Consider the following 55,636-nt stretch of genomic DNA (forward strand, 5'->3'; position numbering starts at 1 on the left):
TTCGTTCCAGGGGGCAGCGCCTGAATCCTTCGACAATTCCAAGCACGAGTTCGCCGCTCGCATCCGCGACGCCAACGCGCGCTTCGAGGACGTCACGCTGACCTGGTCGTTCCGCTCGACCGACGATGTGCTCTCGGCCGTCGACCGCGTCTTCGAGGACATGAGCGTCCGTCGCGGCGTCACCCGCGCGCCCGAGCCGCCGAGCCACAAGGCGATCCGCGCCGGTGCCGCTGGCTATGCCGAGGTCTGGCCTTCCGTTGGCGCCGATGCGGTTGACGAGCCGGACGACTGGCGCAAGCCCATCGACCATGCCCATGCGCCCGCAGTGGTCGTCGCCGAACAGGTCGCGGCGACAATCCGCAAATGGCTCGACGAGCGCGAGGTCATCGAAGGCACGGGCAAGCGCCTTCGTGCCGGCGACGTCATGGTGCTGGTGCGCAAGCGCGATCGTTTCGTGCATGCGCTATCGCGCGCCCTCAAGCGCCGCGACATTCCCGTTGCCGGTGCCGACAGGCTCAGCCTGCCCGGCCACATCGCCGTCAAGGATCTGATCGCGCTTGGACGGTTCCTCATCCAGCCGGAGGACGACCTGTCGCTAGCCGCCGTGCTGCGCAGCCCGATCTTTGGTCTGTCGGAGGATGCGCTGTTTGCGCTTGCTGCGGGACGTGGAAGTGGGCGCTCGCTGATCGCCTCGTTGCGCGACCATGCCGAAACCGACGCAAGCTTCAAGGTAGTTGCGGACCAGCTTGAAGCCTGGGCGACCGAAGCGGCGTTCCGGCCGATCTTCGAGTTCTATTCGGGCGTATTGTCGGGCGGTCGCGACCGCGATGGCGTGCGCAAGAAGATGATTTCGCGCCTCGGCCAGGAGGCCGGCGACATCCTCGACGAGTTCCTGAGTTTCTGCCTGGCGGAAGAGCGCACGGGCTTGCCCGGTTTGGAATCCTTCCTGTCGACGCTCGAAAACGCCGGTCCCGAGATCAAGCGCGAGATGGACCAGACGCGCGACGAGGTTCGCATCATGACCGTGCACGCCGCCAAGGGCTTGGAGGCGCCGGTGGTGTTTCTGGTCGACAGCGGCTCGGCCCCGTTCAGCGACCAACATCTGCCGCGCCTGATGCCATTTGTGCCGCGTGGAAAACACTGGCAGGGCAAGGGCTATCTCTGGCGCGCCGGCAGCGACGTCGCCAACGCCTTCTCCAAGGGTGCCAGTGCATTGGCCAAGGACCTCGCCGACGACGAGTACCGGCGGCTGCTCTATGTCGGCATGACGCGTGCTGAAGACCGGCTGATCGTCTGCGGTTATCACGGCAAGCGCCAGCCGGGCCTCAACACCTGGCATTCGATCGTCAGCCGCGCTTTGTCGGCAGCACCCGAGAGCGAAGAGCGCGGCCATCCCGTCATCACCGACCGCCTGGTCCACCGCTTCCGCGTCACCCCGCTGCCCAAGACGCCTCTTTCAGCGGCGGAGCCGGAAGCTGGCGAAAGATCGCCCATCGAACCCTTGCCTGAAAGCCTCTACGCTGCGCCACCGCCCTTCGAGGATCTGCCACGGCCGCTGTCGCCGTCGGGTGCATCAGCTCTGATCGACGAGACGCGCGAACCGCTGATCTCCGGCCGCTCGCCGGTGCTTGATGCCGATGGCGAGCCGGGCTTTGCCATCGCGCGCGGCTCGGCCCTGCATCGCCTGCTGCAGATGCTGCCGCGCCTTGCCCAAGAGGATCGCGTTGCTGCCGCCGAGCGCTACCTCGCTCGCGTCGGACAGGACTGGCAACTGCACGAACGGTCCGCCGCTGCCGCCTCTGTCATGTCGGTGCTCGGCGACCCACAATTCCAGCCGCTGTTTGCTCCGACTTCGCGCGCCGAGGTATCGATCATGGGCAGCCTCCATGTGCGCGGCAAGCCGCGTTCGGTTTCGGGCAAGATCGACAGGCTGGCGGTCACCGATAACGAGGTTTTGATCGTCGACTACAAGACCAACAACGCGCCGCCCGTCTCGTTCAACGAGGTGCCTGAGGCCTATGTAGTACAGCTTGCTCTCTACCGCGCGCTGCTCCAGCCGCTCTATCCCGGCAAGCCGGTGGCGGCGGCACTTCTGTTCACCGAGGCACCGCGATTGATCCCTGTCCCCGCCGAGGCGATGGACGCCGCGCTTGTTCGACTCACCGAGGCGTGACACAAGAACTGCTTGAACGAGGGGCGCCTTACCACCACATATGGCGCGACAGCCAACTCCAAGAGGACCGTTACATGGCCACCGTCAAGATCGACAACAGCAATTTCAAGTCCGGCGTGCTCGAGGCCAAGGAGCCCGTCGTCGTCGATTTCTGGGCTGAATGGTGCGGCCCCTGCAAGATGATCGGCCCGTCGCTCGAAGAGATTTCCAACGAGCTCGCCGGCAAGGTCAAGATCACCAAGGTCAACATCGACGAGAACCCCGAGATCGCCGCCCAGTTCGGCGTGCGCTCGATTCCGACGCTGATGATCTTCAAGGACGGCGAAGTCGCCGACATCAAGGTCGGCGCCCTGCCAAAGACCGCGCTGTCGAGCTGGATCAACGGCAACATCGCCTGAAGATCGCTTACGCAGTTAACGGATGTGAAAAAGCCCGGCTTTGACCGGGCTTTTTTGTATCCAGCTTTTGGCTTGTCTTCAGGTGGGGGGCGTGCCGTTTTCGGCAAGCACAGCACCGACGAGGTAGAGCGAGCCGCCGATCAGGATGCGCGGCGCGGGCTCGTTCTCGTCCCAGGTGTCGCGCAAAAGCATCAGCGCATTGGCAACTGAGCTCACCGGCTCGGCCGACAGCCCGGCTTCGCTCGCGCGCACTGCCAGCTCCTCGTTGGGCACGCCGCTTTCGCTCATCGTCACCGGCACGGTGTAGACGTGCCGCGCCATGCCATGGAACGGACGGAAATAGCCGGTCTGGTCCTTGGTGTTGATCATGCCGGAGATCAAAAACAGCGGCCGCTGGAACTTCTCTTCCTGCTCGGTCAGCGCTTCGGCGATGACGGTGCCGGCGCCGGGATTGTGGCCGCCGTCGATCCAGATTTCGGCACCCTTTGGGCCGAGGTCGCTCAGCTTGCCCAATGGCATGCGCTGCATGCGGCCGGGCCAGGCGACCGTCGTCATCGCCTTGTCGGCGGCGCGCTCGCTGATTGGAAAACCTGCCGATCTGACCGCAGCGATGGCGGCTGCCGCATTGGCGAACTGATGCCGGCCGGGAAGCCTTGGCGGCGAAAGGTCCATCAGCCCGTTCTGGTCCTGGTAGACCATGCGGCCGTTTTCTTCGAAGGCAACGAAATCCTGGCCGTAGACCTCGAGCGGACAGTTGAGCCGCTCAGCGGTGTCGATGAGAACCTGCTGCGCAGCCTCGGTTTCCTGGGCACCAATGACAACGGGGCAGCCGCGCTTGATGATGCCGGCCTTTTCGGCGGCGATCAGCTCGACCTTGTCACCGAGATAGGCCTCATGGTCCATCGACACCGGCATGATCACCGATACGGCAGGCCGCTTGATGACGTTGGTGGCGTCGAAGCGTCCGCCAAGCCCGACCTCGATGATGCAGGCATCGGCCGGATGCTCGGAAAACAAGACGAAGGTGACCGCGGTGAGGATCTCGAAGACGGTGATCTTTTCGCCGCGATTGGCCTCGCCGACGCGCCTGACGGCATCGGCCAGCACGTCGTCGGCAACCAGCTTGCCGCCGCCAGGTGCTGCCAGGCGATAGCGCTCATGCCAGTTCACCAGATGCGGCGAGGTGTGCACATGCACCAGAAGCCCGGAGGCTTCGAGCAGCGCTCGCGAAAACGCCGCCGTCGAGCCCTTGCCGTTGGTGCCGGCGATGTGGATCACCGGCGGCATGTGGTCCTGTGGATTGCCGAGCCGTTCGAGCAACCGCGTGATGCGGTCGAGCGAAAGGTCGAAACCCTTCGGGTGCAGCGCCAAAAGGCGCTCGATTTCGAGATCGGCTTCGAGCGTGGTCATGGCAATCCCCCCGGGCTTCAACGTCGTCCAGGCCGCGAGGCGCTAGGCCTGCGGGCGGCGCTCCGGCGCCGGCACCACTGGCGGCAGGATTTCGGCCTCGGCCACCTTGGCCGCAGCCGGCGCCTTGACCAGGATTTTCACCAGGTTGGCCACCGTTGACTTCATTTCCAGCCGCGACACCACGATGTCGACCATGCCGTGGTCCATCAGGTATTCGGAGCGCTGGAAGCCTTCGGGCAGCTTCTCGCGGATCGTCTGCTCGATGACGCGCGGGCCGGCAAAGCCGATCAGCGCACCGGGCTCGGCAATGTGCACGTCGCCCAGCATCGCATAAGAGGCGGTGACGCCGCCGGTCGTCGGATTGGTCAGCACCACGATGTAGGGCAGGCCGGCTTCCTTGAGCCGGTCGACGGCAACCGTCGTGCGCGGCAGCTGCATCAGCGACAAGATGCCTTCCTGCATGCGTGCGCCGCCCGAAGCGGCAAACAGGATCAACGGCCGCTTCTTTTCGAGTGCGACGTCAAAAGCGCGGATGATGGCATCGCCGGCGGCCATGCCGAGCGAGCCGCCCATGAAGGCGAAATCCTGCACCGTGACGACGACGGGAAGGCCCTCGATCGTGCCGGTTCCCGACAGGATCGCGTCTTCCATGCCGGTCTTGGCCTTGGCGTCCTTCAGCCGGTCGACATAGCGCTTTTCGTCACGGAACTTCAGCGGATCGACCATCACCTTGGGATTTTCGATCGGCTCGTAGCGGCCTTCGTCGAAGAAGAAACGCAGGCGCTCCTTGGCCGAGATCTTCATGTGATGGCCCGACGAGGGGATCACATACTGATTTTCCTCGAGGTCCTTGTGGAACACCATCTCGCCGCTCTCGGGATCCTTGATCCAGAGATTTTCGGGCATTTCGCGACGGCCCAGCATCGAGTTGATCTTGGGGCGAACGTAGTTGGTAATCCAGTTCATGGCAGAAGTCCTCTTCGAGCCCAGGACATGGGATATTTATTGGGCGGTAGCAAGGCGTGCGGCGCGAATGCCCTGGGACAAGCCAGTGACCAGCGTCGCCACGGCCTCGGCCGGGTCGGCTGTTTTCTCGCCCTTGGGCCCGATGACATTGGCAACCGCATTGACGATCGCAGTGCCGACAACCACGCCGTCGGCGGAAGCGCCAATGGTCCTGGCCTGCTCGGCGGTCTTGACGCCGAAGCCGACGCAAACCGGCAGGTCGGTGTGGGCCTTGATGCGGTTTACCGCCTCGGCAACCTTTGACGTGTCGGCCAGCGCCGAGCCGGTGATGCCGGTCATCGAGACATAATAGACGAAACCGGAAGTGTTCTCGAGCACCTTGGGCAGGCGCTTGTCGTCGGTCGTCGGCGTTGCCAGGCGGATGAAGTTGATGCCGGCCTTGAGGGCGGGGATGCACAGCTCGGCATCCATTTCCGGCGGCAGGTCGACGACGATCAGCCCGTCAATGCCCGATGCCAACGCGTCTTCGAGGAAACGGTCGACGCCGTAGATGTAGATCGGGTTGTAGTAGCCCATCATCACGATCGGCGTTTCGTCGTCGCCCTGGCGGAACTCGCGTGCCATCTGCAGCGTCTTTTTCAGCGTCTGGCCGGCCTTCAGCGCGCGCAGGCCAGCAGCCTGGATCGCCGGGCCGTCGGCCATCGGGTCGGAGAACGGCATGCCGAGCTCGATGATGTCGCTGCCGGCCTTGGGCAGCGCCTTCATGATCGACAAGGACGTGTCGTAATCGGGGTCGCCGCCCATGAAATAGGTGACGAGTGCCGGACGTCCCTCGGCCTTGAGCTTCGCCATGCGGCGGTCGATGCGGGTGGTCATGATCAGATCTCCATACCCAGCATCTTGGCCACCGTGTGCACGTCCTTGTCGCCGCGGCCGGACAGGTTGACGATCATCACCTTGTCCTTGCCCATAGCAGGGGCGACCTTGACCGCATGCGCGATGGCATGGGCGGATTCGAGTGCCGGGATGATGCCTTCGACGCGCGTCGTCAGCTGGAACGCCTCAAGTGCCTCGTCGTCGAGGATCGGCACATATTCGACGCGGCCGGTATCGCGAAGCCAGCTATGCTCGGGGCCGACGCCGGGATAGTCGAGACCCGCCGAGATTGAATGGCCGTCGAGGATCTGGCCGTCGTCGTTCTGCAAGAGATAGGTGCGGTTGCCGTGCAGTACGCCCGGGCGGCCCGCGTTCATCGAGGCGCAATGCTCGATGCCGTCAAGGCCGCGCCCACCCGCTTCGATGCCGACGATCTTGACGCTGCGGTCGTCAAGGAAGGGATGGAACAAGCCGATCGCATTCGAGCCGCCGCCGACGGCAGCAACGATCATGTCGGGCAGGCGGCCTTCCTGTTCGAGGATCTGGGCACGCGCCTCGGTGCCGATCACCGACTGGAAGTCGCGCACCAGTTCCGGATAGGGATGCGGGCCGGCAGCTGTGCCGATCAGATAATAGGTGTCGTGCACGTTGGTGACCCAGTCGCGCAGCGCTTCGTTCATGGCGTCCTTCAGCGTGCCGTGGCCGGCGCTGACCGGGCGCACTTCAGCGCCCAAGAGCTTCATGCGGAAGACGTTCGGCATCTGCCGCTCGACGTCGGTGGCGCCCATATAGACAAAGCACGGGAAGCCGAAGCGTGCCGCAACGGTTGCCGAAGCAACGCCGTGCTGGCCGGCACCCGTTTCCGCGATGATGCGGGTCTTGCCCATGCGCTTGGCCAAAAGGATCTGGCCGAGGCAGTTGTTGATCTTGTGCGAACCGGTGTGGTTGAGGTCTTCGCGCTTGAAATAGATTTTTGCGCCGCCCAGATGCCTGGTCAGGCCTTCGGCGTAATAGAGCTTGGAGGGCCGGCCGGCATAGTGGGTCGACAGGTCGCTCAGCTCCGCCTTGAAGGCCGGATCGTTCTTGGCCTCATCCCAGTGCCGCTGCAGCTCAAGGATCAGCGGCATCAGCGTCTCGGCGACGAAACGGCCGCCAAAAATGCCGAACATGCCCTGTTCGTCGGGCCCGGTGCGGAAGGAATTGGGCTCAGTCGGCTTGTTCACGGCCGATCTCCTTGCGGCTGGAGGCTGGTCAGGCTGCTCTGCTGTCGCGAGCTGCCCGGACGGCCCTGAAGAAATTTTCGATCAGCGCCGCATCCTTGACGCCCGGAGCGCTTTCCACGCCCGAGGAAATGTCGATGCCGGGCGGGTTGGCGAGCTTGAGGGCGTCGCCGATATTGGCGGCGTTCAAGCCACCGGAAAGCATGTAATCGACGGAGGCGTCAAGGCCTGCGAGCAGCCGCCAATCGAACGACACGCCGTTCCCGCCGGGCAATTCGGAGCCGGCGGGCGGCTTGGCGTCGAAAAGCATGCGGTCGGCAACACCTATATAGGGCGTGATCGCCTCGAAATCGGCGGCCTCGCGAATGGAAAAAGCCTTCATGACCGGCAAGCTGTAGCGCACTTTTACCTCAGCCACGCGCGCCGGCGTTTCCTTGCCGTGCAGCTGGATCATGTCGGGCGCCATCTTAGCCACGATCTCGTCGAGGAACACGTCATCGGCATCGACGGTCACGGCGACGGCCTTGGCCCTGCCCTTTGCAGCCTCACGCAGCCGTCCGGCGAGCGCGGGCGCAACATTGCGCGGGCTCTTGGCAAAGAAGATGAAGCCGACATGGCTAGCGCCATTGCTTAGCGCAGCGTCGAGTGTTTCAGCGGTGCTCAGGCCGCAGATTTTGATGTCGAAAGCCATGGGTGGGGAGTGGCACGAAAAGGCGGCTAAGTCGAGGAAAAGCGGAGGGAGCGAGTAGGGAGTAGCGAATTGTGAGTAGTGAAAAGAGGCAAGATCAGCCGGGCGTGAACGCGGCGGCCAGGTGTCGGTCCACTACTCCTCACTCAAACTGTATCGCCTGCAGCGCGCCGCCATTGCGCTTGAGCCAGGCCTTGCAGCGCTCGGTGTCAGGGCACAACTCTTCGCACAGCTTCCAGAATTTCGGGCCGTGGTTCATCTCCCTGAGATGCGCCACTTCATGCGCGACGAGGTAGTTGATCACGGGTGTCGGCGCCATCATGATGCGCCAGGAAAACGACAGCACGCCGTCCGACGTGCACGAGCCCCAGCGGCTCGTCGTGTCGCGAAAGCGGATCGCCTTGGCGCGGCGGCCTGCGGTTTGGCAGTGCGTTGCCACCATCGCCTCGATGTCGCGCTTGGCTTCGCGCTTGAGGAAATCGGCGATGCGGCGCGGCAGATGCGTTCGGTCGCCATGAACCAGAAGCGTCGGACCGCTTTCGTCCTGCGACTGGCGCACGGTGCCGCGCGTCCCGCCTTCGTGGATGATGAGATGCGGGGTGCCGCGAATGGGAATCTTGATCCCGGGGCGTACCTGCGGCCGATCAGGCACCTTGGCGAGGCGCTGTTCCAGCCAGCCCTGATGGCGGTCGAGGAAGCGGTCGACCTCGCCCTGGCGCAGGCCGGGCGGCACGGTGATGCGCAGGCCGCGTCCGCCGGCATCGATGCGCAGAGTCAGCCGCCGCGCCCGGTCGTTCTCGACGATCCTGAGCGGCAGCGTGCGGCCCGCAACGATGTGATCCCGCTCCTGGACGGGAGCACGTGCAGGCTTTGTCAGCTTGCGGAAGAAGCCAAAGGACATGGGGTGAGACTAGATGATTCGAGGGAGTTCGGAGCAAAAGAAAACGGCGCCGCATGCACGGCGCCGTTGGCATTCATGGGTTGGGTTCGACGTCAATCGTCAAGCAGGCCCGATTTGCCGCCCTTCTTGGGCGTCACCGTCGGTGCCGTCGGCTTGTGGCGGTTGGCCATGAAGCGGTCGAAATCGTCCTGGTCCTTGGCCCGGCGCAGTTCGCGGGCATAGGCGTCGAATTCCTCGCGCATCGTTTCAAGCTTGCGGCGCTCTTCGTCGAGGCGCTCGAGTTCCTTCTCGCGCCAGTCGTCGAAAGCGACGTTGCCGGTGCGGGCGTTGGTCCGGTACGAGGCCTTGCGGCAGCCGGCGAAGATGCCGTCGGTTGCCCGGTTTACGTCGCGCTTGAAGCCTTCAAGCCGGTCGCCCCAGATGATGTAGGCAAGCATGGCGAGGCCGAGCGGCCAGAACACCATGAAGCCGATCACCATCAATGCGATGGTTGCCGGCGTCCAAGCCGGACGGATCAGTGCAGTCGTGTTCATTTTAGTTTGCCGTTCCTTTGTTCGAGGCAGCCGGGGAAAAAGCTGCTCCAAACGACATGGGAATGGAAAAATGGCGATTCAAGACGGTGCCGGGTGAAACCGGACAATGGCTTGGAAAACCTAGCCTTTTTTGAGGCTCTCGAGCACCAGGATGACCAGGCCCGCGACCAGTCCCCAGAACGCCGATCCGACGCCAAACAGCGTCAGGCCCGACGCGGTGACGGCAAAGGCGGTGGTTGCGGCCATGCGGTGGTGGTCGTCCTTGAGCGCGATGGCGAGCGCATTGGCCAGCGGCGCCATCAGCGCGAGACCGGCCACAAGCACGATCAGGCTCTGCGGCAGCACCGCAAAGATCGCCACAAGCGAAGCGCCGAAGGCGGCGAAAACGACATAGGCGAGCGCGTAGAACGGTCCGGTTTTCCAGCGCTCTTTCATATCAGGATGCACGTCGGGGCCGGTGCAGATCGCCGCCGAGATGGCCGCAAGGTTGGTGGTCGAGGCGCCGAATGGTGCCGACAGCACCGAAAACAGCCCGGTGACGCCGATCAGCGGCCCCGGTTCGGGGTGGTAGCCGGCGGCACGCAGCACGGCGAGGCCGGACAGGTTCTGCGACGCCATGGTGACGAGATAGAGCGGCAGCGCCAACCCCACGATCGCTGCGACCGAAAACTCCGGCGCGATCAGTGTCAGGGTCGACAGTTCCGGCACAGGCAGCCCGCCAACGCGGCCTGTCAGGAACGCGGCAAGCCCGCCGCCGACCAGCACCACCAGCACCGAAAGTGCCGGGTTGTAGAGCCTGATGAGAAAGAACGCGGCGATCAGCGGCAAGATCAGCCAGGGATCCCCAGGGATGGTCTTCACCGCATTGATGGCGAAGGTGACGACGATGCCGGCGAGCATGCCCGAGGCAACCGATGCCGGAATACGCGCGATCAGCTGGGTCAGCGGCTTGATCAGCCCGGTCAGCACCAAAAGCACGCCGGTGACGAGGAAGGCGCCGACCGCCTCGCCGATGTTGAAGCCGCTGCTCGCAGCGATCAATGCGGCGCCCGGCGTCGACCAGGCGGAGATGACGGGCATCTTGGTCCGCCACGACAGCCAGGCCGTTTCGAACGCCATGGCAAGGCAGATCGCAGTGACCCAGCTCGCCGTCTGGATCTGCGAGGCGCCCACCGCGTTGGCGGCGGCGATGATGATGGCAAGCGTGCCGCCGAACCCGACGATGGCTGCGACAAATGCCGAAATCGGGATCGATATGCGCATCGGCTCAGCCTGCCCGTTGGATCATTTCGCCGACCGCGCGGGTCATGAGGTCGAGATCCTCGGGCCGCGACAGGCGGTGGTCGCCATCGGGCACCAAAGACAGCGTCGCGTCGTCGGCCGGCAACAGGCTCATCAGCTTGAGCGCGTGGCTGTGCGGCACGTCCGGATCGACCAGGCCCTGGATGATGTGGACCGGGCAATGCGTATGGATCGGCCCGGTCATGACCAGGTTTTGCCGTCCATCTTCGATCAGCGCGCGCGTATAGATGTAGGGCTCAGGCGAATAATCCGATGGCTCCTCGAAATAGCCCTTCTCCAAGAGATCGCGCCGTTGCGCGTCGGTCAGCTGCGGTTCGACCAGCTCGGCGGTGAAGTCGGGTGCGGGCGCCAGAAGCACCAGCCCCGCAACGCGATCGCCCTCGCCCGATTTGTTCAGCTCGGCATTCATGCGCAGCGCGATCCAAGCACCCATCGACGAGCCGACAAGGATCTGCGGTCCACGCGTGAACTGACGAAACACCGCCAGGCTTTCGCCCAGCCATTTCGAGATCGTGCCGTCGGCGAAGCGGCCACCGGACTCGCCATGACCGGAATAGTCGTGGCGCAGGAAGCTCAGGCCTTCGCTTGCGGCCCAGCCGGCCAGTGTCTCGGCCTTGGTGCCAAGCATGTCCGAATTGTAGCCACCGAGCCATACAATGCCGGGTGTTGCCCCCTCCATATGCCTGACGGCGATGCGGGCGTTGTCCACCTCGATTAAGCTTGGCGCAGTTGCATTCATGTCAAATCCCCTTGGCACGGACTTGTGGCACAGCCGGCCTGATGCGGAAAGTGCCCTAAGAATCGTTCTTTTGGGGCAGTTCGCATGTGCGGAAGCAGGTGATTTGTTGTGATTGCTGTGTTATTGACTTCGCCCGCGCGCTCCCCACATTGGCGCGTCCGCAGACCTTCCAACGTCAATGGCTCGAGGAGACCACGACCATTCGCAGACCTTTTAAATCAGCCGCGCCTACCAAGGACGGCCCACGTTCCAACCGTGACATCCGGGTTCCCCGGGTCCAGCTGATCGACGTCGACGGTTCGAACCGTGGCGATGTTTCCATCAACGACGCACTCCTGGCCGCCGAAGAGGCTGGCCTCGATCTCGTAGAAATTTCCCCCAACGCCACGCCGCCCGTCGTCAAGATCCTTGACCTCGGCAAGCTGAAATACGCCAACCAGAAGAAGGCGGCCGAGGCGCGCAAGAACCAGAAGGTCATCGAGATCAAGGAGATCAAGATGCGCCCGAACATCGACAGCCACGACTACGAGACCAAGATGAAGGCGGTTCGCCGCTTCTTCGAGGAAGGCGACAAGGTCAAGCTGACGTTGCGTTTCCGTGGCCGCGAGATGGCGCATATGGAACTCGGCATGCAGCTCCTCAACAAGGTTCGTGAGGAAACCGCCACCATCGCCAAGGTCGAAGCCGAGCCCAAGCTCGAAGGCCGGCAGATGATGATGGTGCTCGCGCCGCGTTGATGCCTTTGTGCATCGACCCGAAAATCGACACAGATTTTCGGGAAGCACGATGCGCGGATCAAAATATTAGAGCGTCCTTTGCGCGTCCGAAAGGACGCGCGGCGCTCTAATCCCGGCGACAGCCGGGGCGATGTTTCATTTCTCTTGAAAGGCGTCGAGCGGTCGAACTCGCCATGCGGGTGCTGCAGGCGAGTGGACTGCCATGAGCAAACAGATGGTTGAAGGGCTGGGGAATTATCAGCACCGGCGCCGCATGGTGCTTGCTGCGCTGATCATCGCCATGTTTGCGGCGCTGTTGTTCGGCCAGTCGACCTTCCCGCCCGAAACGACAGTCCACGAAGTCCTCGAGATGGCCGGCCTGCTGATGATCTTCCTCGGCATCGTCGGGCGTTTGTGGTGCACGCTCTACATCGGCGGGCGCAAATCGGGCGAAGTCGTCACTGGCGGGCCCTATTCGATGTCCCGCAACCCGCTTTACGTCTTTTCGACGCTGGCGGCGGCCGGCGTCGGCGCGCAGATGGGTAGCATCGTCGCCATGATCGGCTTTGCCGTATTGTGCGCCTTGGCCTTCCATATCGTCATCCTGCGGGAGGAACGGCATCTCGACTCGCTCTTCGGCCCCGAATATCAGGCCTATGTCGCCAGGGTGCCGCGCTTCTTTCCCAACATTTCCCTCTACCAGGAGGGCAACACGGGCAGCTTCAACCCTCGCATCCTGCTGACGACGCTGCTTGATGGCCTGGTATTCCTGGTCGCGCTTCCTGTGTTCGAGATGATCGACCATGCCCAGATGACGGGCACGCTGCCGGTTCTGTTCCGCATTCCCTGAAACCTCGCGATTCATTGCATTTGCGCTGCACCCAGGGTGTTGCGCATTGCACCACTTCCGCGTATATAGCCGCGTCCCAGAACCGCCCGGCAGGGCATGCCGTGGCGGTTCCATTTGCTTTTCGGGCTTTGGTCGGCCTGAAAACAACAACATGAAGGGATTTCGCAAGCATCTCCGGGTGCCGAGGAATCCTAAGAACGGAGTAGCAAAATGCCCAAGATGAAGACCAAATCCGCTGCTAAGAAGCGGTTCAAGATCACCGGGACCGGCAAGGTCCTGGCTGCTGCCGCTGGCAAGCGCCATGGCATGATCAAGCGTTCCAACAAGTTCATTCGCGACGCCCGTGGCACGATGGTTCTGGCTGAACCGGACGCCAAGAAGGTCGTCAAGAATTTTCTTCCGAACGGCCTCTGAGCCCTCGGTCTGGACAGCGTTTTAAGGAGATCATGATATGGCACGTGTAAAAAGAGGCGTTACCGCCCACGCCAAGCACAAGAAGGTTCTCGAGCAGGCCAAGGGTTTCTACGGCCGCCGCAAGAACACCATCCGCATTGCCAAGCAGGCGGTTGAGAAGTCGAAGCAGTACGCTTACCGCGACCGCAAGAACCGCAAGCGCACCTTCCGCGCCCTGTGGGTCCAGCGTATCAACGCAGCGGTCCGCGAGCATGGCCTGACATATGGCCGCTTCATCGACGGCCTGAACAAGGCCAACATCGAGATCGATCGCAAGATCCTCTCCGACATGGCCATCCACGAGCCCCAGGCATTCGCCGTGCTCGTTGCCAAGGCCAAGGTTGCTCTTGAGTATCTCAAGAACACCACCCCGAATGCTTTTGAAAGCGCTGTTGCTTAACCAGCGCCTTCCCAAGCATCACAGACTTGATTTGGGAAACCCGCGCTGGCACGGCTGGCGCGGGTTTTTCTTTGCAGCAACGAAGGGCCGTTTGGGCCGCAACGGAACTGGACCATGAGCGATCTTGAAACTCTCGAACAATCGCTGCTGAGCGACATCGCTTCGGCCTCCGACGAGCAGGCCATCGAGGCGGTGCGCGTTGCCGCCCTCGGCAAGAAGGGCTCGGTCTCGGAGATGCTGAAGACGCTCGGGGCGATGAGCGCCGAAGAGCGCCAGACCAAGGGCCCGGCGATCAACGGTCTCAAGAACCGCGTCACCGATGCGCTGGCCACCCGCAAGACCGAACTGCGCGACGTCGCCATCACCGCGCGCCTGATTGCCGAAAAGGTCGACGTCACCTTGCCGGTCCGCCAGTCGCCGGCCGAGCGCGGCCGCATCCACCCGATCAGCCAGGTCATCGACGAGATCGCTGCGATCTTCGGCGACCTTGGCTTTGCCATCGCTGAAGGTCCCGACGTCGAGACCGACCACTACAATTTCACCGCGTTGAACTTCCCCGAGGGGCATCCGGCGCGCGAGATGCACGACACCTTCTTCTTCCCGCCCGACGCCAATGGCGAGCGCAAGCTTTTGCGCACCCATACCTCGCCGGTGCAGATCCGCACCATGGAGACGCAGAAGCCGCCGATCCGCATCGTCATCCCCGGCAAGACCTACCGGCAGGATTCGGATGCCACCCACTCGCCGATGTTCCATCAGGTCGAGGGTCTGGTGATCGACAAGACCGCCAACATTGCCAACATGAAGTGGGTGCTGGAAGAGTTCTGCAAGGCGTTCTTCGAGGTGCCGTCCGTCAAGATGCGCTTCCGCCCGTCCTTCTTCCCGTTCACCGAGCCGAGCCTCGAGGTCGACATCCAGTGCGACCGCTCGCGGCCGGGCGAAGTGCGCTTCGGTGAGGGCAACGACTGGATGGAGATCCTGGGCTGCGGCATGGTCCATCCGAACGTGCTGCGCCACGGCGGGCTTGATCCCGACGAGTACCAGGGTTTTGCCTGGGGCATGGGCATCGACCGCATCGCCATGCTGAAATACGGCATGCCCGATTTGCGCGCCTTCTTCGACGCCGATGTCCGCTGGCTCCAGCACTACGGCTTCCGCCCGCTCGACATGCCGACGCTGTTTGGTGGGCTGAGCGCATGAGTGCCGCCGCCGACCCGTATGCCGATGCCGTAAGCTTCGCCTTTGGCGACAGCCCGGAGCTCGCCGACGAGCTATTGGCGCTGGTGCTGTCGGGCAAAAAGACCGCGACCTGCGGCGCCTTACGCGATTACGGCGGCGACGAGCCGGTGCCTGTGGTCGGCCGCAGGGATGTCGTGCTCGACGGCCAGGGCCGGCGTGCCGCGGTTATCGAAACCGTCGAGGCGATCCACCGCCGCTTCGACGAGGTCGATGCCGAATTTGCCGCCGCGGAAGGCGAGGGCGACCTGTCCTACGAATATTGGCGACAGGCCCACGAGGCCTATTTCGCCCGCAATGGTGGCTTCTCGCCTGACATGATTTTGGTTTGTGAGCGGTTCCGGGTGGTGGAAGTGCTCGACCGCAACGACACGAAACGAGTGAACCCATGAAATTCACCCTCTCCTGGCTCAAGGACCATCTCGACACCGACGCTTCGCTCGAACAGATCGTCGAGCGGCTGACCTCGATCGGCCTCGAAGTCGAATCCGTCGACGACAAGGCGGCGCTCAAGCCCTTCGTCATCGCCAAGGTGCTGACGGCAAGCCGGCATCCCGACGCCGACAAGCTGCAGGTGCTGACTGTCGACACCGGTGACGGCAAGCCGGTGCAGGTCGTCTGCGGCGCGCCCAACGCGCGTGCGGGCCTCATCGGCGCCTTCGCCGCTCCGGGTGCCTATGTTCCCGGCATCGACGTCACGCTGTCGGTCGGCAAGATCCGCGGCGTCGAGAGCCATGGCATGATGTGCTCCGAGCGCGAGCTGCAGCTGTCGGATGAGCACAACGGCATCATCGACCTGCCGGCTGACGCGCCTGTGGGCACGTCCTTCGCCACCTATGCCCATCTCGACGATCCGATGATCGAGATCAACCTGACGCCGAACCGTCCCGACGCCACCAGCGTCCATGGCATTGCCCGCGATCTCGCGGCCTCCGGCCTCGGCACGCTCAAGGGCGGCAAGGTCGAGTCGATCAAAGGCGAAGGCGACTGCCCGGTCAAGGTGACCATCGAGGTCCCCGAGCTTTGCCCCGGCTTCGCGCTCAGGCTCGTTCGCGGCGTCAAGAACGGCCCCTCGCCCAAGTGGATGCAGCAGCGCCTGATCGCCATTGGCCTGCGCCCCATCAACGCGCTGGTCGACATCACCAACTATGTCACCTTCGACCGCGGCCGGCCGCTGCACGTCTTCGATGCCGCCAAGGTTGCCGGCAATCTGGTGGTCCGTCGTGCTAAAGCTATTCAGGAGACCGCAAACCTTCCGGAAGAGCGCTTCTTGGAGAAGCAGCGAGAAGGGATTGAAGTTGAACTTCTGGGGGAGTGGGAGCCATTTGGCCTCACGAGGCGGGCACCAGCTGTTTGGGAAGATTATGAGTCCGTCCAAGCGTTGGATGGTCGTACCTATAAGCTGACGCCTGAGATGTGCGTCATTGCTGATGATAACGGGGTCGAATCCATCGCCGGCATCATGGGTGGCGAGCATTCCGGCTGCGATGAAAACACGTCAGACGTGCTGATCGAATCCGCACTTTGGGATCCGATCACCACCGCCCGCACCGGCCGCGCGCTCGGCATCATCACCGATGCGCGCTACCGTTTCGAACGTGGCGTAGATCCCGAATTCATGGTTCCCGGTGTCGAGCTGGCAACCAGGCTGGTGCTTGATCTTTGCGGCGGCCAGCCGACAAGGACCGACGTTGTCGGTTATGCCGGCCACACGGCCAAGGTCGTCTCCTTCCCGCTCGCCGAGGTCAAACGCTTGACCGGCATCGAGGTTGAGAAGGCCGAGAGCCTCGACATTCTGACCCGCCTTGGTTTCGGCGTGAAGGGTGATGGCGACGTGGTCGATGTCACGGTTCCGTCCTGGCGTCCCGACGTCGACGGCAAGGCCGATCTGGTCGAAGAGGTCATGCGTATCCACGGCGTCGACAACATCGCGCCGCAGCCGCTTGGCGCCCATGACGCGGTCAACGGCAAGATCCTGACCACGCTGCAGATCCGTACCCGTGCTGCGCGCCGTGCGCTCGCCGTGCGCGGCATGATGGAGGCGGTCACCTGGTCGTTCATCCCGGCCAGGCACGCCGAACTGTTCGGCGGCGGCCAGCCCAGCCTCAAACTGTCGAACCCGATCGCCGCCGACATGTCCGACATGCGACCCTCGCTGCTGCCAGGCCTGATCGCCGCTGCCCAGCGCAACGCCGACCGTGGCCTCAGCGATGTCGCCCTGTTCGAGGTCTCGGGCACCTATGAGAGCGATACGGCAGACGGCCAGCGCCGCGTCGCAGCTGGCGTCCGCCGTGGCACCGCCAAGCTCGAGGGCTCGGGCCGCAACTGGTCGGGCAATGCCGGCAATGTCGGCGTCTTCGACGCCAAGGCCGATGCGATTGCCGCGCTCGAAGCCTGCGGCGCACCCGTCGATCGACTGCAGATCGAAACCGGCGCGCCTGAGTGGTACCACCCGGGCCGTTCCGGCGTGATCAAGCTCGGCCCCAAGGTCGTGCTCGGCACCTTCGGCGAATTCCACCCCAGGACGCTCGAAGGCCTCGACGTGGCGGGTCCGCTCTGCGGCTTCGAGGTTTACGTCGATGCCGTCCCGGAGCCCAAGGCCAAGCCGACCAAGACCAAGCCAAGGCTCGACCTGTCGGCCTTCCAGGCGGTCAAGCGCGACTTCGCCTTCGTCGTCGACAAGGCGGTCGAGGCCGGCACGCTGACCCGCGCAGCACTCGCCGCCGACAAGAAGCTGATCACGGCTGTTTCGGTCTTCGACATCTTCGAAGGCGCTTCGCTCGGCGAAGGCAAGAAGTCGATTGCCGTCGAGGTGTCGATCCAGCCGCAGGAAAAGACCCTGACCGACCAGGACTTCGAGGCCCTCGCGACCCGTATCGTCGAGAACGTCAAGAAGCAGACCGGCGGGGCTCTCAGGAGCTAACAGGTTCGAGGCGGCGATGGACCACCTTCGCTATGCAGGCCTGCCGTTCGAAGCGCAACGGCAGGCCTTTTTTGACATACTTCTGGCCGATCCGCTGGTTCGCGGGGCGCTCGAAGGGGCTGCAAGGTTGGCCTTGCCGCAATGGATGATCGTTTCGGGCGCGCTCTACAACAGCATCTGGAACCATCTGACTAGCCGCCCCGCCGGCTACGGCATCAAGGATGTCGACCTGTTTTATTTCGACGGCTCGGACCTCTCATGGGAGGCTGAGGACGCTGCGATCCGGCAAGGCGCGGAGATGTTTACGGACCTGCCGCTGCCGGTTGAAATCCGCAACCAGGCGCGGGTTCATCTCTGGTTCGAGCAGCATTTCGGTTCTCCGCGCGCGCGCTTCCTGTCGAGCGCCGAATCCCTCGAACATTTCGCATCACGCACCCATGCAGTGGGGCTGCGCCTGGCGCTCGACGGAACGCCCGAACTTTGCGCCCCGTTCGGCCTGGACGACATCTTTTCGTTCCGCGTGTTGCCGAACCATCGTCACGACAATCGCCTCACGCACGAAACCAAGGGTCGGCGCGTAAAGCAGATGTGGCCCGAAGTTTCGGTCGCTGATTGGTGAGCAGCCGGCCGGCTTTTCCATGACTGGCTGGATGAATCGCGCCTAGAATTCGTTGTGCATGGGAGATGTCTTCCATGCTGCGCAACACGACCACGCGTTACGGCTGGGCCGCGATCGTCCTTCATTGGCTGATCGGGCTGATCTTCATCGGCCAGTTTGTCCTTGGCTGGACGATGACTCGCATCGCCAGCCAGCGCACCGCTTTCGAACTGATCCAGCTGCATAAATCCTTTGGTTTCCTGCTGCTTGGGCTGGTTCTCATCCGCATCGGCTGGCGGCTCGCCAATCTGAGCCCCGAACTGCCCGACGAGGTCGGCCCGGCCGAGCGCGCTGCGGCCCCAGCGGTGCATTTTCTGCTCTATGCGGCGCAGCTTGTGGTGCCGCTGTCGGGCTGGGCGCTGGTTTCCGTGTCGGTGCTGGAAGTCCCCTCCATGCCGTTCAACCTGTTCCTGATGCCCAATCTGCCGCTTGGGGTTTCCGAGCAGGCGGAGAACTTCTGGATCTTCAGCCACAAATGGCTGGCCTATGCTGCCATCGCATTGGTCGTGCTGCACATTTTGGCGGCCCTGCGCCACCATTTCTGGCTGCGCGACGTCGTGTTGGTCAGGATGATTTCGCCTTTTGTCGCCAGCCGCGCGCGCAAGCCGGAATAGCCGCCCCCACCGATTCGTTGGTTCCGTGCGTGGCCAGCGAGCCGCGCCATCAGGGAGTATGATGAGATGTCTTTGCGTGTTCTTGGCGTTGCAAGCTTCTTGGCACTTGGTCTGATCGGCACTACCGATTCGGCGGTGGCACTGTCGGATGCTGCCGGGCACTATGCCATCTCCGCCAATGGTTCGAGTATCCGTTTTGTCATCGGCAAGGTTGGTGGTGGCGGGTTGAACGGTGCCTTTGGTCATTTCTCGGGCAGCATCAGCATCGATGGTGGCGATATTGGCCGTTCGAAGGTCGACATCACCATCTATCCCGACAGTGTCGGCACGGGTGAAGTCCGCGTTGATGCGTTCCTGAGGTCGGACGCTGTCTTCGATGCCGCCAATTCGCGCCAGATCACCTTCCGCTCGACGTCGGTGCAGCGTACCGGCGACAATTCGGCTGTTGTCACCGGACAGCTGACGGCGCGCGGCCGTACCTCGACCGAGAAGTTTGAGGCACAGCTGCAGGGCTTGAAGAACGGGCAGCTTCATTTCCATGTCAGCGGCAAGGTGCTGCGCTCGCGTTATGGCATGGACGTCGGCACGCCGCTCTATTCCAACATCGTCGATTTCGAGATGAGTTTCGCGGCCCGCCGCGCCTGACCGTCCCAATCTCTGCTGGCATTTTTCGCCCCTTTTGCGCACAGTTCGGGTTGGCGGCCGCCAGGGCCGAATTCAAGTATCGGAGGCGAGATGTTTCGTTGGGGCGTACTTTCGACAGCCAAGATCGGCCGTGAGCAGCTGCTGCCGGCGATCGCCGATTCTGACAATGGCGTGGTCGCAGCCATCGCCAGCCGCGACATCGCCAAGGCCAAGGCGCTGGCCGACCGCTTTGGCGCGCGCCACGCTTTCGGCTCCTATGACGAGCTTTTGGCTTCCGATGCGGTCGACGGCGTCTACATCCCGCTGCCTACCTCGCAGCATCTGGAATGGGCGGCAAAAGCTGCCGAAGCCGGCAAGCATGTGCTGGTCGAAAAGCCGCTGGCGCTCAAGGCGGACGACATCGCCCCGCTGATCGCCATCCGCGACCGCAAGAAGGTGGTTGTCTCCGAAGCCTTCATGGTCACCTACCACCCGCAATGGCTCAAGGTACGCGATCTGATCGCGTCCGGCGCCATCGGCAAGCTCAAGCATGTCCAGGGTGCGTTTTCCTATTTCAACGTCGACCCCAACAACATGCGCAACCAGCTCGACCTTGGCGGTGGCGCCCTGCCCGACATCGGTGTCTACCCGACGGTCACAACGCGATTTTCGACCGGCAAGGAGCCGGTGCGGGTGCAGGCAAGCATCGAGCGCGACAAGAAATTCGGCACCGACATCTATTCCAGCGTGCGCGCCGATTTCGGCGATTTCGAGCTGTCTTTTTATCTCTCGACCCAGCTCGCCAATCGCCAGCTGATGGTCTTCCACGGCGACAAGGGTTTCATCGAAATCCACTCGCCCTTCAATGCCGGCCTCTACGACCATCACCGCGTCGAACTCCACAACGCCGGCCACAATGAAGCAACCGTGTTCCGCTTCCCCGGAGCGCAGCAATACCGGCTCGAGGTCGAGGCCTTTGTGCGCGCAGCACAAGGCGGCAAGGACCACGTCTTCTCGCTTGAGGAATCGGTGCTCAACCAGAAAGCCATCGACGCGATTTTCCGCGCCGGCGAACATGACGGCTGGGAGAAGGTTTAGGCGGACCTTTCTGCCGTCGGGCATTTTTATGCTAGGGAGCGCGAAATGATCTCCCAATCCAAGAGTTGCCGATGATTCCCTGGTCCGTTCTCGACACCGCAAAGATTCCCGGTGGCGGCGAGGAGCTGCGCCTGAAGCAGCGCGGCCATGAATTCTCGATCATGCTCGGCACCAACGAGCTGATGAACAGCCGTCTCAGCGGCTCGGAAAAGGCGCTGGCGACGCTGACGTCGGAGCGCATCCGCGACCGCGCCCGGCCGCAGATGCTGATCGGCGGTCTTGGCATGGGCTTTACGCTGCGCGCCGCCTTGGCCGTGCTTGGCGCCAATGCCCGCATCGTCGTTGCCGAACTGGTGCCTGAGGTGGTCGCCTGGGCGCGTGGCCCGATGGCGGAGGTTTTTGCCGGTTGCCTGGACGACCCGCGCGTCGAGATCGTCGAGGGCGATGTCGGCCGCGTCATCGCGGCGGCCAAGGCGACCTATGATGCGATCCTGCTCGATGTCGACAACGGCCCGGAAGGGCTGTCACGCAAGGCCAATGACAGCCTCTACAGCCACGCCGGACTTGATGCAGCCCGCGCGGCATTGCGTCCGGGGGGAATACTGGCCGTGTGGTCGCAAGGCCCCGACCGCAGCTTCACCAGGCGCCTTGAAGTCTGCGGCTTTGCCGTCGAGGAGGTCAAGGTCCGCGCCAACGGCAAGAGCGGCGCCCGCCACGTCATCTGGCTCGCGACCAATGGCGGGGCAAAGGGGCGTTAGCCCCACACCAGCAGTGCGATCATGCCGACGCCGCCGACCAGCAGGCGCCACCAGCCAAACAGCGCATAGCCGTTGCGCGAGACGTAATCGAGCAGGTGCTTCACGACAAACAGTGCGGTGATGAACGCGGCGAGGAAGCCGATGCCGATCACCGGCAGGTCGGACGCCGAAAGAATGTCGCGGTTTTTGTAAAGGTCGAAGGCGAACGCCCCGACCATGGTCGGCATGGCGAGGAAGAACGAGAACTCCGCCGCCGCGCGCTTTTCAACGCCCATCAGCAGCGAGCCGACGATCGTCGCACCCGAGCGCGAGGTGCCGGGGATCATCGCCAGGCACTGGAACAGGCCAATCCTGAGATAGACCGACAGCGGAAACTTGGTGACGTCGCCGTAGCGTGGCTTGAGGTCGAGCTTGTCGACGAACAACAGCACGATGCCGCCGAGGATCAGCATGGTGCAGATCAGCTTCGGCGATTCAAACAGCACCGTCTTGATGAAATCATGCGCCACAGCGCCGATGATCGCCGCCGGCAGGAAAGCGATCAGGATGCCCGCAACGAAGCGTTGCGTCTGAGGGTCGCGGGGCAGATCGATCAGCATTCGCCACAGCCGCGCCCAATAGACCGACAAGATGGCCAGGATGGCGCCAAGCTGGATCAGGATCTCGAAGGTCTTGCCGGTCGAGTTGAAACCGAGGAAATGCCCGGCGAGCAGGATGTGGCCCGTCGAGGAAACCGGGATGAATTCCGTGAGCCCCTCGAGCAAGCCGAGCAGCAGTGCATTGACGATTGTCTGGCTATCCATTCCAGTCCCCGCGAGGTGGTTCATTCGCGATTGCTTGTCATAGGGCGGAACTCACCCTATAGGTCGGTTCGCCCGAGAGCCCGGCGAGCCGGGTCCAGAAGCTCTAGCGGCGCGGCAACCGATTCGCCAGAGCGCTACCGATCACGAAATTTCGCAGGACCATGCTGACGCTTTTCCATCACCCAATGTTCGCGACATGCCGTTTTGTCCGCCTGGCTTTTGGCGAGTATGGCGAAGAGCTGGCGCTGATCGAAGAGAAGCCGTGGACGCGGCGCAAGGAATTCCTGGCGCTCAATCCGGCCGGCACGCTGCCGGTTCTGCTCGCTGAAGGCGACGTGCCGATCGTCGGCGCGATGATCATTTCCGAATATATCGACGAGACGCGCGGCGTACTGAAGCGCGAGCGCAGGCTGTTCGCCGAAGACCCGATGGAGCGCGCCGAAATCCGCCGCCTCACCGACTGGTATCTGACCAAGACCGAAAGCGAAGTCACCCGGCATCTGGTGCGCGAGCGGGTGCTGAAGCCGCATATGCCCGAATCGGCAGGCGGTGGTTCGCCCGATTCAGCCGCGATCCGTGCGGCCCGTGCCAACATCCGCCAGCACATGAAATACACCAACTGGCTTGCCGGCACGCGTCACTGGCTCGCAGGGCCACGTATTACCTATGCCGACCTTGCCGCCGCCGCCTCGCTTTCGGTGCTCGACTATCTCGGCGAGATCGAATGGCGCGAATATTCCTCGGCGCGCGAATGGTACACCAGGGTCAAGTCGCGGCCATCCTTCCGGCCCCTGCTCACCGACCGGGTACGTGGCCTGACACCGGCATCGCATTATGCGGACCTCGATTTCTGATACGGCGCTGCGCCAGCTGATCGAGCGCGAAGCCAAACGCGCCGGCTTCGCCGCCGTCGCGGTCACGCGCCCAAACGCCATTCCGCTGGCCCCTGCCCGCCTTGCCCAGTTCGTCGATGAAGGCTTGCACGGCTCCATGGGCTGGATCGCCGAAACGCTGGAGCGCCGCAGCGAACCATCCGTTTTGTGGCCAGACGTGCGCTCGATCATCGTTCTGGCGATGAATTATGGGCCCGACAGCGACCCGCGCGACCTCCTATCCCACAAGGACCGTGCTGCGATCTCGGTCTATGCCCGCAACCGCGACTATCACGACGTCATGAAGGGCCGGCTGAAGGAGATCGCCGGCAAGATCGTCGCCCGCGCCGGCGGCGACGTGAAGGTGTTTGTCGACACCGCCCCTGTGATGGAAAAACCCTTGGCCGAGGCGGCGGGGCTTGGCTGGCAAGGCAAGCACACCAATCTGGTCAGCCGCGAGTTCGGCTCCTGGCTGTTTTTGGGTACTATCTTCACCACCGCCGAGCTTGAACCCGACGCCGCCGAGGTCGACCATTGCGGCTCCTGCCGCGCCTGCCTCGACGCCTGCCCGACCGACGCGTTTCCTGCGCCCTACAGGCTCGATGCGCGGCGCTGCATCTCCTACCTCACCATCGAAAACAAGGGGCCGATCCCGCTCGAATTCCGCCCAAAGATCGGCAACCGTATCTATGGCTGCGACGATTGCCTTGCCGCCTGCCCGTGGAACAAGTTTGCCCAGGCCGCGTCCGAGCAAAAACTCGCGGCCCGCGACGACCTGCGCGAGCCGCGCCTCGCCGAGCTGCTCGCACTTGATGATGCGACCTTCCGCGCTTTCTTCTCCGGCTCGCCGGTCAAGCGCATCGGCCGCGATCGTTTTATCCGCAACGTGCTGATTGCATCGGGCAATTCGGCTGACGCCACCTTGATCGAGCCTTGCCGGGCTTTGCTCGCCGACCCCTCGCCTTTGGTGCGCGGTGCCGCCATCTGGGCGCTGTCGCGGCTTGTGCCGGGCGAGACGTTTTCGGCTCTTGCGCAACAGGCTCTGAAGACCGAAACCGAAGACGACGTGATTGCCGAGTGGCAGCTTACGCAAGTCGAACCCGCACGGACGCAGGCATGACCGAGCAGAAAATATTCATCTTCGGCGCCGGCTACTCCGGCAAGGCATTCGCCCGCATGCGCCCACACGGCGTTCGCATCGCCGGCACCACGCGCTCGGCGGACAAATTCGCGGGCCTCGAAGCAGCTGACATCGAGCCTTTTGTCTTCGACGGACAGCTGACCCCTGAAGTCAGGGCGCAACTGGCCGTAACCACCCATCTCGTGGTCTCAGCCGCACCCGGCGATGACGGCGACCCGGTGCTGAATGCCGCTCGCGAGGCGATCGCTCACGGCATGCCACTGCTGCGCTGGATCGGTTATCTCTCCACCGTCGGCGTCTATGGCGACCATGGTGGCGCCTGGATCGACGAGACCGCGACATGTCGGCCGAAGCCCGACCGTTCCTCGATGCGGCTCGCCGCCGAGCAGGCTTGGCACGAGCTTGGCGAAGCGATCGGACGGCCGGTCGCGATCCTGCGCCTGTCGGGCATCTACGGCCCTGGGCGCAACGCCTTCGTCAATCTCGAAAACGGCACCGCCAAGCGCCTGGTCAAGCAGGGACAGGTGTTCAACCGCATCCATGTCGACGACATATCAGGCGCGCTGTGGTTTCTCGGCGATGGCGATTATGGCGGGGTCTTCAACGTCACCGACGATGAGCCCGCGCCACCCCAGGATGTCGTCGCTTATGCCGCTGACCTGATGGGTGCAGCACCGCCGCCTGAAATTCCGTTCGAGACTGCCCAACTTTCGCCCATGGCGCGGTCTTTCTATGGCGAGAACAAGCGCGTCGCCAACACCGCGATCAAGGCGCTGGGCTATCAATTCCGGCTGCCCAACTACCGTGCGGCACTGGACAGCATGTGGGCTGACGGCAGCTGGCGCGGCGAAGGCGAGGCCGACAGGCGCAGCCCGATGCGGCAGACCTGACCGGGTGTGCCAAGCGGCGAAATAAGGGGGCGAGGGGTCAATATTTACCATTCGGTAACCGTAGCGGCCCAAGCTCGTGGAGAGGATCGGACTCCAATGACGACATCATTCAGCAGATTTCTGGGCAAGGCAGCGCGGCTTCTCATGGTCGCGGCAACGCTTGGGCTTGTCGGCATCGACATGCAGGCGGCAAGTGCCGCTGAGCTGGCGAAGGACCTGTTTGGCGCCAAGAAGCTGCCGGCGGCGATCGCTGCGCATTCCTACGGCTTCTACTCCAAGGGCTGCTTCTCCGGCGGCGTGGCGATTGCCACCGATGGACCGACCTGGCAGGCCATGCGCCTGTCGCGCAACCGACGCTGGGGCCATCCGGCGATGATTTCGCTGATCGAAAAGCTGTCGCGCGACGCCACCGCAGACGGCTGGCCCGGCCTGTTGATCGGCGACATCTCGCAGCCGCGCGGCGGCCCGATGCTGACAGGCCACGCTTCCCACCAGATCGGCCTTGACGCCGACATCTGGTTCACGCCCATGCCCGATCACCGGCTTACGGCGAGCGAGCGCGAAAACATGAGCGCTGTCTCGATGGTCAACGAAAAGACCCACCGGGTCATCGAAAAGCGCTGGACGCCAGCGCATGCGCGGCTGCTTGAGCGCGCCGCGAGCTATCCCGAGGTTGAACGCATCCTCGTCAATCCCGGCATCAAGCAGAAACTTTGCGAGACCGTCACCGGAGACCGCTCGTGGCTGCGCAAGGTTCGGCCCTTCTGGGGCCACGATTACCATTTCCACATCCGCATCGGCTGCCAGCCGGGCTCTATGGGCTGCAAGGAGCAGGATCCGACGCCGCGCGGCGACGGCTGTGACAAGTCGCTTGCCTGGTGGTTCACCGAAGAGCCCTGGCGTCCGGCTACGGGCCCAGAAAAGCCCAAGGCGCGAGACGTCATGACGATGGCCAGCCTGCCCAAGCAATGCGTTGCCGTGCTCAATGCGCCCTCGCCGGCTTCAGAAGCGGCCGTCACGTTCCGTGGCAAAGGCGCGCCTACGGCTGTGGTCGCTGCTCCAGAGCCCGAGGCGGTGGCGCCGGGCAAGCCGGTGATTTCACAGTCCGGCGGCGCGTCGGCTGCCGCCAACGCCTTCGCGCCCAGGCCTTCAGTGGACATCCCCTTGCCGCGTCCTCGACCGACGAACAACTGATCCAGCAAAGCGGCAGGCGCGCCGACCCGCTTCCCATGTCGCGGAAATCCGTTTATGGATTTCAACCGATTTAACCTGTCGGGGCGTCTTACGAGTGACACCAGCCTTGCGTCTCGCACTGATCGCCCATGATGAGAAGAAAGACGACATGGTCGCCTTCACGGGCGCTCATGCCGACTTCCTTATGACCTGTCATATCGTTGCCACCGGCACCACCGGCCAGCGCGTGCTGGCGGCCTGCCCCGGCCTCAACCTGACGCCGCTGAAAAGTGGTCCGCTCGGCGGTGACCAGCAGATCGGCGCGCTGATCAGCGAGGGCAGGATCGACCTCTTGATTTTCTTCGTTGATCCGCTGACGCCGATGCCGCATGACGTCGATGTGAAGGCATTGATGCGGCTCGCCATCGTCTACGACATTCCCATGGCGTTGAATCGGGCGACGGCCGAGATCATGCTGGAAAACCAAGAGAACGGCTGAACGCCGACGTGGGGACGGAGCCGAGCATGTCACATCCAAGCGAGCAAGCGCAGGCTCTCCCCTTCCCGATCCTGATCGGCGATATCGGCGGCACCAATGCGCGCTTTGCCATCGTCGAGAGCGCCGACAAGGACGCCGGCGAACCGCGCATCGTCCAGACCGCCAATTATGCCACCATCGACGACGCCATTCTCGCTGTCCTCGACGGCGCGCCGGTCAAGCCGCGTTCGGCGGTTCTGGCCGTTGCCGGGCCGGTCGAGGGCGAGGAGATCGCGCTCACCAACTGTCCCTGGGTGGTGCGTCCCCGGCAGATGTTTTCGACGCTTGGTCTCGTCGACATCCTCGTGCTCAACGATTTCGAAGCGCAGGCGCTGGCTGTCGTGGCACTCGGCGACGAGCACATGGAAAAGATCGGTGGCGGCGAGCCGGAAGAGGGTGCTGGCCGCGTCGTGCTCGGTCCTGGCACCGGCCTTGGCGTCGCCGGCCTGGTCCATGCGCTTGGTCGCTGGATCCCCATTCCCGGCGAAGGCGGTCACATGGATCTCGGTCCCCGCAGCGCGCGCGATTTCGAGGTCTTCCCGCATCTCGAAAAGCTCGAAGGCCGCATCTCGGGCGAGCAGATCCTGTGTGGACGCGGCCTGGTCAACACCTATCGCGCCGTGGCCACGGCCGACGGTAAGGCCCCCACCCTCACCCAGCCGGCTGAAGTCACCGCCGCTGCGCTTGCCGGCAGCGACGTGATTGCCGAAGAAGCCCTTTCCATCTTCGTCACCTGCCTTGGACGTACTGCCGGCGACCTGGCGCTGGTGTTCAAGAGTAAGGGCGGCGTCTACCTCACCGGCGGCATTGCCCAGAAGATCGTGCCGGCATTGAAACAGGGCAACTTCCGCGAGGCCTTTGAAGACAAGGCACCGCATCGCGAGCTAATGGCCTCGATGCCGGTCTATGTCATCACCCACCCGCTGGCGGCCCTTGCCGGCCTCGCAGCCTACGCCCGTACGCCAGAACTGTTCGGCGTCGAGACCGGCGACCGGCGCTGGCGCCTCTAGCTACCAAAAGGCGGTTTCCCCTTCGCACGTCATGCTTTATGAGGGGCGCAGTTTTCGCGCAGCGACAGGGCTGCCTGTTTGAAGACGCCGCAAGGAGCTGACAATGAGCGACATGGGTCTTGTGGTGGTCGGTGCCGCCGGGCGAATGGGTCAGGTGCTGTTGCGCACCATCCACGCCATGGAGGGCGTGCGTGTCGTCGGCGCCATCGAGCGTAGCGGCTCGCCGCATCTCGGCAAGGACGCCGGCGAACTCAGCGGCATCGGCATCATCAATGTCGAGATCACCGATGATCCGCTGGCCGCCTTCGCCAAGGCCGACGGCGTGCTCGATTTCACCGTCCCGGCTGCAACCGTCGAATTCGCCGGCTACGCCGCACAGGCGCGCATTGCCCATGTCATCGGCACCACCGGTTGTTCGCCCGAAGACGACGCCAGGATCGCTGCTGCCGCCCGCCATGCCACCATCGTCAAGTCGGGCAATATGAGCCTCGGCGTCAATCTGCTTGCGGTGCTGGTCGAAAAGGCCGCCCAGGCGCTCGGACCCAGCGACTTCGACATAGAAATCCTTGAAATGCACCACCGTCACAAGGTCGACGCGCCTTCGGGCACGGCGCTGCTGCTCGGCGAGGCGGCGGCCGAAGGCCGCAAGATCGCGCTGGCCGAGAAGAGCGTGCGCGTGCGTGACGGCCACACCGGCGTGCGCGAGGCGGGCACGATCGGCTTTGCCGCGCTGCGCGGCGGCTCGGTCGTCGGCGATCATTCCGTTATCTTGGCCGGCACAGGCGAGCGCATCACCTTGTCGCATCAGGCCGAGGACCGCACCATCTTCGCCCGCGGCGCCGTCAAGGCAGCGCTATGGGCGCATGGCCGCAAGCCTGGGCTTTACTCGATGCGCGACGTGCTCGGCCTGTAGTCAACCCAATCCAGCCTCATCATCTCAATCTCAAGGGAGCAAAAATGTCCGGAACTCTCGTGCTCGTCCGTCACGGCCAGAGCGAATGGAACTTGAAGAACCTGTTCACCGGCTGGCGCGACGTCGACCTGACCGAACAGGGCACCGCCGAAGCCAAGGCCGCTGGCCAGAAGCTCAAGGCGCGAGGACTGAAGTTCGACATCGCCTACACCTCGGCCCTGATGCGTGCGCAAAAGACCTGCCAGTACATCCTCGACGCCACCGGCCAGAGCGATCTCAAGACCATCCGCAACCAGGCGCTCAACGAGCGCGACTATGGCGACCTCAACGGCCTCAACAAGGACGATGCCCGCGCCAAGTGGGGCGAGGAGCAGGTCCATATCTGGCGCCGCTCCTACGACACCCCGCCTCCCGGCGGCGAGAGCCTCAAGGACACCGGCGCGCGCGTGTGGCCCTACTACATGCACGACATGCAGCCGCACGTGCTGCGCGGCGGCACGGTGCTGGTCGCAGCGCATGGCAATTCGCTGCGAGCGCTGATCATGGCGCTTGAAGGCATTTCGGGTCCGGACATCGTCAAGCTCGAACTCGGGACCGGCGTGCCGATCGTCTACAAGCTCAACGCTGATTCGACCGTCGCTTCCAAGGAAGTGCTGGCGTAAGCCGATAAGGGAGCTGCGGATTCGCGGCTCCCTACCCTTCGTCGGCTTCGATATGCCGACTGCCCCTACGTCATGCGGCGTGCTTGAATGCGACAATTCCAACTCGTCGCAGCATTCGTCGGCAAAAGCTGAAAAAGCGCGTTGACACAGTCGCTTCGCCCGCTTACATCACCGCCACCAGCCCAGATGGCGGAATTGGTAGACGCGCACGGTTCAGGTCCGTGTGCCGCGAGGCGTGGAGGTTCGAGTCCTCTTCTGGGCACCAGTTTCCTGTTTCAGATAGCTCCGTGCTGTCGAGAAACACTCAAAAAAAGCCCGGTTTTCACCGGGCTTTTTTTGTTGCCTGATTTCAACGCATCCCTGTCGTCTATCGCGAGCGCCGCATCAATCGGGCCGATCCAGGTCAACGATGCCAGGACCAGTCGGACAAGCTTCGACCTGAGCATAAAGCTGACCCCAAACCCCGGGGCCAGGGTCATTCTCGGCGATGCATCATGCCTCAAGGTTGCGGTTGCGATCCTGCCAGAGTTCCAGCACGGCCAGTGCCGCCACTGCGATGCCAAGGCCTATGTGCCAGCTGCGCAGCGCGCCGCCATACTGGAAGAAGAATGGCGAGATGATCATCCAAGCGCCGCACAGCAGCGACAGGAATTCCTCCCAGCGCCGCAGGAAGACCTGCTCCAGGCCGGCGAGCACCACGACGGCGGCGCCCACAAGCGCTGTGACCGCCACCATTTTGGGCATGCCGGCATTGCCGAGCAGCATGGGCGAGGCAATGATCGCGACGCCGAGGATCATCGACGCGATGTCCTCCCAGCGCCGGTGTGTCATGAGGCCAGCGGGAGCCATTTTCTCAAGGGTTGCCATGATAAAAATCCTCTTCGGTTACGTTCGAGTTAAGCTCGAGCGCCCGTGAGGACTATGTGTGCGTGCCTATCGAACTCCTCAGTCGGGCGTTCTTCGCACTGGCAGCATTATCTCAAAAAAACGCAATAAGTTCAATGACGAAGAAGGACTGCTCCCGTCACGAAGCAGGGACAGGCCGTCTCTCATCCGCGTCGGTGGCGATGGAGCCACAACAGGCCGGCACAACCGGCTAGCGTGGTTGCAAGCCCGATCCAGAACCACCTGGTCTGCCCGGTCATGAAGCTGCCGCCGAGCCAGCCTGCGCCCTGGAGCATCCAGACCGCGCCGAGCACGGCAGCGAGCCCGGCGAATATATTGCCTGCGATTCTCATCACGACAATCCACTTCGATTGAAGATCCCAGAACGCCTTGCCAGAGCTTGGAATCCGCGAACCTTGGGAAGTATTTCCGACAGTTACTTTGTACACATAGATTCTACTGATCTCCCGATCACCTGCGCCCGGCGGCTGCAAGTGTGAAAATATTCCTTACGCCGGGCACTTTGACTCTGACAGACTGTTACCCAGAGACTCCAAACGTGTGCGCTCGTCATGGAACCGCCCGAAGGTTGCCCCATTCGCTGCCACATTTAGGTTGAAACCGCTCCGTGTGTACAATCAACGGAGTGTTAACCAGAAGATGAAGAACGCCAAGCCCGCGATCGCGGCGGCCGCCATTGCCGCCAGCATGATGTTTCTAGCCTCCACCGGTACCGCCTCGGCCCAATGCGGCGGTGCATCCTGGTACGCTCTGAACTCGAAGACAGCTTCGGGCGAGCGCATGAATCCATCGGCCATGACCGCAGCGCATCGTTCGCTTCCCTTCGGCACCAAGCTCAAGGTGACCAACCAGAGAAACGGCAAAAGCGTCATTGTGCGCGTCAACGACCGTGGCCCTTTCATCAAGGGACGCGTGCTCGACCTGTCCAAGGGTGCCGCCCAGCAGATCGGCTTCATCCAGTCCGGACATACGTCCGTGTGCATGGAACGCCAGAGCTGACGCGGTAAAAGATTACCGAAGTAGACGGCGCGCCGCCGTCTCGGCCATCGCGTCAGCGAGGCCAAGCTGCCATTCGGCCCGGCAATAGGCGCGGAAATCGAAGCAGGGCAGGCCGGGGCAGACCTCGAATTCGATGAGATGCACGGTGTCGTCGGCCTCGACGCGGAAATCGAGCGAAAAGACGTCGCGCAGGCCGAGCCCGGCCATCAGCTTCGCTGCAATCTGCCTGATGATTTCGGCCGCGCCCGGCTGCACCGAGGCGACACGCACCAGTTCCGGTTCGGCATAGTGGCCAGCACCCTTGGCGGCCGCGCCCGTATCGCCGTAAAGCGCCATGCTGTCGGCCATGGTCTGGAAATCGCCGCCTGAATCGACAAAGACGATGCCCAGCGCTTCCGGCCCGGCACCGGGGTCGACGGCGAGAAAACTCGCCCGCACGTTGCGGCCCGCCAGATAGGGCTGCACGATGACGTCGTCACGATAGGCATCGAACACCCGTCGACCGAGCCCAAGCGCTTCTTCCGCCACGCGGCAGCGCGAATCCTCCCAGATGCCGATCTTGGCGCCGAGCCGGTTCGGCTTGACGAAATAGCCTGAGGACGAGACCGGTGGCTCGACCAGCCATTTGCCGCCGCGTGCAAGCCCCGCCTGTGGCACCGGCAGGCCGAGTGCAGCGAGCACCGCACCGGCGCGGAACTTGTCCTGGCACAGCGCAAACAAGGAATCGTCGGCGCCGATGGTGGCAAGCCCATTGAGGCGAGCGAGTGCGGGTGCTGCCCCGCCGCGGAAATAGGCGATGCCGTCGGTCAGCGTCCAGACAAGGCTTGTCTTGCGGTCGCAGGCCGCCAGGACCTCCGCCGCATCGTCGAGCTCGACGGCACGAAAATCGAACCCGCGTCGCGCACAGGCCTCGGCGAGCGCTCCGAACTCGGGCGCCAGATCGGTCGACTGCGCCAGATAGGATGATATCTCGGTCGCCGCCTTGCGGGCAAAACCATCGGCCAAAAGCCTGTCGAGGCAAGCGCGCTCCGGTTCATGGACAAGGATAAGCGTCGGTCTTGGCCCAGTCATCGGCGATTGTCCTGCTGTCATGTGCGCGCCGACGCATGGGAGCGCTGGCATCGCTCGACAATCGCATCAAGCCAGCGCCGGGCTTGCCGGAAAACCGACCTGTTGCCATCGCCTGGACGACAGCCTTGGCGACAAATCTCAGATCAGAACGTTGGGCTCGTGCCGCCCGTTGACCGCTATGTCGAGCAGAAATGTCTTGCCGGCATGCGGGTCGGCGCCACGTGCGACGTCATCCATTCCTTCCCAGGCCGAGGTCGCCACCAGCCGGTCGGCGGCAGCACCGACGAAGGCTGGGCATGACACCTGCGACGCTGGCACCGGCACAGAGCGCAGCACGCTGCCGTCGGGCGCATAGGCGTCCACACGGCCGCCGCCCCAGCTGGCATTCCACAGCACGCCGTCGCGGTCGACAACGGAGCCGTCGATGCCGCCCTTGTCGCCTCGGCGGTCGACAAACAGTTTGGGGTCGCCCAGCGGCAGGCCGGTGTCGGGATCGCAGTCCAGGCGATAGAGCAGATTGGTCGCCGTATCGCTGTAATAGGCGGTCTTGCCGTCGGCGCTGAAGCAGATCGAGTTGGGGATGCTGATCGCCGGGAACAGCAGCCTGAGCTCGCCCCGGAAATACCAGTAGATGGCGCCCGCGCCCGCCTCGGCCTTCTTGCCCATGGTGCCGAACCAAAGCGCACCGCAGGGGTGGACCCGCGCATCGTTGGAACGCGTCGCCGGGTTGGATGCCTCGACCGACATATTCAGGCTCAGCTTGCCGGTCGCGGCATCGCGGATATGCAGGCCGGTCTCGGTCAAAAGCAGCTGGCGTTCGCCGTCGATCGTGGCGAGAGCGCTTGCCCGTTCGCTAAACTGGTGCACCTTGGTCGCTCCGCCCGACAGCTTCTTTTCCAGCATGCGGTTGGCCAGGATGTCGAACCAGTAGAGCGTGTCGGTGGCGGGATCGTAGGTCGGCCCTTCGCCGAGCTCACAGGCCTCGTCGGAAAGGATCACAGCAGCCATCTCACGCTCCCTTGCCGATGGCATCCCAGCCGGCCACTGCGGCCTGCGCACGCGCCCCGACGTCGGCAGCGCTCATGCCGGGCTTGTAGAGGCTGGAGCCGAGCCCGAACAGCTGCACGCCGACCTTGGCATAGGCTGCGAAATCGGCCTCCGACACGCCGCCGACGACGCCGACCTGCGTCTCCTTGGGCAGCACGGCGCGGATCGCTGAAATGCCGCCGGTACCAAGCACGCTGGCCGGGAAAAACTTCAGTGCCGATGCGCCAAGCCGCAGCGCCAGAAACGCGTCGGTGGGGGTGAACACACCCGGCATCGTCACCATCTTGTGCGCGGCTGCACGCCCCATGACCTCGGCGTCGATGTTGGGGCTGACCAGCAGGCGCCCGCCAGCATCGTTGAGTCGGTCGACATCCTTGCCCCATACCACCGTGCCGCCGCCGACCAGCGCCTGCGGCAGCGCCTTGGCCAACAGCTCGATCGAGCGGAACGGGTCCGGCGAATTGAGCGGCACCTCGATCGCCTCGATGCCGGCGTCGAAGACCGCGCGGCCGACATCAAGCGCTTCTTCAGGCTTCAACCCGCGCAGGATGGCGACCAGTCCACGGCCAAGTCTGGGGAAGGGCGCTGTCATGGTCATTGGGCTGCTCCCCCAGGCAACATCTTGTTGCGCCGCGCCGCCGCCACCAGGCCCGCCAGCACGGCTTGATCCGCATCGGCGATCGTCACCGCGATACCGTCGAGGGCCATGGCTTCGGCGTAGAGCGCGCCCAGCGATCCCGACACGAGGATCACCGGTGCGCCGCGCCGGCCAAAACGCCTGACAGCCGAGGCGATCTCGGCACCGATCAACAAGCCCGAAAGTGCCGCCGCCGCATCGTCTGGGTTCAGCCCGTTCAAAAGACCGGCGGCACGGATGCCAAACAGCCGGGCGCCGATGTCGCCGTCGAACAGCGCCTCCTGGCACCAGTCGCGAAACACCTGATTGTCAGGCGCAACCGCAGCCGGCTTGTCGCCGATCGAATGGCGCAGGATCGAATGCTGAGACAGCACCGAAAACATCTCGCCGGTCGGCCAGGTGCCGAAGCCAGAAATTGCGCCGGCCTCGGCGATGACCCATTTCGAATGCGTGCCTGGCATGCAAACGAGGTGGCTGCCCGAACCGATCAGACCGGCCACACCGGCAAGCTGGGTCTCTTCGCCGCGCATCACGTCAGGCGTGCGCGCACTGCGCTGGGCAAGCCCCGGCACAATGCGGATGTCGCGGCCGACACCGGGGACGGGCACGGCGGCGCCGAGAATATCGCTGAGCGAGGACGGCACATCGACATAAGGCGCTTCGATCCAGCCCTGGCGCGCACCGGCCATGCCGCAGATGATCGCAGGCAAGCCAGCGGGAGCGCCCATCTCCTGCAGATGGCGGTCGAGCACTGCGGCAAAACCCTTGTGCTGGGCAGTGAGCAAGCCCTCGTCGCTTCGGCGTTCATCGAGCACGGCACCTGAGGCGTCGAGCAGCCAGACGCGCAGCCGCGTCGTGCCCCAGTCGACGGCGGCGATCGCCGCCTTGGATGTTGCGCTCACAAGATTCCTCCGTCGACGATCAGCGTTTGCGCCGTCAGCATTTTCGAAGCGTCCGATGCCAGGAAAAGCACCGTGCCCACCATGTCTTCGGGCAGCATCATGTCGGGGATGCATTGCCGGGCGATGTGCTCGTTGAGCGAGGTTTCGGTCACCCACAGCGCGCGCTGGCGTTCGGTGATCACCCAGCCCGGCGCCACCGCATTGACCCTGATCCTGTCGGGGCCATAGCGGCCGGCAAGCCCCTTGGTCAGCCCGACGATCGCAGCCTTGGCCGCCGTATAGGCCGGCATGGTGCCGATGTTGAGCATGTAGGAGGTCGAGGTGAAATTGATGATCGAGCCGCCGCCAGCGGCCGCCATACCAGGTGCTGTCGCCTGGATGGTGAAGAAATGCGGCCTGATGTTCACCGCCTGGTTGGCGTCCCAGCTTTCGGGCGTGACGTCGCCGACTTCGTGGCGCTCGTCATTGGCGGCGTTGTTGACCAGCACCGTCACCGGCCCGTGCGCTTCGACAGCGGCAGCCACCGCGCTGCGCAATTCATCGATGTCGCGCAGGTCGGCGCGCAGGAACAGAGGTCTGTTGCCGGTCGCCAGTTCAACACGGTCGCAAAGCTCCCGACTCGGTTTGTCCGCGATGTCGACGAAGGCAACCTTGGCGCCCTGGAGAGCAAAGCCTTCGGTCAGCGCGGCGCCGATGCCGGAGCCGCCGCCGGTGATGAGCACCGATCGGCCTTCGAGGTCAGGAAATCGCGCCGATGGCATCATGATCGTTCTCACAGTCACGCTTGCTGTCCGACAAGGCGGAGCGCCACTTTTTTAGATCGCGGCGCGACAAAGGGGAACCTGATTTTGCATATGCCGGCGGCTGATCCTGCGCCGGCAAGGCGCGCTCAGATCGCCCGGGCGTAGGATGCGCCGCGATGGGATTCGCGGAGATAGCCGAGTGTCGCGTCTGCGTCGGCCGGACGGCCGAACAGATAGCCTTGCCCGCCGGCACAGCCGAACTGCACCAGGCGTTCGGCCTGCGCTTCCATCTCGATGCCTTCGGCAACGACATCCATGCCGAGGCCTTCGCACATCGCCAGGATGGCGCGGATGATATGTTCGGACGGCCGGTCCTCGAGGATCGAGGCGACAAAGGCGCGGTCGATCTTGAGCTTGTCGAAGCGGAATTCGCGCAAGCGCCCGAGCGACGACTGGCCGGTGCCGAAATCGTCGAGCGACACACGAATGCCGACGCGCCTGAGATCCTCGACGATCTTCGCCGCCGAGACCGGATCGGTCATCAGGCCGGTTTCGGTGATCTCGATCTCAAGACGGCGCGGATCAAAACCGGTGCGTTCAAGGATCGACAATATGTGCAACCCGGTATTCTGGTCGACAAGCTGCGACGGCGACAGGTTGAACGACAAGAACATGTCCTTTGGCCAACTGCGCGCGGCTTCCGCAGCCTTGCGCAGCACCAGCTGCGACAGCGGGCCGATGATGCCACGCTCTTCGGCGATCGGGATGAAAACGGCTGGCGAAACGGACCCGAGATCGCGGTCGGTCCAGCGTGCGAGCGCTTCGAAACCGATGGTGCGGCGGCTGCTGAGATCGACGATCGGCTGGAAATGCGGCGTGACCTCGCCAGCGGCAACAGCGCGGCGCAGCGCCTGCTCGATGCGGGTAACGCGCTTGGCCGCTTCCTCCATCTCGCGGGTATAGACAACGACACGGCCTCGGCCCGAGCGCTTGGCATGGTAGAGCGCGGTCTCGGCCTTGCGCACCAGCGTTTCGGTGGTGTCGTCGGCCGAATAAAACAGCGAGCAGCCGACCGAGGCCGACAGGCGCGCCGTGCGCTCGCCGACATCGTAAGGTGCGGACAGGATTTCGATCAGCATGCGTGCCTTTTCGGCTGCTGCATCCTCGGAGAACACCAGCGGGTAGAGGAAGGCGAATTCGTCGGCGCCGATGCGTGCCACGGCCGAATGGCCCTCGCAGGCGGCGCGCAGGCGCATCGCCACCTGGATCAGGATGTCGTCGCCGGCGCGATGGCCAAACAGGTCGTTGATCGGCTTGAAGCCGTCGAGATCGAGAATGCCGACGGTGAACGGGGCAGGGTCCTCGGCGCGGTCGCCGATCAGCCGCTCGACCTTGTCGAAGAAGCGGCGCTGGTTGCCGAGCCCGGTCAAGGCGTCGGTGAAAGCCATATCCGCCGTGTCCCTGTCCGAATGGCTGACGCCGAATGACATGCTTGGTCTCTAGTTCTGCTGATGTTTGAATCGTCGCAGGACCCTGCCAGCAAAGCGTTTAGGAATTGTATTCAATTCGCCTGCCTGTCCGTATTTCGACGCTGCGTCGAAACCGGTTTCACACTTGGCTGGATTCGCCTCGTCAGGCGGTGCTTTCGGCCTCGCCTTGAGCCACATCGCGATGCCACAACGACCCCCGCCATTGCATAAGCCCGCCAAATTGCTACATCCTCGTCATCTGAGCGCGCGACCGATGGCCGGTTGCCGCGTTAACACCATCGACCAGCCGCGCCGGAGACCTCCATGCCGCTCAAGATCGCCGTCCAAATGGACCACATCGAAACCATCTCGATCGCCGGCGACACCTCGTTTGCGCTGTCGCTCGAGGCACAGCGGCGCGGCCACGAGCTCTACCACTACACCCCAGACCGGCTGTCGCTGCGCGACGGCAAGGTTTTTGCCCGCATCGAAAAGCTCGAAGTGCGCGACATCAAGGGCGACCATTTCACGCTGGGCGAGCCGGTGCGCACCGACCTCTCGGAGATGGACGTGATCCTGCTGCGCCAGGACCCGCCCTTCGACATGAACTACATCACCACCACCCATATCCTCGAGCGCATCCACCCCAAGACGCTGGTCGTCAACGACCCGGCCTGGGTGCGCAACAGCCCCGAAAAGATCTTCGTCACCGAATTCGGCGACCTGATGCCGGAAACGCTGATCACCAAGGATCCGCAAGAGGTCGCAGCCTTCCGCAAGGAGTTCGGCGACATCATCGTCAAGCCGCTCTACGGCAATGGCGGTGCGGGCATCTTCCATCTCCATGAAGCCGACCGCAATCTGTCCTCGCTGCTCGAAATGTTCGGCCAGATGTTCCGCGAGCCCTACATCGTCCAGCGCTATCTCAAGGACGTGCGCAAGGGCGACAAGCGCATCATCCTGATCGACGGCGAGCCTGTCGGCGCGATCAACCGCGTGCCCGCCGAGCACGACGCCCGCTCCAACATGCATGCCGGCGGCCGCGCCGAAAAGACCGAGCTGACCGAACGCGAGCGCGAAATCTGCGCCCGCATCGGCCCGTCACTGCGCGAACGCGGCTTCATCCTCGTCGGCATCGACGTCATCGGCGACTACATGACCGAGATCAACGTGACCTCGCCGACCGGCATCCGCGAGGTCAAGAAGTTCGGCGGCGCCGATATCGCAGCGCTGTTCTGGGACGCGGTGGAGAAGAAGCGGAGCTGATTTCGCTCAGCCCGCCTCCATCTCGCGCATCTTGGGCTGCCGCATCAGCAGCAGCCGCAGGGCGCTCAGCGTCAGGACCGGCATGATCGTGCAATAGGCGACGAGCGGCCAGGCCGTGTCGCCATCGAGCACGAGGACGAGCGCCGTGCCCAAGACACCGACGATCAGGCTCTGGACGCAGAAATAGAGCGCCACCGCAGTGCCCGCGACATCGCCGAATGCCTCGAGCGCACCATTCGCCGTCACCGAGCCCGTGATGACGATGCCGACGGCGATCACCCACATCGGCACGACGAAGCTTGAGAACGACGGTGCCGCAAACAGTTGCCCCGCGGCCAGCAACGCGGCTCCGAACAGCAGCATGGCCATGCCGCGCACGAGGCATCCCGCGATGCCCCAGCGCGCGACGAACAGTTTGGCGAAACGCGTGGTCACCATCATCGCAACCGCTGCTGTGGCGAAGGCGAGGCTGAAGCCGAGCTGGGAGAAACTGGCACGGTCGATGAGCACGCGTGGGGCCGTCGAAAAGAAGACGAAGAACGCGCCCATCGCCGCACTGAAGCCGAGCGTGTAGACCCAGAAGGCCGGGCTTTTGCTGGCCGTGTCTCGTGCCATCTTGCCAGCGCATTCACTTTCGCTGCTAGCGCAAGGATGCCGAGCATCATGAAGATCGCGCGCCAGCCGAAGCCCTCGGCGATCAACGCGCCGGCGATCGGGCCAAGTGCTGGCACACAAGCCAGCATCGCGCTGAACAGGCCATAAATGACAGCGCTTTCCGGCCGCTCGGCATAGACATCGCGAACCGTGGCAAACGTCGCCACAAGCGCGGCCGAGGCACCCAATGCCTGGAGTACGCGCAGCGCGACAAATGCCGCGGCGGAGGATGTGCCGGCAAGCAGGAACGACGCCACCCCAAACAGCAGCGCGCCTGATATCAGCACCGGGCGCCGGCCGATCCTGTCGGAGATCGGGCCGAACACGATCTGTCCGAGCCCAAGCACGATCATGTACAGGCTCAGCGTCAGCTGGATGACCGCTGGCGTGGTGTCGAGGATACCTGGCATCGCAGGGGTGACCGGCAGGTAGATGTCCATGGCCAGCGAGGCCAGGATGTCGAAAGGAGCCATCAGCAGCAGTGCCGCTGGCAGGGAATAATTCCACGTCGGAGAGTTTGGATTGGGCATGACTAGGCATCCGCTCAAATGAGATTCATTTGGCGGCGATCTGCCACTTCATGTGCTTATGGAAATGATCGGACAGACTGCCGCAACAACGTCGAGATGTGTTGTTGCGGCCTATTTGTCTGCGGACTTGGCTGTGCCCATCTTCGTCTCGCGAATGGCGCTTGCGCCTTGAAATACCCGGCTCCAGTACCAGCCTGGGCCGGCTGGAACAACCCCCGCCTATGACGAAGGGATCCGCGCTCACGCGGCGCGAGGGTTGCGCAAATCTGCCGCGTCAGTCGCCTTGAAAATCCTGAACGTGTTCCGCCCCGCTGCCTTTGCTGAATAAAGTGCGGTATCGGCCTGCACGTGCAGGTCGGCTGGCATGCAGTTCTCAAATAGCGCAATGCCGACAGATGCACCGAGCCTGAGCGCCTGGCCACCATGATTGATAGGCCTGCCGAGCTGTTCGATGATGCTGCGCGCGAGCTCCGAGATTGCCATCAGGTCGAGATGGGCTCCAACCAGCACGGCAAACTCGTCTCCGCCTATCCGCGACACAAGTTCCGCATCGACGCACGCATCCCGAAGCCGTCGCGCCACTTCCTTCAGGCACTCGTCACCCACGACATGACCGAACGTGTCGTTGATCTGCTTGAACCCGTCGAGGTCGACAAGCAGCAGCGCGCCGAGCGCGGGCCGCTCACGGGTGCTCGCGGTCAGTTCCGACAGCTTCAGCTGGAACTGGCTTCGATTGGCGAGCCCGGTCATGACGTCGAACTCGGCGAGGTAGCGCGTCTTGTCGGCGAGGATCTTCTCTTCGGTGATGTCTTGCTTCATGCCGAAGATGCGCACGGCGACGCCGTCTTCGCTCTCAACGGTCGCGGTAATCCGTATCCATCGGCGATTTCCCTTCGCCGTCACGATCTCGGCATCCAGTTCAAAACCGGTGCGCTCTTCGATCGCCTTGCTGCGCCGCGCGTGCAGCTCTTCGACCGACCGCGCCGTGTAGCACTTCAGGGTCTCGCCTCGGTCGAGGGCCGAGCCGCGTGGAAGATCGAAGATGTCGTAGACGACATCCGTCCAGTGCAGCGACTGATCGGCAAGGTTGCATTGCCATACGCCGATCCGGGCGGCAGCCGATGACCTGTCGAAGATCTTCTGGCCATGAACAAGCGAGGCCGTTTGGGTGCGGATGAGCGCAGCCTGAGCCGCCAGCTCAGCTTTGAGTTCGGCTATCGTGGTCGCGTCACGCCGCCGGCGAACGCCCAACCGCCCGATCTTCTGCTTGGACAGCCCCCGCTGCATGATGAAGCTCAATCGCCTTCTTTGATGATGCGTCCTTTATTAGCGCATAAGCACTTAAGACTCTCTATGCGGCGCAGCTGCGGCACCTGCAATGCAAGACAAGGTTAATGAGAGGTAGCGTCATTGCCAGATCATTTTGTTCCCTGATTGTTCTTGCTTCTCTCTGCAATCTATGCTTGTCTTGCGTCGAGTTATCACGACCTGATCGCGGGCGAGGGGTCGCGCCTGCATGAGCCAAATTGCGGTGGCGTGCTTTGCGTATCCCAAGGGACACGTGGCGTCAGAGCGGAGGGGGCAGCATGGTTTCGCGCGTGCGCACGGTCGCGTTCCAGGGCATCGAGGCGGTTCCTGTCGACGTGCAGGTGATGGTGGCGCCTGGCAAGGTCGGCATGCATATCGTCGGCCTGCCGGACAAGGCAGTGGCCGAAAGCCGCGAGCGGGTGCAGGCGGCACTGCACGCCTCGGGCCTGTCCATGCCGGCCAAGAAGGTGACTGTCAATCTCGCGCCCGCTGACCTGCCCAAGGAAGGCAGTCACTACGACTTGCCCATCGCGCTTGGCCTGATGGCAGCACTCGGCGCGCTGCCGGGCGATGCGCTCGCAGCCTATGTCGTGCTCGGCGAACTCTCGCTCGACGGCACCATATCGGCGGTTTCAGGTGCTCTACCGGCGGCAATCGGGGCGAATGCGGAGGGCAAGGGGCTGATCTGCCCTGCGGCCAGCGGGCCCGAGGCCGCCTGGGCGGGTGCGGACATCGACATCCTGGCGCCGCGCAGCCTGATTGCCATTGCCAACCACTTTCGCGGCACGCAGGTCCTGTCGCGGCCGGAGCCTGGCATTCGCGCAGCGCCGCGCGACCTGCCAGACCTCGCCGACATCAAGGGCCAGGAAAGCGCCAAGCGCGCGCTTGAAGTGGCTGCGGCCGGCGGGCACAATTTGATGATGGTCGGCCCCCCAGGTGCCGGCAAATCGATGCTGGCGGCACGGCTGCCGTCGATCCTGCCGCCGCTGTCGCCCCAGGAACTTCTCGAAGTCTCGATGATCGCCTCGGTCGCCGGCGAACTGGCCGAAGGCAAGCTCACCGACCGGCGGCCGTTCCGTGCGCCGCATCATTCGGCCTCCATGGCTGCGATGGTCGGCGGCGGCTTGAGAGCCCGGCCCGGCGAGGTGTCGCTCGCCCATCACGGCGTGCTGTTTCTCGATGAACTTCCGGAATTTACGCCGCAGGTGCTCGATTCCCTGCGCCAGCCGCTCGAAACCGGCGAATGCATGATCGCGCGTGTCAATCACCGCATCACTTATCCCGCAAGAATCCAGCTGGTCGCGGCGATGAACCCGTGCCGCTGCGGCATGGCCGGCGAGCCAGGTTATCGTTGCCTGCGCGGCACGCGCTGCCAGAGCGATTACCAGGCGCGCATCTCCGGCCCGCTGCTCGACCGCATCGACCTGCGCATCGAAGTGCCGGCAGTCTCTGCCTCCGACCTGATCCGTACCGGCAAGTCGGAAGCAAGTGCCGACGTCGCGGCACGTGTCGCCCGCGCGCGCACGATCCAGCGCGAGCGTCTCGAACGCCATGGCGTGACCAACGCCACCACCAACGCACAATGCGCCGCCGGCCTGATCGAAGACATCGCGACACCCGATGCCGCGGGGCTGTCGCTCCTCAAGGACGCCAGTGAAAAGCTCGGCTTTTCCGCCCGCGCCTATCATCGCGTGCTCAAGGTGGCGCGCACGCTTGCCGACCTCGAAGGCAGCGAGACTGTCGGCCGCATCCATCTTGCCGAAGCGATTTCTTACCGCATCGTCTCGGAACGCATGGCGCAGGCGGCGTAGGCGAGGGCGCCTATGCGCAAGATTTGCCGGGCTGAGGAGGGCGGCAGTCGACGATCTACGAAGAGGAGCTGAAGGCAGCCGTGCCAACTCGGTGTAGCCGGCATGGCCCGGCGCTTCGTGCGGCCGAGGCTTCGCGGCAATCTTTTGGTCATGGGGCAGGGCGTGCACAAAAAAATGTCCACGCCGCGCCACAATGCCTGCTTGTTCGCCGCCCGCCGACCAGCGGCGGGGCATGGCCGGATCCGGATAGGTCTTACTTGACCGAGCCGACCAGCGTGGGCTGGCCTTCGCGGATGGTCACCCAGCGGCCGGTGTTTTCCGCCGACTGGCGCTTGAGGTAGGTGTAGCCGGTCTCGTCCCACTGCTGCACGGTGTCGGTCAGATTGTCGAGAATGAAGTCGCCTTTGGAGGTCCGCACCGTCAGCACGGCGTGACCCTCGCCGTCGGGCTTGCGCACAACGGTAATCAGCAGGTTGGACAGCGACACGCCTTCGCGGCTCAAGCTGCGGCGCTTTTCCAGCACGTAGTCTTCGCAATCGCCAACGCCGTTGTCGGGATAGGCCCAGACCTCTTCGCGGCCATAGATATCGATGTCGTTCATGGGCTTGATGGCCGCGTTGACGGCGACATTGATGGCAACCAGCTTGCGCCAAAGCGCGCCGGTCATCTGCGCGGGACCGGGATCGCGCTGCTTGATCGAGCATTCGGCCAGGTTGAGGCGGCAGAATTCATAGTGGCCGATCGGCTGCGAGGTAAGCCCGCCGGTGACCATCGGCTGAGACGCCATGGCCGTGCCCGCGGACAAGACCAAGCCTGCCACCAGCCCAAAAAACAAACCAGTACGCCCCGCCGCGCACCGTACGCCTGTTGCGGAAATCATCTGCCCCGCTCGCCCCTTTACATCGTTAACAAAACGTTAAGGTCGTGGGGCGTGCTGAGTCAATCAAAGCTCGCGACAGATTGCAGACATGGTTACCGCCGCCGCCGCCAAGCGATAATTGTGCAACAGAACGGCAAAAGCCCGGCGTGGTGCGCCGGGCCTCTGTGGAAAAGTTCAATGCCGAAGCTGTGTCGAAGCCGGAGTGGTCAGGCGTTGCGCACCAAATGCGGCTTTGTCGGCTTGCGCGCGGTGGCACCATAGCTCGTCATGAAGTCGACAATGCGCGGCACGATCTCGGCGCGGAAGCGTGAGCCGTTGAACACGCCATAGTGGCCCACCGCCGGCTGCATATAGTGCGCCTTCATGTCGTGAGGGATGTTGACACACAAATCATGCGCGGCCTGCGTCTGGCCGAGGCCCGAAATGTCGTCGTTTTCGCCCTCGACGGTGAACAGTGCCACGTTGCGGATCGCCGATGTGTCGACCAGCTCGCCGCGATGGGTCATCTCGCCCTTGGGCAGGGAGTGGCGCACGAACACGGTCTCGACGGTCTGCAGGTAGAACTCGGCGGTCAGGTCCATCACCGCCAGATATTCGTCATAGAAGTCGCGGTGCTTCTCCGCGCCATCGCCATCGTTCTTCACCAGCTGCATGAAGAAATCCTTGTGGGCGATGATGTGGCGGTCGAGGTTCATGCTCATGAAACCCGACAGCTGCAGGAAGCCCGGATAGACGTCGCGGGCGAAGCCGGGCGCGGGCCACGGCACCTGCATGATGACGTTGTCGCGGAACCACTCGATGGTTTTTTGTTCGGCCATCTCGTTGACGGCGGTCGGGTTGCGGCGCGTGTCGATAGGTCCGCCCATCAGCGTCATGGTCGAGGGCGCAAAGCGGTCGCCGCGCGCTTCCATCACAGCGATTGCCGCCAGCACCGGCACCGAAGGCTGGCACACCGCCATGACATGGGTGTCCGGCCCGAGCGCATGGAACATGTCGATGACATAGTCGATGTAGTCGTCGAGATCGAACTTGCCTTCGGTCACCGGCACCATGCGCGCATCGGCCCAGTCGGTGATGTAGACGTCGGCATGCGGCAGCATCGCCTCGACAGTGCCGCGCAGCAGCGTGGCATAGTGGCCCGACATCGGCGCCACGATCAAAAGTTTTGGATCGGGGCGGCGCCCTTCCGGCAGCGCGCGTTCGAAGCGGATCAGGTTGCAGAACGGCCGCGACCAGGCGACCTTTTCGGTCACCGCAACGGGCTGGAAGTTGACCACTGTCTTGTCGAGGCCGAATTGCGGCTTGCCATAGCGGCGCGTGGTGCGCTCGAACAGCTCGGCCATCGCCGCCACCGAGCGGCCCAGCGGCATGTGCGAAAACGGGTTCAGCGGGTTGGAATAAAACAGTTTGACCGCATCGGCATAAGCGCGCGCCGGCTGCAACGCCGCGTGGGTCGATTCATAAAGCTGGTAAAACATGTCGTCCTCATACGGCCATGCGGGGAGGCGAGCCGGCCGGAGGCCCGTCATGCAATGCAGCGAAGGTAACAAACATCTGCTGCGATGCAATATCTCACTTGGCGTGAAATAGGGTCATTCTTTAGTCCAAGCTGTTGAAAAACCGTTTCCAACGGCGTCGCCGGCTCAGCATCGATTGGCCTTGACGTTGTGCGTCGCAGCATCTCGGCGAATCAGTTTTCGACGGACAGCAAAGCGCCTCCGGGGCCGGCAAAGGCCCTGGAGGATGGCAAGTCAGGCGTATCGGATAGGGTCAGATGCCTTCGACCAGCATGATCTCGCCATCGGCGAATTGCTGGCGGATCGACTTGGCGTGCTGATATTCCGGCGAGAAATAGCAGTTGCGCGCGTCTTCCATCGAGGCGAACTCGATGATCACGTTGCGGGCGCGGCCCGGCCCCTCGACTGCCTCATGGGCGCCGCCACGGGCGATGAACTTGGCGCCGAAACGCTCGAAGGCCGGCTTGGCGGCAGCGACATAACCCTTGTAGCCCTCGGGGTCGCGTACATCGACGCGTGCGATCCAATATGCCTTGGTCATGATTTCCTCCGCGATGCCGTGCTTCAGGCCGAAGCCATCTCCTGCAGGATAGCCTGTGCCGCAGCCCGCCTGTCAACCGCGCCGACGATCGGGCGGGCAACGACGAGATGGCTCGAGCCATTGCGGATGGCGTCCGCGGGCGTCACGACGCGCTTCTGGTCGCCACGGTCGGAGCCTGCCGGGCGGATGCCCGGCGTCACCACGGCCATATCGGGGCTAACGATGCGGCGCACCGCGGACGCTTCGCTGGCCGAGCAGACGATGCCGCCCATGCCGGCGTTGCGCGCCTGTTCGGCGCGGCGCAGCACCAGCGTATGCGGATCGTACTCGTAGCCGGCATCGATCACATCTTGCTCGTCCATCGAGGTCAGCACGGTCACTGCAAGCAAACACAGCTCGCTGCCCTTGGCTGCTTCCACCGCCGCCTTCATCGCCTTGGGGTAGGCATGCAGCGTCAGCATGGTCATGCCCATCTTGACGATGTTTTCGACGCCCTTGGCCACCGTGTTGTCGATGTCGAGCAGCTTCATGTCGAGGAACACCTTGGTGCCCCCGCTCGCCAGCTCGCGTGCGAAATCGAGGCCGCCGGCAAAGGCCAGCTGGTAGCCGATCTTGTAGAAATTGGCGGTACCTTCGAGGTCGCGCACCGCCTTTTCCGCTTCCTTGACGGTCGGCAGGTCGAGCCCGACGATCAGCCGGTCGCGCATCGCTTCGATTGTCATGATAAGTGCCTCCTCGACAGCAAGGCCGCCCGTCCATCCTGTCGCACGCCCAATGGGCGCGCGCTCAACGTCATGGCGACGGGTATAGGAGCGATCAGCCCTTCAAATCAAGCAGGCCGGTCAGTGCTTTGCGCGCCGATAGACCCAAAGCTGCGTCGGGGGGATATTGCGGATGATGAAGTCGAAATGCTCGACAGTGTAGTTGCCGAGCCCCGGCGGGATCGGCGATTTCGGGCCATAGGTCAGCTGGACCACGGGCCGGCCCGCGGGGATGCGCTTGAGCAGGCCTTCGAGATAGGCGACGCGGCTCATGACGGGGAAGTTGAGCAGAGGCACGCCGGAAACCACGGAATCGAAAATCAGCTCTCTCTTGTCGCCGAGCGTCTTGTCGAGGTCGAAGGCGTCGCCCTCGATGACATTGACGCGCGGACAGAGCCTGCGCAGGTGCTGGACGAAATCGGCTGAATATTCAACCGTGTAGAGGTTTTCGGGCTTCACGCCGTGGGCCAGGATCGCCTTGGTGATGACACCGGTGCCGGGACCGACTTCCAAAACCGGCAGCCCCGAATGCGGGTTGACGACCGAAGCCATGCGCTTGGCGGTGACCGAGCTCGTCGGCACGATCGACCCTACCGCCTTCGGCTTGTCGATCCAGCCCTTGAAGAACTTCAGTTCGTCGTCGAACTTGGCCGCAAGGGTTTTGCGCAATCCAGAACCGCGTAGCATCGCTTCGATCTCCTCACCGCTGCAGCGCGAGAAATAACAGCAAAGTGGCCCAGCGCAAGCGGAAAGCTGGCTCAATTTCCGTTACGGCAGAAACAATCTTCACTTGTCCCCGAAGGACTCGAAAAAGTCCTTCATGCGCGAGAAGAAGCCACTCGATTGCGGCGAATTCTCGGTCGAAGACAGCTTTTCGAACTCTTCGAGCAGCTCGCGCTGGCGTCGGGTCAGGCTCTGCGGTGTCTCGACCGCGGTCTGGATATAGAGGTCGCCGACCTGCGGCTGGCGCAGGATCGGCATGCCCTTGCCCTTGAGCCGGAACTGGCGCCCGTTCTGGGTGCCTTCAGGCACCTTCACACGTGTCTGGGTGCCGTCGAGCGTTGCGACCTCGAACGAGCCGCCAAGGGCTGCCGTGGTCATCGAGATCGGCACCTTGCAATAGAGGTCGGCGCCGTCGCGCTGGAAAAATTCGTGCGGCTTGACCGACAAGAAGATGTAGAGGTCGCCCGATGGGCCGCCGCGCATGCCGGCTTCACCTTCATTGGCAAGGCGGATGCGGGTGCCGTCTTCGATGCCCGAGGGAATGTTGACCGACAGCGAACGCTCTTCGGTGACGCGGCCCTGTCCGGCGCACTTGCCGCACGGGTCCTTGATCGTCTGGCCGCGGCCCTGGCACTGCGGGCAGGTACGTTCGATGGAGAAGAATCCCTGGCTCGCGCGCACTTTGCCATGGCCCTGGCACATCGAGCAGGTCACCGGCTGGGTGCCGGCCTTGGCGCCCGAACCGGCGCATTCGGTGCACAAGATCGAGCTCGGCACGCGAATTTGCGCGGTCTTGCCGGCAAACGCCTCTTCGAGCGTGATTTCCATATTGTAGCGCAGGTCGGCGCCGCGCTCGCGCCCGCCCGACGAGCGGCGACGGCCACCGCCCATCATGTCGCCGAAGATATCTTCGAAGATGTCGGCGAAGCCGCCGGCGCCAAAGCCCTGGCCGCCGCCATTGCCCATGCCGCCATTTTCGAAGGCTGCATGGCCGAAGCGGTCATAGGCGGCGCGCTTCTGGGGGTCCTTCAGCGTCTCGTAGGCTTCGTTGATTTCCTTGAACTTGTGCTCGCACGCATCGTCGCCCGGATTACGGTCGGGATGGAACTGCATGGCAAGCTTGCGGAAGGCAGACTTCAGCTCCTTCTCGTCAGCGCCCTTTTGAACGCCCAGCGTCTCGTAGAAATCAGCTTTCATGTCTTCCCGCTGCCCGGATGCTCAATGTCGTGTGTCATTGCTTGGCCGGTTCTTTTCTGACGACAGGCTTCCGATTTAGTGAGCCGGAAGCCGCGATGCCAGAGTTGGCGCGGCCTTCGCCGCATTTTTTCGGTTCGGGTTGCAAAAAAGCCCGGCCAAACCGCCGGGCTTTCTTGTCAGAGCCGCGAAATGGGCACTTAAGCCGACTTCTTCTTGGTCTTGTCGTCGTTGTCGTCGATTTCTTCGAAATCGGCGTCGACCACATCGCTGTCCTTGGCCGCATCGGCAGCAGCGTCGGATTCAGCTGCTTCCTGCTGCGAAGCCTCGTACATCGCCTGGCCGAGCTTCATCGAAGCTTCGGCAAGCGTCTGCGACTTGGCGTTGATCGCCTCGACGTCGTCGTTCTCGGTGGCGGTCCTGAGTGCCGCGATCGCGTCAGAAATCGCGGTGCGGTCGGCCTCGGTGACCTTGTCGCCATACTCCTTGAGCGACTTTTCGCTGCTGTTCAGCAGGCTCTCGGCCTGGTTGCGTGCCTCGACAAGCGCACGACGCTTCTTGTCGGCGTCGGCATTCACCTCGGCGTCCTTGACCATCTTGTCGATGTCGGCGTCCGACAGGCCGCCAGATGCCTGGATGCGGATCTGGTGCTCCTTGCCGGTGCCCTTGTCCTTGGCCGAGACGTTGACGATGCCGTTGGCGTCGATGTCGAAGGTCACTTCGATCTGCGGCACGCCGCGCGGTGCCGGCGGAATGCCGACAAGGTCGAACTGGCCGAGCATCTTGTTGTCCTGCGCCATTTCGCGCTCGCCCTGGAAGACGCGGATGGTCACCGCCGACTGGGAATCCTCAGCCGTCGAGAAGACCTGGCTCTTCTTGGTCGGGATCGTGGTGTTGCGCTCGATCAGGCGAGTGAACACGCCGCCCAGCGTCTCGATGCCCAGCGACAGCGGGGTCACGTCGAGCAGCAGCACGTCCTTGACGTCGCCCTGCAGCACGCCGGCCTGGATCGCGGCACCAAGTGCAACCACCTCATCGGGGTTGACGCCCTTGTGCGGCTCCTTGCCGAAGAACTGCTTCACGATCTCCTGGATCTTGGGCATGCGGGTCATGCCGCCGACCAGGACCACTTCGTCGATCTCGCCAGCCTTGAGGCCGGCATCCTTGAGCGCTGCCTTGCACGGCTCGATCGTGCGCTGGACGAGGTCGTCGACCAGCTGCTCGAACTTGGCGCGCGAAAGCTTCAGCGTCAGGTGCTTGGGACCTGTGGCATCGGCGGTGATGAAGGGCAGGTTGATCTCGGTCTGCGTGGTGGACGACAGCTCGATCTTGGCCTTTTCGGCAGCTTCCTTGAGACGCTGCAGGGCAAGCTTGTCGTTCTTCAGGTCGATGCCCTGTTCCTTCTTGAACTCGGCCGCCAGATACTCGACCAGGCGCATGTCGAAGTCTTCGCCGCCGAGGAAGGTGTCGCCATTGGTCGACTTCACCTCGAACACGCCGTCGCCGATTTCGAGCACGGAAATATCGAAGGTACCGCCACCAAGGTCATAGACGGCAATGGTCTTGCCTTCGGTCTTGTCGAGGCCATAGGCAAGGGCTGCCGCGGTCGGCTCGTTGATGATGCGCAGCACTTCGAGGCCGGCGATGCGCCCGGCGTCCTTGGTCGCCTGGCGCTGGGCGTCATTGAAGTAAGCCGGAACGGTGATGACGGCCTTTTCGACCTTCTCGCCGAGATAGGCTTCCGCCGTTTCCTTCATCTTCTGAAGGATCATCGCCGAGATCTGGCTGGGCGACTGCTTCTTGCCGCCAGCCTCAACCCAGGCGTCGCCATTGTCGCCATTGACGATCTCGTAGGGGACAAGCTTCTTGTCCTTTGCGGTGACCGGATCGTCATAGCGGCGGCCGATCAGGCGCTTGACCGCAAAAACCGTGTTTTCAGGATTGGTGACCGCCTGGCGCTTGGCCGGCTGGCCGACGAGACGCTCGCCGTCACCACTGAAGGCGACGATGGAAGGGGTCGTGCGCGCACCTTCCGCATTCTCGATGACTTTCGCGTCCTTGCCGTCCATGACGGCGACGCAGGAATTGGTCGTTCCCAGGTCGATACCGATAACTTTTGCCATTTTTATATCTTCTCTCCGCTAAGCAGGCTGTCTGGACCCATAAAGGCGTTCCAACGAAAGCCCCTGTTCACAAGAAATTCCGCTCCGGACACCGGTTTTCCGGGCCGAAGCGGTGTTGCGGCGTATATAAGAACAGGCTTCTGGCAGCGCAAGCGTTCTGCAACTTTCCTTCGCGCGGGACTCGGCAAAAGCCTGTGGCAAGCTCATATACCATGTATGAGCGAGCCACATTCCATCAACCTGCTCTCGCACCGACGCAATCGCGTGCTCAATTCGCTGCAGACCTGGCTGCTCGGAGGCGGCAGCCTGCTTTTGCTCGCCGTCACCGCCTGGGCTTTCGCCGGCAGCACCGGCATCTTGTATGCGCTGGTCTTCGGCGTGCTGTCGATGTGGGCGGTGCGGCGCATCAGCCCGCAAATGGTCCTGTCCATGTACAAGGCACGGCAGGTGGCGCCTGCCGATTTCCCCGCCGGCTTCCGCATCGTCGAGGAGCTCGCCCGCCGCGCCGAGTTGCCGGCGATCCCGAAGCTCTATGTCATCCCCTCCAAGATGATGAACGCCTTTGCGGTCGGCCGCCGCAACGATGCCGCCATCGCCGTCACCGACGCGCTCGCCCGCACGCTCACGCAGCGTGAGCTGGCGGGTGTTCTGGCGCATGAGATCAGCCACATCGCCCATGAGGACGTGAAGGTCATGGCTTTCGCCGACATGGTGTCGCGCTTCACCTCGTTCATGTCGACGGTCGGCCTGTTTTCGCTGTTCTTCAATCTCTTCGGCGTGGCCGGCGGTTTCCGCCCCCAGGTGCCCTGGCTGGCTATTCTGGTGCTGCTTGCCGCGCCCACGGTCGGCGGGCTGTTGCAGATGGCGTTGTCGCGCACCCGCGAATTCGATGCCGATCTGGGGGCTGCTGCCCTCACCGGCGACCCCGACGGGCTCGCTTCAGCCCTTACCAAGCTCGAGCGCGCCCAAGGCAGGCTGTGGGAAAACATCCTTTTGCCGAGCGGCCGCATTCCCGACCCCTCGGTGCTGCGCAGCCATCCGCTGACCGCCACGCGCATCGCTCGGCTCAAGGCGCTCAGGAGCAGCGACATGCCCGACGAGCTTGTGCCCCGCGGCACCGTTCCGCCCGCCCCACGACCCTCGATGATCCCAAAAATCCGGGCGCACCCCGGCACTTATCTGCCGCACGGCGCGCACGCCTACATCACCGCCGCCAACACTGATTTCGCCGACGACACCCGCCCAGCCAGCGACGCACCGCTCAACCCGCCCAACAGCGCCCCCCGCATCCGCGTCACGCGCGGCGGCGTGTGGTGGTGAGGTTTTGAGGTCGGGCGTGGAGAGGTTTTCCACGATTGGAGATTTTTTGAAGCGCCTTTGCGCTCCTGAATCTTATTTTTGCCGGTCTCGATCCTTCGCACCCCCCTCTGGCCTGCCGGCCATCTCCCCCACAAGGAGGGAGATTAGTCGCGTCGCCGACAGCGCCCATCCTGCAACGTCGTAAGGACAAGCCTTGCGACGTTGGTGATTGGCCGGGGCGCCGATGACGGCGTGATCTCCCTCCTTGTGGGGGAGATGGCCGGCAGGCCAGAGGGGGGGGGGTACGAAGGATCGCGGTAGATGCGATTTTTCTTGGCCGTCAGAAATAGGCTGGAAGGTCACGGCATGGATCCCCGGGTCTCCGCACGTCGCTTCGCTCCTGCTCCGCCCGAGGATGACGAAGGCATGGGGCTCGCAGCTCATCGTTGATGTCAGCGATTGGCAGAAAGCTTCCGGCTCTTGCTCCCGTATTGCTCTGCAGTTGCCCAGAACTTCCTGCAAGTGCCAACCTAAAAGCCTGCCAGCAGCCAACCTTGGAGATTAGCCGAAAGCCTATGCGCCTTCGTCATCCTCGGGCGGAGCAGGAGCGAAGCGACGCGGAGACCCGGGGATCCATGCCGTGAAGTGGCAACTGCCGCTACGGTCCAAAACGGCAAAGCGGCGACGTCTAGCTCACCATCTGTCAGCAACCACCGTGGATAGCCGCCCCCGTTTCTCCACGCCCTGAAAACCTCCCGTATCATCATCTCGCGATCTTCCACGGGACCCCGGTGCGCACCGGGCATCGGGGGGAAGCGCCGGTGCCGGGCTGGTGGGAGGTCGGTTCTCTCACTGGGTGATGAGCCCCAAGCCCGGGCCTTGCGGCGGCTGGCGGTGAAAGCCGAGGCGACTGAGCGGGGCAAGAACACCGAGCGGGGGTGAGATATGTCCGGCCGCAGGCCGGCAAAAAGCCAACGATTTGGCTTTTTGAATGTCGAACGCCCGGAGCCATAGCGAAGGGCCGGAGAGCGCCACATATTATCAATCGGAAGGCTCGGCCTCGCGCCCCGCTTCCCGAACTACCTCCTGCAAGGGAGTGCTCTTTGACAATGGCCAGGCGTGAAAGCGAGCGTGGCGGTGAATAAGTGTGTGCCAAGGCGGCGGAGGCCACATTCCTTCGCGCCCCCCTCTGGCCTGCCGGCCATCTCCCCCTCAGGTGGGGAGATCAGCCTTCAGTACGACTTTCGCCAATCATCGGCGTTGCAGAATAGGCGGAGCGAGTGGAGCTGCTAATCTCCCCACCTGAGGGGGAGATGGCCGGCAGGCCAGAGGGGGGCAACGTAGGGCTCGTTCCCGCAAGGCGGAGATGAAGCCGCATAGTCGGACGGCGGCTTGGCTTGGATAAACTCCAAGTTTTATTATGTCGCGCCGCTACAGGCGGCGCCCCCCTCTGTTCGGGCTCAGGCTTCCCGGCGGGTGAATTGGCCGGCGTAGCGGTAGCGCCAGAGATAGCTCGGCAGGATCGAGGCTGTCGACTTGGGCGCGATGCCTGTGGCGGCGATGGTGCGGCCCTCGTCTTGTGCTGCCTTCGACACGACATTGTCGGACTGCAGCAGCAAGACCTGGTCCTTGGTCAGAAGCGGGTTGGGCAGCAGGCCGAGCACGGAGGCCTGAAGGTTTGCCGCCCACCATGGCACGGGCATCAGAATGCGCTTGCGGTCGATGACCTCGAGCATCTCTTCCATGCACTGCTTGAAGCTCAGCACCTGCGGGCCGCCGAGTTCATAGGTAGAGCCGCGCTCGATCTTGCCGTCGACGGCACGCGCAACGGCTTCGGCGACGTCGCCGACATAGATCGGCTGGAAGCGGGTTTCGCCGCCGCCGATGAGCGGCAGCACGGGCGAGAAACGGGCCATGTTGGCGAAGCGGTTGAAGAAGCCGTCCTCGGGGCCAAAGACGATCGACGGGCGATAGATCACGGCGTCGGGCATGGTTTCGAAGACGGCCTTTTCGCCACGCGCCTTGGTCTGGGCGTAGAGTGATTCCGACTTGGCATCGGCACCGAGTGCCGAGACATGCGTCAGCGACGCACCGACCGCGCGGGCGGCTTCGGCAACTGCGCGGGCGCCGAATTCGTGCACCGTCGAGAAGCGCTGGCGGCCACCTTCATGCAGGATGCCGACGAGATTGATGACGTGAGATGCGCCCTGGACGGCGCGGTCGACCGACCAGCGTACGCGCAAATTGGCCTGGACCGGCTGGATCTGGCCGACATTGCCGAGCGGCTGCAGGTGGAAGGCGAGGTCGGGCCGGCGGCAGGCGACCCGCACCAGATACCCGCGCTTGGCCAGCGCCCGCACGACATGGCGGCCAAGGAAGCCGGAGCCGCCAAAAACGGTCACGAGTTCAGGGGTCTGCAGAATTTCGGTCATCGCTGGCTCCGGTCGCCAAAGGGGCATGGGATGTAGCGTTTCTTAGCCCGTTTCGCGAAAAAGGCAATCATCGACGCTACCAGCGGAGCGGCCCGCGCCGAAGTGGCGCGGGCTTGTGGTTTGCCTTGGGAGGCTGGTTCTAAGCATGATCCCGAAAAGTGGAATCCGGTTTTCGGAAAAGATCATGCACAATCAAAAAAGCTAGAGCCCAATCCCGATCCTATCGGGATGGAACCGGCTCTAGAATTCGCGGCCGAGACGCGCGTCGACCGAGTGGCGGTTGCCGCCGCGTACAGCGAAGAACAGGAAGATCGCGGCCCAGATGATCGACTTCTCGGCACCCTGGTAGCCCTGGCTCATGGTGACCCAGTGGAACCAGACGGTGACCAGCAGAACGAACATGGCGGCAAAGGCGGCCGGGCGCGTGAACAGGCCGATGACGATCAGGATGCCGCCGAAGAATTCGGTGCAGGACAACAGCAGCGACCAGAAGGCGCCGGGATAGAAGCCGAGGCCCTCGACCATTCCGGCAGCACCGAACGGGTCGGAGATCTTGCCGAGGCCATGTTTGACGAGGGCTGCGCCGGCAACGACGCGCAGGATCGTTTCGGCAGAATCATGCAGGTTCGAATAAAGGCCGCGAAGCGCGGGAATGAAAAGTCGGCGGCCGGAATTTTCGGTCGTCAGGGTCAAGGACATGTCTCCGTCGCGAGCAATGCGTGATTGAAATGTTGCAATGCACCAACGCGACAAAGGTTGCGTCACGGTCAAGTCAACAAGGTTTGATATAAAGATGATTGACAAAGTCAACTTTTAGAAAAGCCAGGGCCGACATCCAGCGGTGGCGGCGGGAAAGGTTCGCTGGAGTGGGCAATTCGAAACTGCTGATCTCACAAGCGTCACGGCATGTATCCCCGGGATCTGCGCCGCTCGCTACGCTCGCGCTTCGACCCGAGGATGACGAATATGGCGGGCTTTCGGCCAATCTCAGCCTTCGCTGCTGGCATGATTGCTTGGGTTGCGCTGCCGACGATTCGCGTTGACGTCCGCGTGTAGCGATGACCGAGAAGGAAACTCGTCATCCTCGGGCGGAGCAGGAGCGAAGCGACGTGCGAAGTCCCGGGGATCCATGCCGTGAGGCGGGAACTGCCGCGACGGTCACGGATCAGATGCGACAGCGCACCTCGCTGGCCGTCAGCCCGTCTGCCGTGCCGCAAACTCTGCGATGCGCGCATGCACCAGCGCCGGCACGGTGATGCCTTCGGCTTCCGATCGGGCGCGTGCC

General features: G+C 63.4%; 55 protein-coding genes, 1 tRNA gene and 1 pseudogene (2 of these 57 cut by a window edge). 27 read left to right on the plus strand and 30 right to left on the minus strand.

Features of this window, described 5'->3' with window-relative positions; all coding sequences use genetic code 11:
• Both addA and trxA read left to right on the plus strand, forming a co-directional pair.
• On the plus strand, window positions 1-2,173 hold the 3' portion of the coding sequence (addA, locus tag AC1DLV_RS18530; protein ID WP_476801355.1) for a double-strand break repair helicase AddA. 1,364 nt of this gene lie to the left of the window's left edge; 2,173 of the gene's 3,537 nt are visible here — the last part of the coding sequence; its start codon lies beyond the left edge, outside the window; its stop codon occupies window positions 2,171-2,173.
• Between the two features lie 74 nt (window positions 2,174-2,247).
• The gene (gene trxA / locus AC1DLV_RS18535) at window positions 2,248-2,571 is read left to right on the plus strand and encodes a thioredoxin (RefSeq protein ID WP_476781676.1); all 324 of its coding nucleotides are present in this window, start codon (window positions 2,248-2,250) and stop codon (window positions 2,569-2,571) included.
• 78 nt (window positions 2,572-2,649) lie between these two features.
• Here trxA and AC1DLV_RS18540 read toward each other — a convergent pair whose 3' ends face one another.
• From AC1DLV_RS18540 to AC1DLV_RS18580, 9 genes are all read right to left on the minus strand, one after another.
• On the minus strand, window positions 2,650-3,981 hold the full coding sequence (locus AC1DLV_RS18540) for a bifunctional folylpolyglutamate synthase/dihydrofolate synthase (protein ID WP_476801356.1): 1,332 nt from the start codon (window positions 3,979-3,981) through the stop codon (window positions 2,650-2,652).
• A gap of 42 nt (window positions 3,982-4,023) precedes the next feature.
• On the minus strand, window positions 4,024-4,947 hold the full coding sequence (gene accD / locus AC1DLV_RS18545) for an acetyl-CoA carboxylase, carboxyltransferase subunit beta (RefSeq protein ID WP_476801357.1): 924 nt from the start codon (window positions 4,945-4,947) through the stop codon (window positions 4,024-4,026).
• 36 nt (window positions 4,948-4,983) lie between these two features.
• Entirely contained in the window at window positions 4,984-5,823 is an 840-nt protein-coding gene (trpA, locus tag AC1DLV_RS18550; protein ID WP_476801358.1) for a tryptophan synthase subunit alpha, read from the minus strand.
• Between the two features lie 2 nt (window positions 5,824-5,825).
• Complete coding sequence (gene trpB / locus AC1DLV_RS18555) at window positions 5,826-7,046, minus strand: tryptophan synthase subunit beta (protein ID WP_476781672.1); 1,221 nt, start codon at window positions 7,044-7,046, stop codon at window positions 5,826-5,828.
• A gap of 28 nt (window positions 7,047-7,074) precedes the next feature.
• Window positions 7,075-7,734: a phosphoribosylanthranilate isomerase gene (locus AC1DLV_RS18560; protein ID WP_476801359.1), complete on the minus strand. Its 660-nt coding sequence runs from the start codon at window positions 7,732-7,734 to the stop codon at window positions 7,075-7,077.
• 139 nt (window positions 7,735-7,873) lie between these two features.
• The gene (locus AC1DLV_RS18565; protein WP_476801360.1) at window positions 7,874-8,632 is read right to left on the minus strand and encodes a M48 family metallopeptidase; all 759 of its coding nucleotides are present in this window, start codon (window positions 8,630-8,632) and stop codon (window positions 7,874-7,876) included.
• Window positions 8,633-8,724: 92 nt separating this feature from the next.
• The gene (locus AC1DLV_RS18570) at window positions 8,725-9,165 is read right to left on the minus strand and encodes a DUF2852 domain-containing protein (RefSeq protein ID WP_476801361.1); all 441 of its coding nucleotides are present in this window, start codon (window positions 9,163-9,165) and stop codon (window positions 8,725-8,727) included.
• A 120-nt stretch (window positions 9,166-9,285) separates the two neighbouring features.
• On the minus strand, window positions 9,286-10,428 hold the full coding sequence (locus tag AC1DLV_RS18575) for a benzoate/H(+) symporter BenE family transporter (protein WP_476801362.1): 1,143 nt from the start codon (window positions 10,426-10,428) through the stop codon (window positions 9,286-9,288).
• Window positions 10,429-10,432: 4 nt separating this feature from the next.
• On the minus strand, window positions 10,433-11,206 hold the full coding sequence (locus AC1DLV_RS18580) for an alpha/beta hydrolase (protein WP_476801363.1): 774 nt from the start codon (window positions 11,204-11,206) through the stop codon (window positions 10,433-10,435).
• A gap of 200 nt (window positions 11,207-11,406) precedes the next feature.
• Between AC1DLV_RS18580 and infC the strand changes: the two genes are divergently transcribed.
• The 12 genes from infC (at window position 11,407) to AC1DLV_RS18640 (ending at window position 21,536) form a co-directional block, all read left to right on the plus strand.
• Complete coding sequence (gene infC / locus AC1DLV_RS18585) at window positions 11,407-11,943, plus strand: translation initiation factor IF-3 (RefSeq protein WP_476781694.1); 537 nt, start codon at window positions 11,407-11,409, stop codon at window positions 11,941-11,943.
• Window positions 11,944-12,145: 202 nt separating this feature from the next.
• Window positions 12,146-12,772 carry a methyltransferase family protein gene (locus AC1DLV_RS18590; RefSeq protein ID WP_476801364.1) on the plus strand — a complete coding sequence of 209 codons (627 nt, stop codon included), beginning with the start codon at window positions 12,146-12,148 and terminating at the stop codon, window positions 12,770-12,772.
• 210 nt (window positions 12,773-12,982) lie between these two features.
• Window positions 12,983-13,186: a 50S ribosomal protein L35 gene (rpmI, locus tag AC1DLV_RS18595; protein ID WP_476801365.1), complete on the plus strand. Its 204-nt coding sequence runs from the start codon at window positions 12,983-12,985 to the stop codon at window positions 13,184-13,186.
• Between the two features lie 37 nt (window positions 13,187-13,223).
• Window positions 13,224-13,625, plus strand: a complete 402-nt coding sequence (gene rplT, locus AC1DLV_RS18600; protein ID WP_476801366.1) for a 50S ribosomal protein L20 — start codon at window positions 13,224-13,226, stop codon at window positions 13,623-13,625.
• A gap of 114 nt (window positions 13,626-13,739) precedes the next feature.
• Window positions 13,740-14,825 (plus strand): phenylalanine--tRNA ligase subunit alpha, encoded by a 1,086-nt coding sequence (gene pheS, locus AC1DLV_RS18605; protein ID WP_476801367.1) that lies wholly within the window; start codon window positions 13,740-13,742, stop codon window positions 14,823-14,825.
• Window positions 14,822-15,253: an ASCH domain-containing protein gene (locus tag AC1DLV_RS18610; protein WP_476801368.1), complete on the plus strand. Its 432-nt coding sequence runs from the start codon at window positions 14,822-14,824 to the stop codon at window positions 15,251-15,253. The genes pheS and AC1DLV_RS18610 overlap by 4 nt, the downstream gene beginning before the upstream one ends.
• Window positions 15,250-17,784, plus strand: coding sequence for a YtpR family tRNA-binding protein (gene ytpR / locus AC1DLV_RS18615; RefSeq protein WP_476801369.1), 2,535 nt, complete (start codon window positions 15,250-15,252; stop codon window positions 17,782-17,784). The genes AC1DLV_RS18610 and ytpR overlap by 4 nt, the downstream gene beginning before the upstream one ends.
• A gap of 16 nt (window positions 17,785-17,800) precedes the next feature.
• Window positions 17,801-18,403 carry a nucleotidyltransferase family protein gene (locus AC1DLV_RS18620; protein ID WP_476801370.1) on the plus strand — a complete coding sequence of 201 codons (603 nt, stop codon included), beginning with the start codon at window positions 17,801-17,803 and terminating at the stop codon, window positions 18,401-18,403.
• 65 nt (window positions 18,404-18,468) lie between these two features.
• Window positions 18,469-19,056, plus strand: a complete 588-nt coding sequence (locus AC1DLV_RS18625) for a cytochrome b (protein ID WP_476836207.1) — start codon at window positions 18,469-18,471, stop codon at window positions 19,054-19,056.
• Between the two features lie 66 nt (window positions 19,057-19,122).
• On the plus strand, window positions 19,123-19,701 hold the full coding sequence (locus AC1DLV_RS18630; RefSeq protein WP_476801372.1) for a YceI family protein: 579 nt from the start codon (window positions 19,123-19,125) through the stop codon (window positions 19,699-19,701).
• Between the two features lie 90 nt (window positions 19,702-19,791).
• A complete protein-coding gene (locus AC1DLV_RS18635) occupies window positions 19,792-20,778 on the plus strand; it encodes a Gfo/Idh/MocA family protein (protein ID WP_476801373.1) in 987 nt (328 codons plus the stop codon).
• Between the two features lie 71 nt (window positions 20,779-20,849).
• Window positions 20,850-21,536: a spermidine synthase gene (locus tag AC1DLV_RS18640; RefSeq protein ID WP_476801374.1), complete on the plus strand. Its 687-nt coding sequence runs from the start codon at window positions 20,850-20,852 to the stop codon at window positions 21,534-21,536.
• Here AC1DLV_RS18640 and AC1DLV_RS18645 read toward each other — a convergent pair.
• Window positions 21,533-22,339 carry an undecaprenyl-diphosphate phosphatase gene (locus AC1DLV_RS18645; protein ID WP_476801375.1) on the minus strand — a complete coding sequence of 269 codons (807 nt, stop codon included), beginning with the start codon at window positions 22,337-22,339 and terminating at the stop codon, window positions 21,533-21,535. The two genes, AC1DLV_RS18640 and AC1DLV_RS18645, sit on opposite strands and share 4 nt — an antisense overlap.
• 161 nt (window positions 22,340-22,500) lie before the next feature.
• On the opposite strand from AC1DLV_RS18645, the gene AC1DLV_RS18650 reads away from it, so the two are divergent.
• The 9 genes from AC1DLV_RS18650 (at window position 22,501) to AC1DLV_RS18690 (ending at window position 29,803) form a co-directional block, all read left to right on the plus strand.
• Window positions 22,501-23,193: a glutathione S-transferase family protein gene (locus tag AC1DLV_RS18650; protein WP_476788207.1), complete on the plus strand. Its 693-nt coding sequence runs from the start codon at window positions 22,501-22,503 to the stop codon at window positions 23,191-23,193.
• Window positions 23,174-24,331 (plus strand): tRNA epoxyqueuosine(34) reductase QueG, encoded by a 1,158-nt coding sequence (gene queG, locus AC1DLV_RS18655; RefSeq protein WP_476801376.1) that lies wholly within the window; start codon window positions 23,174-23,176, stop codon window positions 24,329-24,331. The genes AC1DLV_RS18650 and queG overlap by 20 nt, the downstream gene beginning before the upstream one ends.
• On the plus strand, window positions 24,328-25,242 hold the full coding sequence (locus AC1DLV_RS18660; protein ID WP_476801377.1) for an SDR family oxidoreductase: 915 nt from the start codon (window positions 24,328-24,330) through the stop codon (window positions 25,240-25,242). Before queG ends, AC1DLV_RS18660 begins: the two co-directional genes overlap by 4 nt.
• A gap of 96 nt (window positions 25,243-25,338) precedes the next feature.
• Entirely contained in the window at window positions 25,339-26,436 is a 1,098-nt protein-coding gene (gene mepA / locus AC1DLV_RS18665; protein WP_476801378.1) for a penicillin-insensitive murein endopeptidase, read from the plus strand.
• A 148-nt stretch (window positions 26,437-26,584) separates the two neighbouring features.
• Window positions 26,585-26,914: a methylglyoxal synthase gene (locus tag AC1DLV_RS18670; protein ID WP_476801446.1), complete on the plus strand. Its 330-nt coding sequence runs from the start codon at window positions 26,585-26,587 to the stop codon at window positions 26,912-26,914.
• 26 nt (window positions 26,915-26,940) lie between these two features.
• Window positions 26,941-27,963 (plus strand): glucokinase, encoded by a 1,023-nt coding sequence (locus AC1DLV_RS18675; protein WP_476801379.1) that lies wholly within the window; start codon window positions 26,941-26,943, stop codon window positions 27,961-27,963.
• A 103-nt stretch (window positions 27,964-28,066) separates the two neighbouring features.
• Window positions 28,067-28,876 carry a 4-hydroxy-tetrahydrodipicolinate reductase gene (gene dapB, locus AC1DLV_RS18680; protein ID WP_476801380.1) on the plus strand — a complete coding sequence of 270 codons (810 nt, stop codon included), beginning with the start codon at window positions 28,067-28,069 and terminating at the stop codon, window positions 28,874-28,876.
• Between the two features lie 44 nt (window positions 28,877-28,920).
• A complete protein-coding gene (locus tag AC1DLV_RS18685; RefSeq protein ID WP_476801381.1) occupies window positions 28,921-29,538 on the plus strand; it encodes a 2,3-bisphosphoglycerate-dependent phosphoglycerate mutase in 618 nt (205 codons plus the stop codon).
• Between the two features lie 180 nt (window positions 29,539-29,718).
• Window positions 29,719-29,803 (plus strand) — tRNA-Leu (locus AC1DLV_RS18690).
• Window positions 29,804-30,030: 227 nt separating this feature from the next.
• Here AC1DLV_RS18690 and AC1DLV_RS18695 read toward each other — a convergent pair.
• Together AC1DLV_RS18695 and AC1DLV_RS18700 are read right to left on the minus strand one after the other, a co-directional pair.
• Window positions 30,031-30,405: an SPW repeat domain-containing protein gene (locus AC1DLV_RS18695; RefSeq protein ID WP_476801383.1), complete on the minus strand. Its 375-nt coding sequence runs from the start codon at window positions 30,403-30,405 to the stop codon at window positions 30,031-30,033.
• Between the two features lie 182 nt (window positions 30,406-30,587).
• Window positions 30,588-30,776, minus strand: coding sequence for a hypothetical protein (locus tag AC1DLV_RS18700; RefSeq protein ID WP_476801384.1), 189 nt, complete (start codon window positions 30,774-30,776; stop codon window positions 30,588-30,590).
• A 307-nt stretch (window positions 30,777-31,083) separates the two neighbouring features.
• On the opposite strand from AC1DLV_RS18700, the gene AC1DLV_RS18705 reads away from it, so the two are divergent.
• On the plus strand, window positions 31,084-31,443 hold the full coding sequence (locus AC1DLV_RS18705; protein WP_476801385.1) for a septal ring lytic transglycosylase RlpA family protein: 360 nt from the start codon (window positions 31,084-31,086) through the stop codon (window positions 31,441-31,443).
• Window positions 31,444-31,455: 12 nt separating this feature from the next.
• Here the strand turns inward: AC1DLV_RS18705 and AC1DLV_RS18710 are convergent, their stop codons facing one another.
• The 6 genes from AC1DLV_RS18710 to AC1DLV_RS18735 all read right to left on the minus strand — a co-directional run bounded on the left by AC1DLV_RS18710 (window position 31,456) and on the right by AC1DLV_RS18735 (window position 37,333).
• Window positions 31,456-32,514 carry a D-alanine--D-alanine ligase family protein gene (locus AC1DLV_RS18710; RefSeq protein ID WP_476801386.1) on the minus strand — a complete coding sequence of 353 codons (1,059 nt, stop codon included), beginning with the start codon at window positions 32,512-32,514 and terminating at the stop codon, window positions 31,456-31,458.
• A 138-nt stretch (window positions 32,515-32,652) separates the two neighbouring features.
• Window positions 32,653-33,522, minus strand: a complete 870-nt coding sequence (locus AC1DLV_RS18715; RefSeq protein WP_476801387.1) for an SMP-30/gluconolactonase/LRE family protein — start codon at window positions 33,520-33,522, stop codon at window positions 32,653-32,655.
• Between the two features lies 1 nt (window position 33,523).
• A complete protein-coding gene (locus AC1DLV_RS18720) occupies window positions 33,524-34,159 on the minus strand; it encodes a 2-dehydro-3-deoxy-6-phosphogalactonate aldolase (protein WP_476801388.1) in 636 nt (211 codons plus the stop codon).
• Window positions 34,156-35,100 (minus strand): 2-dehydro-3-deoxygalactonokinase, encoded by a 945-nt coding sequence (locus tag AC1DLV_RS18725; protein WP_476801389.1) that lies wholly within the window; start codon window positions 35,098-35,100, stop codon window positions 34,156-34,158. The genes AC1DLV_RS18720 and AC1DLV_RS18725 overlap by 4 nt, the downstream gene beginning before the upstream one ends.
• Window positions 35,097-35,864, minus strand: coding sequence for an SDR family NAD(P)-dependent oxidoreductase (locus AC1DLV_RS18730; protein ID WP_476801447.1), 768 nt, complete (start codon window positions 35,862-35,864; stop codon window positions 35,097-35,099). The genes AC1DLV_RS18725 and AC1DLV_RS18730 overlap by 4 nt, the downstream gene beginning before the upstream one ends.
• 125 nt (window positions 35,865-35,989) lie before the next feature.
• The gene (locus AC1DLV_RS18735) at window positions 35,990-37,333 is read right to left on the minus strand and encodes a putative bifunctional diguanylate cyclase/phosphodiesterase (protein ID WP_476801390.1); all 1,344 of its coding nucleotides are present in this window, start codon (window positions 37,331-37,333) and stop codon (window positions 35,990-35,992) included.
• A gap of 303 nt (window positions 37,334-37,636) precedes the next feature.
• Between AC1DLV_RS18735 and gshB the strand changes: the two genes are divergently transcribed.
• Window positions 37,637-38,578 carry a glutathione synthase gene (gshB, locus tag AC1DLV_RS18740; protein ID WP_476801391.1) on the plus strand — a complete coding sequence of 314 codons (942 nt, stop codon included), beginning with the start codon at window positions 37,637-37,639 and terminating at the stop codon, window positions 38,576-38,578.
• Between the two features lie 6 nt (window positions 38,579-38,584).
• Here gshB and cml read toward each other — a convergent pair.
• Together cml and AC1DLV_RS18750 are read right to left on the minus strand one after the other, a co-directional pair.
• A pseudogene (cml, locus tag AC1DLV_RS18745) lies at window positions 38,585-39,762 on the minus strand (CmlA/FloR family chloramphenicol efflux MFS transporter).
• A gap of 240 nt (window positions 39,763-40,002) precedes the next feature.
• Complete coding sequence (locus AC1DLV_RS18750; RefSeq protein ID WP_476801448.1) at window positions 40,003-41,049, minus strand: diguanylate cyclase domain-containing protein; 1,047 nt, start codon at window positions 41,047-41,049, stop codon at window positions 40,003-40,005.
• A 299-nt stretch (window positions 41,050-41,348) separates the two neighbouring features.
• On the opposite strand from AC1DLV_RS18750, the gene AC1DLV_RS18755 reads away from it, so the two are divergent.
• Window positions 41,349-42,881, plus strand: coding sequence for a YifB family Mg chelatase-like AAA ATPase (locus AC1DLV_RS18755; protein ID WP_476801392.1), 1,533 nt, complete (start codon window positions 41,349-41,351; stop codon window positions 42,879-42,881).
• A gap of 253 nt (window positions 42,882-43,134) precedes the next feature.
• On the opposite strand, the gene AC1DLV_RS18760 is transcribed toward AC1DLV_RS18755, so the two are convergent.
• From AC1DLV_RS18760 to dnaK, 7 genes are all read right to left on the minus strand, one after another.
• A complete protein-coding gene (locus AC1DLV_RS18760; protein WP_476801393.1) occupies window positions 43,135-43,761 on the minus strand; it encodes a transglutaminase-like cysteine peptidase in 627 nt (208 codons plus the stop codon).
• Window positions 43,762-43,967: 206 nt separating this feature from the next.
• Window positions 43,968-45,239: a polyhydroxyalkanoate depolymerase gene (locus AC1DLV_RS18765; protein WP_476801394.1), complete on the minus strand. Its 1,272-nt coding sequence runs from the start codon at window positions 45,237-45,239 to the stop codon at window positions 43,968-43,970.
• Between the two features lie 292 nt (window positions 45,240-45,531).
• Window positions 45,532-45,819: a DUF1330 domain-containing protein gene (locus tag AC1DLV_RS18770; protein WP_395449073.1), complete on the minus strand. Its 288-nt coding sequence runs from the start codon at window positions 45,817-45,819 to the stop codon at window positions 45,532-45,534.
• A gap of 23 nt (window positions 45,820-45,842) precedes the next feature.
• A complete protein-coding gene (gene pyrF / locus AC1DLV_RS18775) occupies window positions 45,843-46,541 on the minus strand; it encodes an orotidine-5'-phosphate decarboxylase (RefSeq protein ID WP_476801395.1) in 699 nt (232 codons plus the stop codon).
• A 120-nt stretch (window positions 46,542-46,661) separates the two neighbouring features.
• Window positions 46,662-47,267, minus strand: a complete 606-nt coding sequence (gene pmtA, locus AC1DLV_RS18780; RefSeq protein WP_476801396.1) for a phospholipid N-methyltransferase PmtA — start codon at window positions 47,265-47,267, stop codon at window positions 46,662-46,664.
• A gap of 99 nt (window positions 47,268-47,366) precedes the next feature.
• On the minus strand, window positions 47,367-48,500 hold the full coding sequence (dnaJ, locus tag AC1DLV_RS18785) for a molecular chaperone DnaJ (protein ID WP_476782275.1): 1,134 nt from the start codon (window positions 48,498-48,500) through the stop codon (window positions 47,367-47,369).
• Window positions 48,501-48,697: 197 nt separating this feature from the next.
• On the minus strand, window positions 48,698-50,620 hold the full coding sequence (gene dnaK / locus AC1DLV_RS18790) for a molecular chaperone DnaK (RefSeq protein WP_476788214.1): 1,923 nt from the start codon (window positions 50,618-50,620) through the stop codon (window positions 48,698-48,700).
• A gap of 216 nt (window positions 50,621-50,836) precedes the next feature.
• Here dnaK and AC1DLV_RS18795 point away from each other — a divergent pair, with 216 nt between their 5' ends.
• Window positions 50,837-51,940 (plus strand): zinc metalloprotease HtpX, encoded by a 1,104-nt coding sequence (locus AC1DLV_RS18795; protein ID WP_476801397.1) that lies wholly within the window; start codon window positions 50,837-50,839, stop codon window positions 51,938-51,940.
• 1,439 nt (window positions 51,941-53,379) lie between these two features.
• Here AC1DLV_RS18795 and AC1DLV_RS18800 read toward each other — a convergent pair.
• From AC1DLV_RS18800 to AC1DLV_RS18810, 3 genes are all read right to left on the minus strand, one after another.
• A complete protein-coding gene (locus AC1DLV_RS18800; RefSeq protein WP_476801398.1) occupies window positions 53,380-54,351 on the minus strand; it encodes a complex I NDUFA9 subunit family protein in 972 nt (323 codons plus the stop codon).
• 240 nt (window positions 54,352-54,591) lie between these two features.
• A complete protein-coding gene (locus AC1DLV_RS18805) occupies window positions 54,592-55,050 on the minus strand; it encodes a DoxX family protein (protein ID WP_476801399.1) in 459 nt (152 codons plus the stop codon).
• A 495-nt stretch (window positions 55,051-55,545) separates the two neighbouring features.
• On the minus strand, window positions 55,546-55,636 hold the 3' end of the coding sequence (locus tag AC1DLV_RS18810) for an Ldh family oxidoreductase (protein ID WP_476801400.1). It continues 929 nt past the right edge of the window; the window shows 91 of its 1,020 coding nt (coding positions 930-1,020); its start codon lies off the right edge, out of view; the stop codon is at window positions 55,546-55,548.

This window comes from Aminobacter sp. 01T433, from assembly GCF_056398585.1.

Coding starts and splice junctions, on each gene's coding strand:
- pmtA (WP_476801396.1), bottom strand. CDS start 47,267: ATGCTACGCGGTTCTGGATTGCGCAAAACCCTTGCGGCCAAGTTCGAC.
- AC1DLV_RS18540 (WP_476801356.1), bottom strand. CDS start 3,981: ATGACCACGCTCGAAGCCGATCTCGAAATCGAGCGCCTTTTGGCGCTG.
- AC1DLV_RS18650 (WP_476788207.1), top strand. CDS start 22,501: ATGCTGACGCTTTTCCATCACCCAATGTTCGCGACATGCCGTTTTGTC.
- AC1DLV_RS18635 (WP_476801373.1), top strand. CDS start 19,792: ATGTTTCGTTGGGGCGTACTTTCGACAGCCAAGATCGGCCGTGAGCAG.
- AC1DLV_RS18620 (WP_476801370.1), top strand. CDS start 17,801: ATGGACCACCTTCGCTATGCAGGCCTGCCGTTCGAAGCGCAACGGCAG.
- AC1DLV_RS18590 (WP_476801364.1), top strand. CDS start 12,146: ATGAGCAAACAGATGGTTGAAGGGCTGGGGAATTATCAGCACCGGCGC.
- AC1DLV_RS18670 (WP_476801446.1), top strand. CDS start 26,585: ATGGTCGCCTTCACGGGCGCTCATGCCGACTTCCTTATGACCTGTCAT.
- AC1DLV_RS18610 (WP_476801368.1), top strand. CDS start 14,822: ATGAGTGCCGCCGCCGACCCGTATGCCGATGCCGTAAGCTTCGCCTTT.
- ytpR (WP_476801369.1), top strand. CDS start 15,250: ATGAAATTCACCCTCTCCTGGCTCAAGGACCATCTCGACACCGACGCT.
- gshB (WP_476801391.1), top strand. CDS start 37,637: ATGCCGCTCAAGATCGCCGTCCAAATGGACCACATCGAAACCATCTCG.
- trpA (WP_476801358.1), bottom strand. CDS start 5,823: ATGACCACCCGCATCGACCGCCGCATGGCGAAGCTCAAGGCCGAGGGA.
- AC1DLV_RS18750 (WP_476801448.1), bottom strand. CDS start 41,049: ATGCAGCGGGGGCTGTCCAAGCAGAAGATCGGGCGGTTGGGCGTTCGC.
- AC1DLV_RS18735 (WP_476801390.1), bottom strand. CDS start 37,333: ATGTCATTCGGCGTCAGCCATTCGGACAGGGACACGGCGGATATGGCT.
- AC1DLV_RS18685 (WP_476801381.1), top strand. CDS start 28,921: ATGTCCGGAACTCTCGTGCTCGTCCGTCACGGCCAGAGCGAATGGAAC.
- AC1DLV_RS18700 (WP_476801384.1), bottom strand. CDS start 30,776: ATGAGAATCGCAGGCAATATATTCGCCGGGCTCGCTGCCGTGCTCGGC.
- AC1DLV_RS18760 (WP_476801393.1), bottom strand. CDS start 43,761: ATGATTTCCGCAACAGGCGTACGGTGCGCGGCGGGGCGTACTGGTTTG.
- AC1DLV_RS18675 (WP_476801379.1), top strand. CDS start 26,941: ATGTCACATCCAAGCGAGCAAGCGCAGGCTCTCCCCTTCCCGATCCTG.
- AC1DLV_RS18570 (WP_476801361.1), bottom strand. CDS start 9,165: ATGAACACGACTGCACTGATCCGTCCGGCTTGGACGCCGGCAACCATC.
- dnaK (WP_476788214.1), bottom strand. CDS start 50,620: ATGGCAAAAGTTATCGGTATCGACCTGGGAACGACCAATTCCTGCGTC.
- rplT (WP_476801366.1), top strand. CDS start 13,224: ATGGCACGTGTAAAAAGAGGCGTTACCGCCCACGCCAAGCACAAGAAG.
- AC1DLV_RS18575 (WP_476801362.1), bottom strand. CDS start 10,428: ATGCGCATATCGATCCCGATTTCGGCATTTGTCGCAGCCATCGTCGGG.
- AC1DLV_RS18710 (WP_476801386.1), bottom strand. CDS start 32,514: ATGACTGGGCCAAGACCGACGCTTATCCTTGTCCATGAACCGGAGCGC.
- AC1DLV_RS18795 (WP_476801397.1), top strand. CDS start 50,837: ATGAGCGAGCCACATTCCATCAACCTGCTCTCGCACCGACGCAATCGC.
- AC1DLV_RS18765 (WP_476801394.1), bottom strand. CDS start 45,239: ATGTTTTACCAGCTTTATGAATCGACCCACGCGGCGTTGCAGCCGGCG.
- AC1DLV_RS18730 (WP_476801447.1), bottom strand. CDS start 35,864: ATGATGCCATCGGCGCGATTTCCTGACCTCGAAGGCCGATCGGTGCTC.
- AC1DLV_RS18705 (WP_476801385.1), top strand. CDS start 31,084: ATGAAGAACGCCAAGCCCGCGATCGCGGCGGCCGCCATTGCCGCCAGC.
- AC1DLV_RS18720 (WP_476801388.1), bottom strand. CDS start 34,159: ATGACCATGACAGCGCCCTTCCCCAGACTTGGCCGTGGACTGGTCGCC.
- AC1DLV_RS18645 (WP_476801375.1), bottom strand. CDS start 22,339: ATGGATAGCCAGACAATCGTCAATGCACTGCTGCTCGGCTTGCTCGAG.
- AC1DLV_RS18560 (WP_476801359.1), bottom strand. CDS start 7,734: ATGGCTTTCGACATCAAAATCTGCGGCCTGAGCACCGCTGAAACACTC.
- mepA (WP_476801378.1), top strand. CDS start 25,339: ATGACGACATCATTCAGCAGATTTCTGGGCAAGGCAGCGCGGCTTCTC.
- dnaJ (WP_476782275.1), bottom strand. CDS start 48,500: ATGAAAGCTGATTTCTACGAGACGCTGGGCGTTCAAAAGGGCGCTGAC.
- AC1DLV_RS18715 (WP_476801387.1), bottom strand. CDS start 33,522: ATGGCTGCTGTGATCCTTTCCGACGAGGCCTGTGAGCTCGGCGAAGGG.
- AC1DLV_RS18565 (WP_476801360.1), bottom strand. CDS start 8,632: ATGTCCTTTGGCTTCTTCCGCAAGCTGACAAAGCCTGCACGTGCTCCC.
- trxA (WP_476781676.1), top strand. CDS start 2,248: ATGGCCACCGTCAAGATCGACAACAGCAATTTCAAGTCCGGCGTGCTC.
- AC1DLV_RS18580 (WP_476801363.1), bottom strand. CDS start 11,206: ATGAATGCAACTGCGCCAAGCTTAATCGAGGTGGACAACGCCCGCATC.
- AC1DLV_RS18695 (WP_476801383.1), bottom strand. CDS start 30,405: ATGGCAACCCTTGAGAAAATGGCTCCCGCTGGCCTCATGACACACCGG.
- pyrF (WP_476801395.1), bottom strand. CDS start 46,541: ATGACAATCGAAGCGATGCGCGACCGGCTGATCGTCGGGCTCGACCTG.
- AC1DLV_RS18800 (WP_476801398.1), bottom strand. CDS start 54,351: ATGACCGAAATTCTGCAGACCCCTGAACTCGTGACCGTTTTTGGCGGC.
- AC1DLV_RS18755 (WP_476801392.1), top strand. CDS start 41,349: ATGGTTTCGCGCGTGCGCACGGTCGCGTTCCAGGGCATCGAGGCGGTT.
- dapB (WP_476801380.1), top strand. CDS start 28,067: ATGAGCGACATGGGTCTTGTGGTGGTCGGTGCCGCCGGGCGAATGGGT.
- AC1DLV_RS18660 (WP_476801377.1), top strand. CDS start 24,328: ATGACCGAGCAGAAAATATTCATCTTCGGCGCCGGCTACTCCGGCAAG.
- AC1DLV_RS18625 (WP_476836207.1), top strand. CDS start 18,469: ATGTCTTCCATGCTGCGCAACACGACCACGCGTTACGGCTGGGCCGCG.
- AC1DLV_RS18770 (WP_395449073.1), bottom strand. CDS start 45,819: ATGACCAAGGCATATTGGATCGCACGCGTCGATGTACGCGACCCCGAG.
- pheS (WP_476801367.1), top strand. CDS start 13,740: ATGAGCGATCTTGAAACTCTCGAACAATCGCTGCTGAGCGACATCGCT.
- accD (WP_476801357.1), bottom strand. CDS start 4,947: ATGAACTGGATTACCAACTACGTTCGCCCCAAGATCAACTCGATGCTG.
- AC1DLV_RS18805 (WP_476801399.1), bottom strand. CDS start 55,050: ATGTCCTTGACCCTGACGACCGAAAATTCCGGCCGCCGACTTTTCATT.
- rpmI (WP_476801365.1), top strand. CDS start 12,983: ATGCCCAAGATGAAGACCAAATCCGCTGCTAAGAAGCGGTTCAAGATC.
- AC1DLV_RS18640 (WP_476801374.1), top strand. CDS start 20,850: ATGATTCCCTGGTCCGTTCTCGACACCGCAAAGATTCCCGGTGGCGGC.
- queG (WP_476801376.1), top strand. CDS start 23,174: ATGCGGACCTCGATTTCTGATACGGCGCTGCGCCAGCTGATCGAGCGC.
- AC1DLV_RS18630 (WP_476801372.1), top strand. CDS start 19,123: ATGTCTTTGCGTGTTCTTGGCGTTGCAAGCTTCTTGGCACTTGGTCTG.